Annotated in this window: 57 protein-coding genes (1 of these 57 running past the window's edge); 26 read left to right on the top strand and 31 right to left on the bottom strand. The window is 41.7% G+C overall.

Translation table 11 applies throughout. The features are described from left to right. Both APA_RS07200 and APA_RS07195 read left to right on the top strand, forming a co-directional pair. Positions 1-476 carry the 3' portion of a M15 family metallopeptidase gene (locus APA_RS07200; protein ID WP_201321618.1) on the top strand. Its footprint begins 232 nt before the window's first position, so the window shows 476 of its 708 coding nt (coding positions 233-708); its start codon lies off the left edge, out of view; its stop codon occupies positions 474-476. 260 nt (positions 477-736) lie between these two features. Continuing rightward, entirely contained in the window at positions 737-1,117 is a 381-nt protein-coding gene (locus tag APA_RS07195) for an AbrB family transcriptional regulator (protein ID WP_201321617.1), read from the top strand. Positions 1,118-1,171: 54 nt separating this feature from the next. Here APA_RS07195 and recF read toward each other — a convergent pair whose 3' ends face one another. The 3 genes from recF to APA_RS07180 all read right to left on the bottom strand — a co-directional run bounded on the left by recF (position 1,172) and on the right by APA_RS07180 (position 3,261). Then, positions 1,172-2,302, bottom strand: coding sequence for a DNA replication/repair protein RecF (gene recF / locus APA_RS07190; protein WP_201321616.1), 1,131 nt, complete (start codon positions 2,300-2,302; stop codon positions 1,172-1,174). Continuing rightward, positions 2,302-2,622 carry a hypothetical protein gene (locus tag APA_RS07185; protein ID WP_201321615.1) on the bottom strand — a complete coding sequence of 107 codons (321 nt, stop codon included), beginning with the start codon at positions 2,620-2,622 and terminating at the stop codon, positions 2,302-2,304. The genes recF and APA_RS07185 overlap by 1 nt, the downstream gene beginning before the upstream one ends. Before the next feature lie 75 nt (positions 2,623-2,697). After that, positions 2,698-3,261, bottom strand: coding sequence for an EndoU domain-containing protein (locus APA_RS07180; protein ID WP_201321614.1), 564 nt, complete (start codon positions 3,259-3,261; stop codon positions 2,698-2,700). 136 nt (positions 3,262-3,397) lie between these two features. Between APA_RS07180 and APA_RS07175 the strand changes: the two genes are divergently transcribed. From APA_RS07175 to pdhA, 3 genes are all read left to right on the top strand, one after another. After that, complete coding sequence (locus tag APA_RS07175) at positions 3,398-5,794, top strand: GH36-type glycosyl hydrolase domain-containing protein (RefSeq protein WP_201321613.1); 2,397 nt, start codon at positions 3,398-3,400, stop codon at positions 5,792-5,794. Between the two features lie 334 nt (positions 5,795-6,128). Continuing rightward, a complete protein-coding gene (locus APA_RS07170; protein ID WP_201321612.1) occupies positions 6,129-6,746 on the top strand; it encodes a TIGR02281 family clan AA aspartic protease in 618 nt (205 codons plus the stop codon). A gap of 164 nt (positions 6,747-6,910) precedes the next feature. Continuing rightward, entirely contained in the window at positions 6,911-7,939 is a 1,029-nt protein-coding gene (gene pdhA, locus APA_RS07165) for a pyruvate dehydrogenase (acetyl-transferring) E1 component subunit alpha (RefSeq protein ID WP_201321611.1), read from the top strand. A gap of 29 nt (positions 7,940-7,968) precedes the next feature. Here the strand turns inward: pdhA and APA_RS07160 are convergent, their stop codons facing one another. From APA_RS07160 to APA_RS07145, 4 genes are all read right to left on the bottom strand, one after another. Then, positions 7,969-8,727 carry a pentapeptide repeat-containing protein gene (locus APA_RS07160; RefSeq protein WP_201321610.1) on the bottom strand — a complete coding sequence of 253 codons (759 nt, stop codon included), beginning with the start codon at positions 8,725-8,727 and terminating at the stop codon, positions 7,969-7,971. A 66-nt stretch (positions 8,728-8,793) separates the two neighbouring features. Further along, complete coding sequence (locus APA_RS07155) at positions 8,794-9,711, bottom strand: NAD(+) kinase (protein WP_201321621.1); 918 nt, start codon at positions 9,709-9,711, stop codon at positions 8,794-8,796. Between the two features lie 161 nt (positions 9,712-9,872). Next, positions 9,873-11,786 carry an SPFH domain-containing protein gene (locus APA_RS07150; protein ID WP_201321620.1) on the bottom strand — a complete coding sequence of 638 codons (1,914 nt, stop codon included), beginning with the start codon at positions 11,784-11,786 and terminating at the stop codon, positions 9,873-9,875. A gap of 210 nt (positions 11,787-11,996) precedes the next feature. Then, positions 11,997-13,280 carry an ABC transporter substrate-binding protein gene (locus APA_RS07145; protein ID WP_201321609.1) on the bottom strand — a complete coding sequence of 428 codons (1,284 nt, stop codon included), beginning with the start codon at positions 13,278-13,280 and terminating at the stop codon, positions 11,997-11,999. 121 nt (positions 13,281-13,401) lie between these two features. On the opposite strand from APA_RS07145, the gene APA_RS07140 reads away from it, so the two are divergent. After that, entirely contained in the window at positions 13,402-13,542 is a 141-nt protein-coding gene (locus APA_RS07140; RefSeq protein WP_201321608.1) for a hypothetical protein, read from the top strand. Between the two features lie 154 nt (positions 13,543-13,696). On the opposite strand, the gene APA_RS07135 is transcribed toward APA_RS07140, so the two are convergent. The 7 genes from APA_RS07135 to APA_RS07105 all read right to left on the bottom strand — a co-directional run bounded on the left by APA_RS07135 (position 13,697) and on the right by APA_RS07105 (position 18,875). Then, the gene (locus APA_RS07135) at positions 13,697-14,821 is read right to left on the bottom strand and encodes a class I SAM-dependent RNA methyltransferase (protein ID WP_201321607.1); all 1,125 of its coding nucleotides are present in this window, start codon (positions 14,819-14,821) and stop codon (positions 13,697-13,699) included. An 855-nt stretch (positions 14,822-15,676) separates the two neighbouring features. Then, positions 15,677-16,111, bottom strand: a complete 435-nt coding sequence (locus APA_RS07130) for a DUF29 domain-containing protein (protein WP_201321606.1) — start codon at positions 16,109-16,111, stop codon at positions 15,677-15,679. Next, the gene (locus tag APA_RS07125; RefSeq protein WP_201321605.1) at positions 16,108-16,494 is read right to left on the bottom strand and encodes a type II toxin-antitoxin system VapC family toxin; all 387 of its coding nucleotides are present in this window, start codon (positions 16,492-16,494) and stop codon (positions 16,108-16,110) included. Before APA_RS07125 ends, APA_RS07130 begins: the two co-directional genes overlap by 4 nt. 2 nt (positions 16,495-16,496) lie before the next feature. Further along, a complete protein-coding gene (locus APA_RS07120; protein ID WP_201321604.1) occupies positions 16,497-16,769 on the bottom strand; it encodes a DUF2281 domain-containing protein in 273 nt (90 codons plus the stop codon). Between the two features lie 119 nt (positions 16,770-16,888). Then, entirely contained in the window at positions 16,889-17,383 is a 495-nt protein-coding gene (locus APA_RS25120; RefSeq protein WP_236579435.1) for a GNAT family N-acetyltransferase, read from the bottom strand. Then, the gene (locus APA_RS07110) at positions 17,380-18,102 is read right to left on the bottom strand and encodes a hypothetical protein (RefSeq protein WP_201321603.1); all 723 of its coding nucleotides are present in this window, start codon (positions 18,100-18,102) and stop codon (positions 17,380-17,382) included. Before APA_RS07110 ends, APA_RS25120 begins: the two co-directional genes overlap by 4 nt. Before the next feature lie 149 nt (positions 18,103-18,251). After that, on the bottom strand, positions 18,252-18,875 hold the full coding sequence (locus APA_RS07105) for a Uma2 family endonuclease (RefSeq protein WP_201321602.1): 624 nt from the start codon (positions 18,873-18,875) through the stop codon (positions 18,252-18,254). Between the two features lie 164 nt (positions 18,876-19,039). Between APA_RS07105 and lpdA the strand changes: the two genes are divergently transcribed. Together lpdA and APA_RS07095 are read left to right on the top strand one after the other, a co-directional pair. Further along, positions 19,040-20,443, top strand: coding sequence for a dihydrolipoyl dehydrogenase (gene lpdA / locus APA_RS07100; RefSeq protein WP_201321601.1), 1,404 nt, complete (start codon positions 19,040-19,042; stop codon positions 20,441-20,443). 167 nt (positions 20,444-20,610) lie between these two features. Beyond that, the gene (locus tag APA_RS07095) at positions 20,611-21,066 is read left to right on the top strand and encodes a DUF29 domain-containing protein (RefSeq protein ID WP_201321600.1); all 456 of its coding nucleotides are present in this window, start codon (positions 20,611-20,613) and stop codon (positions 21,064-21,066) included. Between the two features lie 56 nt (positions 21,067-21,122). Here the strand turns inward: APA_RS07095 and accC are convergent, their stop codons facing one another. From accC to APA_RS07065, 6 genes are all read right to left on the bottom strand, one after another. Beyond that, positions 21,123-22,487: an acetyl-CoA carboxylase biotin carboxylase subunit gene (gene accC, locus APA_RS07090; protein ID WP_201321599.1), complete on the bottom strand. Its 1,365-nt coding sequence runs from the start codon at positions 22,485-22,487 to the stop codon at positions 21,123-21,125. A 428-nt stretch (positions 22,488-22,915) separates the two neighbouring features. Further along, positions 22,916-23,179, bottom strand: a complete 264-nt coding sequence (locus APA_RS25115; RefSeq protein ID WP_236579434.1) for a hypothetical protein — start codon at positions 23,177-23,179, stop codon at positions 22,916-22,918. Positions 23,180-23,659: 480 nt separating this feature from the next. Then, positions 23,660-25,018 carry a glutathione-disulfide reductase gene (gene gorA / locus APA_RS07080; RefSeq protein WP_201321598.1) on the bottom strand — a complete coding sequence of 453 codons (1,359 nt, stop codon included), beginning with the start codon at positions 25,016-25,018 and terminating at the stop codon, positions 23,660-23,662. Positions 25,019-25,171: 153 nt separating this feature from the next. After that, a complete protein-coding gene (gene ligA / locus APA_RS07075) occupies positions 25,172-27,262 on the bottom strand; it encodes an NAD-dependent DNA ligase LigA (RefSeq protein WP_201321597.1) in 2,091 nt (696 codons plus the stop codon). Positions 27,263-27,375: 113 nt separating this feature from the next. Continuing rightward, positions 27,376-28,527, bottom strand: coding sequence for a serpin family protein (locus tag APA_RS07070; protein WP_201321596.1), 1,152 nt, complete (start codon positions 28,525-28,527; stop codon positions 27,376-27,378). Between the two features lie 232 nt (positions 28,528-28,759). After that, entirely contained in the window at positions 28,760-30,067 is a 1,308-nt protein-coding gene (locus tag APA_RS07065) for a serpin family protein (RefSeq protein ID WP_201321595.1), read from the bottom strand. 350 nt (positions 30,068-30,417) lie between these two features. Between APA_RS07065 and APA_RS07060 the strand changes: the two genes are divergently transcribed. The 4 genes from APA_RS07060 (at position 30,418) to APA_RS07045 (ending at position 34,106) form a co-directional block, all read left to right on the top strand. After that, on the top strand, positions 30,418-30,828 hold the full coding sequence (locus tag APA_RS07060; protein WP_201321594.1) for a DUF4259 domain-containing protein: 411 nt from the start codon (positions 30,418-30,420) through the stop codon (positions 30,826-30,828). A gap of 190 nt (positions 30,829-31,018) precedes the next feature. After that, entirely contained in the window at positions 31,019-31,222 is a 204-nt protein-coding gene (locus APA_RS07055; RefSeq protein ID WP_201321593.1) for a hypothetical protein, read from the top strand. A gap of 180 nt (positions 31,223-31,402) precedes the next feature. Continuing rightward, a complete protein-coding gene (locus tag APA_RS07050; RefSeq protein WP_201321592.1) occupies positions 31,403-32,665 on the top strand; it encodes an ABC exporter membrane fusion protein in 1,263 nt (420 codons plus the stop codon). Between the two features lie 55 nt (positions 32,666-32,720). Further along, positions 32,721-34,106 (top strand): FtsX-like permease family protein, encoded by a 1,386-nt coding sequence (locus tag APA_RS07045; protein ID WP_201321591.1) that lies wholly within the window; start codon positions 32,721-32,723, stop codon positions 34,104-34,106. Positions 34,107-34,319: 213 nt separating this feature from the next. Here the strand turns inward: APA_RS07045 and APA_RS25445 are convergent, their stop codons facing one another. Continuing rightward, positions 34,320-34,454: a hypothetical protein gene (locus APA_RS25445; protein WP_268961896.1), complete on the bottom strand. Its 135-nt coding sequence runs from the start codon at positions 34,452-34,454 to the stop codon at positions 34,320-34,322. Positions 34,455-34,663: 209 nt separating this feature from the next. On the opposite strand from APA_RS25445, the gene APA_RS07040 reads away from it, so the two are divergent. The 7 genes from APA_RS07040 to APA_RS07010 all read left to right on the top strand — a co-directional run bounded on the left by APA_RS07040 (position 34,664) and on the right by APA_RS07010 (position 40,848). Next, positions 34,664-35,734, top strand: a complete 1,071-nt coding sequence (locus APA_RS07040) for a hypothetical protein (protein WP_201321590.1) — start codon at positions 34,664-34,666, stop codon at positions 35,732-35,734. A 49-nt stretch (positions 35,735-35,783) separates the two neighbouring features. Then, positions 35,784-36,188 (top strand): hypothetical protein, encoded by a 405-nt coding sequence (locus APA_RS07035; RefSeq protein ID WP_201321589.1) that lies wholly within the window; start codon positions 35,784-35,786, stop codon positions 36,186-36,188. Then, positions 36,188-36,421 (top strand): hypothetical protein, encoded by a 234-nt coding sequence (locus APA_RS07030; RefSeq protein ID WP_201321588.1) that lies wholly within the window; start codon positions 36,188-36,190, stop codon positions 36,419-36,421. Before APA_RS07035 ends, APA_RS07030 begins: the two co-directional genes overlap by 1 nt. 225 nt (positions 36,422-36,646) lie before the next feature. Continuing rightward, a complete protein-coding gene (locus APA_RS07025; RefSeq protein ID WP_201321587.1) occupies positions 36,647-37,195 on the top strand; it encodes a DUF6036 family nucleotidyltransferase in 549 nt (182 codons plus the stop codon). Next, positions 37,195-37,479, top strand: a complete 285-nt coding sequence (locus APA_RS07020) for a hypothetical protein (protein ID WP_201321586.1) — start codon at positions 37,195-37,197, stop codon at positions 37,477-37,479. The genes APA_RS07025 and APA_RS07020 overlap by 1 nt, the downstream gene beginning before the upstream one ends. Positions 37,480-37,714: 235 nt before the next feature. Beyond that, positions 37,715-39,367 (top strand): FAD-dependent oxidoreductase, encoded by a 1,653-nt coding sequence (locus APA_RS07015; protein WP_201321585.1) that lies wholly within the window; start codon positions 37,715-37,717, stop codon positions 39,365-39,367. A 62-nt stretch (positions 39,368-39,429) separates the two neighbouring features. After that, positions 39,430-40,848: a sensor histidine kinase gene (locus APA_RS07010; RefSeq protein ID WP_201321584.1), complete on the top strand. Its 1,419-nt coding sequence runs from the start codon at positions 39,430-39,432 to the stop codon at positions 40,846-40,848. A 223-nt stretch (positions 40,849-41,071) separates the two neighbouring features. On the opposite strand, the gene APA_RS07005 is transcribed toward APA_RS07010, so the two are convergent. The 3 genes from APA_RS07005 to APA_RS06995 all read right to left on the bottom strand — a co-directional run bounded on the left by APA_RS07005 (position 41,072) and on the right by APA_RS06995 (position 44,371). Next, positions 41,072-41,305, bottom strand: coding sequence for a hypothetical protein (locus APA_RS07005; protein WP_201321583.1), 234 nt, complete (start codon positions 41,303-41,305; stop codon positions 41,072-41,074). Positions 41,306-41,385: 80 nt separating this feature from the next. After that, complete coding sequence (locus APA_RS07000; protein ID WP_201321582.1) at positions 41,386-42,012, bottom strand: response regulator transcription factor; 627 nt, start codon at positions 42,010-42,012, stop codon at positions 41,386-41,388. Further along, positions 42,002-44,371 carry a histidine kinase gene (locus APA_RS06995; protein ID WP_201321581.1) on the bottom strand — a complete coding sequence of 790 codons (2,370 nt, stop codon included), beginning with the start codon at positions 44,369-44,371 and terminating at the stop codon, positions 42,002-42,004. Before APA_RS06995 ends, APA_RS07000 begins: the two co-directional genes overlap by 11 nt. A gap of 222 nt (positions 44,372-44,593) precedes the next feature. Here APA_RS06995 and APA_RS06990 point away from each other — a divergent pair, with 222 nt between their 5' ends. From APA_RS06990 to APA_RS06975, 4 genes are all read left to right on the top strand, one after another. Continuing rightward, entirely contained in the window at positions 44,594-44,863 is a 270-nt protein-coding gene (locus tag APA_RS06990; protein WP_201321580.1) for a CDGSH iron-sulfur domain-containing protein, read from the top strand. 15 nt (positions 44,864-44,878) lie between these two features. After that, a complete protein-coding gene (locus APA_RS06985; protein WP_201321579.1) occupies positions 44,879-46,063 on the top strand; it encodes an MFS transporter in 1,185 nt (394 codons plus the stop codon). A 39-nt stretch (positions 46,064-46,102) separates the two neighbouring features. Beyond that, positions 46,103-46,288, top strand: a complete 186-nt coding sequence (locus APA_RS25440; protein WP_201321578.1) for an SDR family NAD(P)-dependent oxidoreductase — start codon at positions 46,103-46,105, stop codon at positions 46,286-46,288. Positions 46,289-46,374: 86 nt separating this feature from the next. Beyond that, the gene (locus APA_RS06975) at positions 46,375-47,118 is read left to right on the top strand and encodes an SDR family oxidoreductase (protein ID WP_201321577.1); all 744 of its coding nucleotides are present in this window, start codon (positions 46,375-46,377) and stop codon (positions 47,116-47,118) included. A gap of 184 nt (positions 47,119-47,302) precedes the next feature. On the opposite strand, the gene APA_RS06970 is transcribed toward APA_RS06975, so the two are convergent. Then, complete coding sequence (locus APA_RS06970; RefSeq protein WP_236579433.1) at positions 47,303-48,118, bottom strand: transposase; 816 nt, start codon at positions 48,116-48,118, stop codon at positions 47,303-47,305. Next, complete coding sequence (locus APA_RS25105) at positions 48,111-48,446, bottom strand: hypothetical protein (protein ID WP_236579432.1); 336 nt, start codon at positions 48,444-48,446, stop codon at positions 48,111-48,113. The genes APA_RS06970 and APA_RS25105 overlap by 8 nt, the downstream gene beginning before the upstream one ends. 137 nt (positions 48,447-48,583) lie before the next feature. Here APA_RS25105 and APA_RS06965 point away from each other — a divergent pair, with 137 nt between their 5' ends. From APA_RS06965 to APA_RS25725, 3 genes are read left to right on the top strand one after another with little or no spacing between them, the layout of a single operon-like run. Then, positions 48,584-49,177, top strand: coding sequence for a flavodoxin family protein (locus APA_RS06965; RefSeq protein ID WP_201321576.1), 594 nt, complete (start codon positions 48,584-48,586; stop codon positions 49,175-49,177). Between the two features lie 12 nt (positions 49,178-49,189). Continuing rightward, the gene (locus tag APA_RS06960; protein WP_201321575.1) at positions 49,190-50,479 is read left to right on the top strand and encodes an iron uptake porin; all 1,290 of its coding nucleotides are present in this window, start codon (positions 49,190-49,192) and stop codon (positions 50,477-50,479) included. A 15-nt stretch (positions 50,480-50,494) separates the two neighbouring features. Next, positions 50,495-50,710 (top strand): carbohydrate porin, encoded by a 216-nt coding sequence (locus tag APA_RS25725; protein ID WP_201321574.1) that lies wholly within the window; start codon positions 50,495-50,497, stop codon positions 50,708-50,710. 278 nt (positions 50,711-50,988) lie between these two features. Here APA_RS25725 and APA_RS06950 read toward each other — a convergent pair whose 3' ends face one another. From APA_RS06950 to dnaB, 5 genes are all read right to left on the bottom strand, one after another. Beyond that, on the bottom strand, positions 50,989-52,119 hold the full coding sequence (locus APA_RS06950) for a CO2 hydration protein (protein WP_201321573.1): 1,131 nt from the start codon (positions 52,117-52,119) through the stop codon (positions 50,989-50,991). A 64-nt stretch (positions 52,120-52,183) separates the two neighbouring features. Continuing rightward, complete coding sequence (locus APA_RS06945; protein WP_201321572.1) at positions 52,184-54,193, bottom strand: hypothetical protein; 2,010 nt, start codon at positions 54,191-54,193, stop codon at positions 52,184-52,186. Positions 54,194-54,393: 200 nt separating this feature from the next. Continuing rightward, complete coding sequence (locus APA_RS06940; RefSeq protein WP_201321571.1) at positions 54,394-55,233, bottom strand: hypothetical protein; 840 nt, start codon at positions 55,231-55,233, stop codon at positions 54,394-54,396. Positions 55,234-55,425: 192 nt separating this feature from the next. Next, a complete protein-coding gene (locus APA_RS06935; protein ID WP_201321570.1) occupies positions 55,426-56,022 on the bottom strand; it encodes an antibiotic biosynthesis monooxygenase in 597 nt (198 codons plus the stop codon). A gap of 114 nt (positions 56,023-56,136) precedes the next feature. Continuing rightward, positions 56,137-57,519 carry a replicative DNA helicase gene (gene dnaB, locus APA_RS06930; protein WP_201321569.1) on the bottom strand — a complete coding sequence of 461 codons (1,383 nt, stop codon included), beginning with the start codon at positions 57,517-57,519 and terminating at the stop codon, positions 56,137-56,139. Positions 57,520-57,671: the final 152 nt, after the last annotated feature.

Genomic DNA, 57,671 nt, shown 5'->3' with positions numbered 1-57,671 from the left:
GCCCAATTCCTGTACAGCAATTTATGGTGGATTATAGTTTCGCGCAGTTAGCCGAAAGCAAGGATTTAGAAGTAAAAAATCTCACTGAGGAGCAAAAAAATTCACTTATGGCAGAAGTGATGAAATTTTGGGCAATTCCTAGCCCCGATCCGAAAACGCCACCACCGCATAGTACGGGTGCTGCGATCGATGTGACGTTCTATATTGTCCCCGCCTTCGGCGGGGACAATATTCAAGAAGTTAATATGGGTTCGCCAATTGATGAGATTAGCGATCGCTCTTTGCCCGATTATTTTGCAGGTTTTCGTAATTCTCAAGCTGTAGTGTTTAATCGCGATCGCGAATTATTAAACCAAGTAATGACCCATAGTGGTTTCCAGCGACATCCAAATGAATGGTGGCACTTTTCCTATGGCGATCAACTTTGGGCATGGATTAGTAATGAGGAATCTGCGATTTATGGAGGAGTTATATAACCTTTATTTTTTGAGGTTTCAGATTGATATAAATTGTCTTCATGATTTTCACGACATTCTATACTGTCAGAATCAATTTTATAGTTTCATCTTAACAGCTCACCACTAACTCATTATTTGTCAAGCTAGTTAATTAGATATAGATGATAGTTATAAGTAAAAATAAATAGGTTATATATCTTTATGAAAAAGTTTGACTAGTAGTACAATTATCTTAGATACTAATGTAAAGATATTAAATATTAAGCTGTTAAGTACAAATGGTAAAAGTTAAACAACCAGTTCAACTCTCTGGTGATGCATTGTTACAGAAAGTCAAAGAACTAGAGCATCTGTCGAAAGAAGAAAAAGCTAAGGCTTGTGGATATGCCACCGTTACTAAAAACAATCAAGCCCGTGTTAACTTGATGAAGTTTTATAATGCCTTGATGGAAGCTGATGGCGTAGAGCTTGAAGCGAAAGGTAGTGGCAAAGGTGGACGCAGTGCCAGTTATCGCGTTAGCGTACAAAAAAATGGCAACCTACTAATCGGCTCAGCATACACACAATTGATGGGTTTACAGGCTGGTGACGAGTTAGAAATTCGCCTCGGACGTAAACATATTCATCTGCGTCAAGTTGGTGTAGATGACGAAGAATAATATTTAAAACACAAAAAATACAAGCTTGCTTTGCAAGCTTGTATTTTTTGTGTTTTAAAATAAAATTTTGCCACTTTCTACTTGAAAAATTCGGGCGGAATTTAGCCACTGAGCATCAAACGAACCCAAATGAGTAGTAGTAATAATTGTCTGAACGCGATCGCCGATCGCATTCAGTAAATGATCTTGCCTTTGCAGATCAAGCTCAGCTAGTACATCATCTAACAGTAATAATGGTGGTTCTCCAACTACTGATTCTAGCAATTCTAACTCAGCAAGTTTTAGCGCCAGTACTAAAGTGCGTTGTTGCCCTTGAGAGCCATATTCACGCGCAGGCGTAGCATTAATTGTCAGCGAAACCTCGTCACGATGGGGTCCAACTAAGCTAGTGCCTTGATGTTGTTCAATTATCGCCTTCTGCAAAAGTGTCTCAAAAAAAGCTTGATGAATATGCTCAACTGTATCCGTTGGCGAGAATGCAAATTTAGGAACGTAAGTAATCTCTAAATGTTCACTACCGCCACTAATCGATTGATGCCAAGTATGGGCGATCGGCGTTAATCTTTCCAATAAACGCGATCGCCTTCTGATTAATCTTGTCCCCGCAGTCACTAGTTGAGCATCCCATAGTGCCATCTGTTGAGATTCATATTGGATTTGCCCTTGTTTGATGGACTTTAATAAAGCATTGCGCTGCCGCAAAACTTGGTTATATTGTTGTAAAAGATTGATATAAATCGGCTCTAGTTGAATCAATACCGTATCTAACCAGTTGCGCCGACTCTCTGGACTACCCCGCACCAAATCCAAATCTAAACTCGAAAACATGACTGCATTCAGGTTGCCCAAAAAATCCAAATGCCTTGCTTGATTCACCCCATTCACATTTAAAGTCCGCTTGCCACTAGCCCGCATTCGCATCAATAATTCTACGGGATAGCTCTCAGGCGATCGCGATCTCTGACAAGTTGCGATGATTTCACCGATCGCCTCACCATTCCTCACTAAGTCACGATCTTTACTCACTCGATGCGATCTCAGGGTCGCCAATAGCAAAATTGCTTCGAGCAAGTTAGATTTACCCTGAGCATTGTTGCCCACGATCACGGTCTTGGGGGCGGTGAAGTTAACTTCTTGATCGATGTAGTTACGAAACTGCTTGATATGGAGAGATTTAAGATACATTATCGCAAAAAGCTAAGGCAGTCTTCTAAAGCTTGTTTGAATTCTGCTAGAGAAAGTTCTAAAGTTAGCTCGGCTTCGCTAAACTCATTCCATAGCAATGCTCGATCTGCTGTAAGTTCCAATCCACAAGTATTACCAACGCCTTCTAGCTGAATGAGATCGCCTATTTCAATCTCTGCGATCGTGACTAAAAGATCTTCACATACAGCCGCTACACCTTGAACTTCTGATTGAAAGTATTGACTGAGTAGTTGATATTGAGGCTCGGTATCAGCTTTAAAATAGCCTTCCGTATCTCGGTAAAATTTGATATTGATCATTAGGGTTGTGCGATTTAATAAAGAACTAATTTTTTGTGGCGCGGCTTTGCAGAGCCACAAAAAATTACTACTGCTTTACCTACGATAAATGGGATAAGCGGTGGTAATTGTATTTGTGGCTTTATTGTAATAACCTTCAATTTTTAAACCGCTTGGTGAAGTGCCTTGCCAAGGTTCTTTAGATTTGTTAGCTGAGGCAAAAGCACTTTGGATTTCTGACAAGACTTGAACCTGAGACCACCGATCTGGGAAAAAAGTAGAACTGGACAACTTGCTAACCCATTGACCATTGGCAGGATTACGGATTTCGACGCGACCAATATAAACACCTTGCCTATTGGGCAACCCTGTAATTTTGACCATTCTGGCATTATTGCTATCTTTGCCGTTAAGTCGATGATGATAACCAACTGCCAAGCCTCGGCGATTAATTTCTCCCTGAAAGATATGAGCTTTGTTAATCGTAAGCAACTTAGCAACAGGAGCTTTAGCAATCGTTGTATAGCTGGAGTCTTGGACGATAGTCGCAGAAAGCTGAGTTTGAGGTGTGGTAGCTTGTGGACTTAGGAAAACAGTACTAAATATTGCCCCCAATGACGCAAACCCAACTACTAACTTAGAAATCATTGCATTTGTCATAGTTTTATTTGAAGCTATTCCAAAAATTGAGATAAAAAATTGAGATAATCTATGTCGCAATCTAGTTGTATTTTGCAGCGGCTTTATTGAGGCTAGCAAAATACGATCATTATACAAAGAGAGGATATTTTAAACTGTGGCGATCGCAAACCAATACGGCTATTACACCGAAGATTATCGGGAATTTGTGATTACAGATCCGCGCACCCCGCGCCCTTGGTTTAACTATATGTGGAATAGCCAATATGCAGGGCTAATTTCCCATACAGGCGGAGGCTTCAGCTTTTTGGAATCACCACGCGATAACCGCATTAGTCGGATGCGCTATAACTGCCTTCCTTGGGATCGTCCTGGGCGTTATGTGATGGTCAAAGATACTACTACAGGGAAATATTGGTCATTAAGTTGGTCGCCAACGATCAATCTTAACTATGACTTTTATGAATGTCGGCACGGGCAGGGATACACCAAAATCACAACTGAGATCAATGGAATTCGTGGGGAAATCACTTACTTCGTTCCTACAGATACCAATGCCGAAATTTGGCGAGTGAAATTAACGGAACTTTCGGGACAGTCGCGAGATTTAGAGATTTATTCTTTTTTAGAATTGTTGATGGGGAATGCCCTCAACGATCAGATCAATCAACCTAATGACAAGCATTTTACGGATATTCACTTCGACAAAGACTTGCAAGCATTGGTTGCCACACGCCGCTATTGGGTGCTGAATAAAGGGGTTTCGGTTAAGCAGCCAAATATCGATTGGAAATATCAGATTTATTTCTCGCAAAGTTTGCCGATCGCTGGTTTTGATAGCAGTCTCGATACTTTTATCGGTAGATGGAGATCGGAAGCGAATCCTGTGGCGATAGAAACTGGAGTGATGCAGAATACTGAAATTACGGCTGGCGATCCAGTAGTGGCTTTGCAGTCAAAGATTGCGTTGGCGGCAAATGGTTCTGTTGATTTTGCTGTGGTTTTGGAGATTGTTCCCAAAGAGATGCCTCCTACTCCTCTTGTAAAGAGGGGCGAGATTGTAAAGGTTGCTGACAGTAAATTCCTGCAACTTAAACAGAAATGGGATCAGCATTTATCCTGTGTACAAGTGCGAACACCCGATGCAGCCTTTAATGCGATGCTCAATGTGTGGAATCAGTATCAGGCGGCTGTCACCTTTGATATGGCAAGAAATTCTGGTTACTATCACGGGGGATTGTTGTTTGGGACGGGAATGCGCGATCGCTTCCAAGATATTCTCGGTGTGGTGATGGTCGATCCTGCGAGAGTACGCGAAAGATTAATTAAGGCTCTCAACTTCCAGTTTAAGGATGGTTCTACTTTACACAACTACTTTGTTCTCACAAATACTGGCGAACGCACTAACCATTCCGACACACCGCTTTGGATTCCCTTCGGTATTGTCGAATATCTCAAGGAAACAGGAGATTTCTCGATTCTCGATGAAGTTGTTCCCTATCATGACGATAGTTCAGGTACTGTCTATGAACATTTGGTCAGAGCGCTAGACTTTGCGATCGCAAATACAGGCGAGAAGGGAATGCCCCGTATTTTTACAGGTGATTGGAATGATACGCTCGATCATGTTGGCTCACAGGGTAAGGGCGAAACGACTTGGGGTGCTTTCTTCTTGGGCTATGTGTTGAATAAGTCTCTGCCAGTATGTGAACATCAAGGCGATCTCAAGTCTTTAGAGAAATTTCAAAACTTCTATGAGCATCTGCGCCAAGTTACTAATGACATCTGTTGGGATGGCGAATGGTATTTACGTGCGTTCCGTGATAATGGCGAACCGATTGGTGTATCGGCAGCAACTCAGGGCAAAATCTTTTTGAACGCGCAATCATGGGCAGTGATTTCGGAACTCGCGCCAAAGGATCGCGCTGACAGAGCAATGGCAAGCAGTCGCGAACATCTAGCTACTCCTTTTGGAATGCAGATTGTTGCGCCATCTTTTACGGAAATCGATGATACCGTTGGCTTAATCAGTCGTTGTGTCCCAGGCAAGAAGGAGAATGGCGCAGTATTTAACCATGCTTCGGCTTGGTTTGTGCTGGCTTCTCTGCTCAATGGTGATACAGAATTTGGTTGGGAAATCTATCGTCGGATGATGCCGATTAATTCTTCACAAGCAACGGATGCAAAATGCGATCGCTTTGAAACGGAACCCTATATCTATCCTGAATATGTAACCAGCCCCGATCACGAGACTCAAGGACAGGCAAGTCATTCATGGCTGACTGGCACTGCGGTGTGGATGTTACGCATTGGACTTGATTATATTTTAGGATTCCAACCCACTTTCACAGGCATGATCATCGATCCGAAAATTCCTGCTGAATGGTCTGGGTTTACAGCTCAACGCAAGTTTCGCGGCAAGGTGCTCTCGCTAACCGTGGTTAATCATAGTGAGGCCAAACAGATGACAGTTAATGGTCAAGTTATGGAAGGAAACTTTATTGATCTTGCTCTTTATGCGAGTGATGAGATTTCGATCGCTGTTAACCTATAGCATTTGTTTTTTTTTGTTCCTCTAATGTAGGAGCAATTCATGAATTGCTCCTACATTTCGTTCTTTTGCATAAGTCCTAAACTTGTTTAGACTTCTATAGCAATGCAAGAGATAGATAGGACAAATCAAAACCCAAAAGATGAGTGGCGGTGCTTCGCACCGCCACTCATCTTTTGGGTTTTATATCCTAAGCAAAACTTACATTGCTATATAAATAGGCTGCGAAGAGATGAAGCTAGTTTTATCTGCATAGCTCAACAATGGCTAGCGCTATAATAAAATACAGCTAATCAAAAATCTCCATACAGCAATTTAGACCAACCAGATGACTTGTATGAAACTATCACAAATCGCTATCAATACCATATTGTTAAGTGCTGTCATTAGCTTTGGAGGGATATGCACGCTGAATTGGGCAAGTGATGGGGACAGTGCGATCGCGCAAGATTCATCAGACTGTTTTATGATTAACTCGCGAGGAAGGCGGATTGATTTAAGTAAGCTATGTGGTAGTAGCGATGCAATTCAACCAACTGCTCAGCCTTCTAGAGCATCTGAAGTTAGGTCTGATCCGAATGGAACGATTAAAATTCGGATCAAGAGATTCAGAAACAAAATACCAACTATTGATGTGGTTTTTAATGGAGATCGTACATATGAGATGATTTTTGACACTGGCGCAAGTCATACATTAATCACTTCTGAAATGGCGAGATCGCTGAGCGTTGTGCCATACAACTATGCTGATTTTAATATTGCAGATGGCAGTAATGTCAGATTTCCTGTTGGCGAAGTAAAGTCAATTGAGATAGGTTCATTCAAGATCCAAATAATGCCTGTTGTAATTGCTGAAAAGTCAGATATTGGTTTGCTCGGTAATGATTTCTTTGGACAGTTTGACATTAAGATTGGGCGATCAGAGATTGAATTATCTCCTCGCAAGTTTTTTTAGATAGTGTTGATGAAAGATCGCCAACGGCGATCTTTCATCAACACTAATTTTTAAAATGATAATTGCTGGAAGCACTGGCTTTGTTTTGTCTCTGTAACGCTATCGACATTCACTGCTAGACTAAGTAAAAGAAAAATTTAGCGATTAGCACACCTATTGAATCGATGCCTCAAGACACTGTTGCGACTGTTTCGACTTCTGCACCCAATATCACCACAGACGAAGCCCTAATTGTCTACGAAGACATGGTACTGGGGCGTACTTTTGAAGATAAGTGCGCTGAAATGTATTATCGCGGAAAAATGTTTGGGTTTGTGCATTTGTATAACGGTCAAGAAGCCGTTGCTAGCGGCGTAATTAAGGCAATGCGCTCCGATGACTATGTATGCAGCACCTACCGCGACCATGTTCATGCTTTGAGCGCAGGGGTCACCGCAAACGAAGTCATGGCAGAACTCTTTGGCAAAGAAACAGGATGTAGTAAGGGTCGTGGCGGCTCAATGCATATTTTCTCAGCCAAGAATAACTTTTTGGGTGGATATGCCTTTGTTGCTGAAGGAATTCCCGTCGCATCGGGTGCAGCATTTCAGTCAAAATATCGTCGTGAAGTGATGGGCGATCCCAACGCTGACCAAGTAACGGCTTGCTTCTTTGGTGATGGTGCAAGCAACAACGGTCAATTTTTTGAAACCTTGAATATGGCGGCTTTGTGGAAGTTGCCAATTATTTTTGTAATTGAAAATAATGACTGGGCAATCGGTATGAAACATCACCGCGCCACTTCCGATGTCAGGATTCATAAGAAAGCTGAAGCATTTGGAATACCTGGGTTTGAAGTGGATGGGATGGATGTCATGGCAGTCCGCGATCGCGCTCAAGAGGCAATCCGTCGTGGTCGTGCTGGGGAAGGTCCTACAGTTTTAGAATGTATGACCTATCGCTTTAGAGGTCACTCTCTGGCTGACCCCGATGAGCTGCGCAGCAAGGAAGACAAGGACAAATGGTTTGGACGCGATCCGATTAAAATCTTTGCTAGCCGCCTTCTGGAGCATGGCTTGGTGGAAGAGAGTCAATTAAAAGCGATCGACAAGAAAATCCGTGATGTGGTCGAGGAATGTGTCCGCTTTGCAGAGACTTCCCCTGAACCAGATCCTAAGGATCTGTTCCGCTATCAGTTTGCCGAAGACGAATAAAAAAAGGAGTCGCAAAGCGACTCCTTTTTTTATAGTTTGCAACGGGATATTTGAGCTTGTTCCCAATCCACATCATTGGTAATTGCATGGGAAAAATCGCAATTAACTAAGGTTGCCTTGTGAAAAGAGGCTTTAGTTAGGTTTGCATACTGAAATCTTGTACCGATCATTGTTCGCGATGTATTAATTGTGAGGCGAAATAAATAAAGACTGCCAAAAAATTGTAATGGCTCGATCGCTAAAAACATTAGTAGCGCGGTAAAGCTATTAAACCTTAATGAGCCAATAATCGCATTAAATGCGCCAGAAACTAATATTTTTGTGAATGTTGAACCAAAGAACCCAAATCCAAAGGCAATGATCAAGGAGATGGTAGTCGCTATGAAAGTTCCTTTTCTGCCAGTGAAGGTAAAGCTAGCTGTGAAAGCGATCGCAAAACTAACGGAAAACACAATGATCGCGGCGATCGCTACCCAATAGACTGTTTCGCGATCAATTTTTGCTGCGCCAAAAATGAAAGTAATTACAAAGGTAATCAGTAAGATTGTGGCAATCATAGCCGTACCAGCAAACATTAGCGCCATTACAAACGCTGCCATACTGGCGATTAGGTTTTGACGTTGGCTTGCACCCGCCCGTACATTAGAAAAATTAGCAGCTTTAAGTTGAGAGCGACAAAAGTTGCATCCGCGAATATCTGCGCCGCTAAAGTCAGCACCGACCAAATTTTTACCTTTAAAGGAGCGATCGCGCAAATCTTGATTTACAAAGTTGAGGCTTTGACTCATAGCGCCATTGATAAGCTTATAAAGATTTAGATGGATGCTTTGCATCTATCTAAACCTTTATGAATTTTAAGTCAATTCGCCCAAGGATGGCTTAGAAATATGTGGCAGTCCCCAGCCTAATTTTTCGCGCAAAACTTTAAAGAACTCGCCGTTCTGTAATCGGATAAACCTCGCGGGATATTGCGATCGCTCCACCTCAACGCGATAGTCGGGATAGACATAACATCCAGCATTGCCATCGACAACTAACACCAAACGATGACTATTAGCGGGAGTGACAACCGTTTTCTCGGTATTGGCAAATACTAAAGCTCGTGATGCCATTGAGTGAGCGCAAATAGGAATAAGCTGAAATACAGGAATCCCTGGCTCGATCACTGGGCCACCTGCGGAGAGCGCATAGGCAGTCGAACCTGTAGGCGTGGAAATAATCACGCCATCCGCTGCAATATCTACGGGCATATGACGACCAATCTGTACTTCAAAGTGACACATACTGGTCAATGGCTCCCGATGTAGTACCATTTCGTTCAACGATAGGGCTTCCCAGAGTAAGCCTTGGCTATCGTAGACGCGCACCGTCATCATCGATCGCTGCTCAACCACGTAGTTACCTTCGACGACTTGGGCGATCGCTTCTTCCCAATCAGTCAGGTAAGTTTCAGTTAAAAAGCCCATATGCCCTGTATTCACATTTAGGACTGGTAAACTGAGGGGAGCAATTTGACGACAAGCGGATAGTACAGTGCCATCGCCTCCCAAAGCCACTGCAAACATGACATCGCTATCAAATCCTAAGGGCACTAAGCTTTCGATCAAGGTGTGACATACAGGTGCGTCTGGCTTGCCGTAGCCCAAAATACCGCCAGTTCCCGTCGCTATAACAGTCTGGATGCCACGCTTTTCTAGCCATAACTTCATATCCAACGCTACGCGCTCAGCGACAGGTTTTGCGTCGTTATATATAATCCCGACTTTTGGCACGCTCAATGACTACCTAGACTATTCAAAAAATTTTGTCAGTTTTGTAATTATATAGCAACCGCCAAGGCGGTCGAGATATAAAATCCAGAAACAAGCAATTCTCATTATGAAACCGATTTTTAGTACCAATTCTCAAAAGTGTGACGGTAATGCTAGAGAGTTTATGGAAGTCTAGTTAGATGATCGTTTTTTGCTTCTTTAGCTTCTTTATTTTGATTCCAAAGCAACATTCCTAATACGCCATCAAGCAAACCGCCGCCGCGATCGCCACCATTGACTGCCACATCTGGTACAACCCGCACATTGCGATCGCCGATGGTTTGCATCAGTTGCAGAGCCACATAGGAGTTGCCACCAAGGGCATCGACCCCAGCCCGATAGGCATCAGCCTTGGCTTCACCAGTAACTCTGATCGCTTCAGCTTCACCACTTGCTTCTTTAACTTTGGCATTAGCTTGCAGCTCGGCAATGCGGACACCTTGCTCAGCTGTGACCACTTCTCTCTGAATATCCGCAAGGGAAGTTTCGCGGACGAGTTCTTGACGTTGAGTTTGGGAGATCCGCTGCACTTCGTAAGTTTTGCGCTGTTCCTCAGCAATCTTGCGATCGGTGAGAGTCTGCATCAGGGTTTCAGGTGGCTCGATTTGACCTAATAATGTATCGACTGCTTGCACGTCATAAGCGTGCATCGCCGTACGAATGAAATCGGCAGCTTCAGCTTGGCGATCGCTACGGGCAATCAAGAAATCTAAAACAGTATAAGCCTGTGCTGAATTACGGAAGTAATTACCGACGGTAGGGCGCAACACATGATCGACCAGATTTTGCATCGAGCCGACTCGCGAAATCACCCTTGGGGCATCCAAAGAGCCGACATGAATAATTTGGGCTACTTCTAAATTAAAGGCAAATCCATCGATAGAGCGTACATTTAAAGCTCTGAGTTTAGAATCATAGCCATGTTCTTCAGTGCGATCGCTAAAGTTCAACACAATATTGGTTGTAGGAACTAGTTCCACTTTCATAATATGTGTATTCAATGGATGCTTTCCGGGATAAAGCGGCTCGATCCAGACACCTTTATCGCCGACGTTTACCAAGTGTCCATGAGTAAACAAAGCTCCACTGACATCATCTTGAGCACCACCCACAAAGGAGATGACCACACCGACATAGCCGATGGGAATCTCAGTCATTTTTACCTGTTCAATTTGGGCAAACCAAGGATTGATATTCCATGAGCCTGATAGAATTACCTGCTCTTGCAAACCACGACGACCGCCGCCATTGATAAATAGCTGTGCATTCTGAAAATTATCATGCTCAGGAATAATCGCCCCTGCGATCGCCCCCGCTTCAATGGGAATTCCATCCAGTGCCGTAACGATACCGACCTTTTCGGTTGCTACTGAATAGAGCCTCAATTCCGCAGGAGACATTCCATGTGAGGCGGCAGTTGCAGAAGTAATAATCGTAAATAAAGCTGTATTAATTCGATAGGTTCCTGCGGTCAGGATACCAAGCTGCCTTCCTTTTTCCCCGCCAGCTAAAAGGAACTCTCTAGAGTTCTGGAAGTTATCACAGGGTACAGTTTTACCCAGAATGCGATCTGGTGGAATTGACTTACCATCGTTAGCAATAATCAGCCCGATTTCACCTTGAGGAACCACAATGACCGATTCCTTACGAATCCCATATTGCCAAGGATAAAATCCAAAATGCCACCCTGGAGCGAGGGTATCCGCTTGATAGCCTGCTTCCCCATTGAGTGCAACTAGTTGCCCAGGTGGTAAGTCTCCCTTCAGCGAGAATTTCTTGACGACAATGCCAACTTCCCGCTCGCCCACTACGATTAATCCTAAGATCCAACCCATCTGTGGCAAAAAGATAAATACGACTACTACGCCGCCAATTACCCATACCCACAATGGAAAGTTAAGATCGCCAGCTTGCATCATTTGTACAGGTTGCGATCGGGTTTGAGTTTGATCTTGCTGAGTTACTTTCTGCGAAATTTGCTGAGCGATCGCTGATCCACTCCCCGTGACAACAGGCAATGTAACAGCACTAAGCATCGCGATCGCTGCACCTGAGACAAGCGATCGCCGCCAAAATTTCTTGCTAAAGTTTTGACCAATATCCTGAATATTAATTAATTTCTTCACAGGTAAAACCCCTCTTTCAGAACTGCTGCTAATCTAGCGCAGTTCTCAGGAAATCCTCTAAATCCACTAAGAAAATTAACAAGCACAACTATTTGCCGTAGGCAAATAGTTGTGCTTCCTCTAAAGTGAGTTCCATCTTTCGGCAGCCGAGGCGATCGCTTTGTCGCTAGGTTTCTCTTTGAGCATAGCAAGTTGTAATTCTTCGTAAATAATCTTGCGCAGCTTCTCGATATCTTTAGCAGGAGGAATTAAAACTTCAGATTGAGGGAGTTGTGACGCGCTGACTAATCTAGCACGATCAAGGATTGAGGCATCCTTGGCGGCTTCCGTGAAATAGCGATCGCTAGAACTCTTGACTGTGGAAGGCAAAAGATTCTCTACTTTTGTAAAGGCTAACTGATTCTCAGCATTGGTTAAATACAATGCGAATTTTACGGCTAGAGCTTGATTTGTGGATGTAGTCGGTACGGCGACATTCATCACGGCGGCGCTCTTTTTACCCGTTGAGCCAGTAATTTGTGAGCCGATATCGGTTACTTTGGCGGTCTCAGGTGCGTTTTGAGCCACCGTTTGTAAAAACTGGGGGCCAGTCAATAAAATCGCCAATTCACCAGCCTGATAGAGTTCTACCGCCTTGCGATGTCCTTCTGTCAGGATTTCGCGAGGGATCAATTGCTTCTCAAATAGATTTACCCAGTAGTCAAAGGCGGCTTTGCCAGCAACATCATTAAAAGCAGCTTTGCCATTAGCATCCAGCAGCTTCATGCCCATCTGTACCATCGCTTCTAGAACTTGCCCACCATCCATCGTCAGCATAAAAGCATATTTACCAGTTTTTGCTTTAATCTGTTCGGAAACCTTGGTGAGTTCCTCAAAGGTTTTTGGTGGTTTCGCGGGATCTAAGCCAGCTTTTTCAAATAGTGATCGGTTGTAAATTGTGATGTCAGTTGCCACATACCAAGGCAGCCCAAATGTCACATCATCAAGTTGATTGGCTTTCCAAATATTCGGGAAATAACTAGCTTTTTCAGCATCAGATATGGCTTTGCCCATATCCACTAATGCTTTTTTCTCGGCTAGTTTCGATGCAAATTGAGGATTTAGATTTACGACATCAGGAGCAGTTTTTGCCGCTACTGAACTCAAAATCTTGGTTTCCATCTCTCCCCAAGGAATATCCACCCATTCCACTTCTGCTGTCGGATTTTCCTTCACAAATCCCGCAATTAAATCCGTCATGTATTTGTCAAACTGAGGTTTTAATTGCATTGTCCAGAAGACAATTTTGCTTTTGCCTGAAGCTGTGGTTTGAGTGGTTTGCGCTCCACAGGCTCCGAGTAGAAACAGGGTGGAGATTCCGATAAATTTGCGGCGGTTGAGGCTTGAAAACAGATTAGGTGTCATATCAAAGGTACTAACTTGAGCTTGATTATATATCAAAGTAGAGTGGCTGTCAGATTTGCGATCTACTGTCAGCAATTCTCATTATAAAAATCGGTTTCATAATGAGAATTGCTGATCTAGTATGATTGATATTCCCCAAAAAGGCGATCGCATGGCGAGTTGTTACTTTGGCTTTATAGGTGTTTCGGGGAGGGCAAACATGATAAATGGCTCAAAGCTTTTAAGGACAAATATTTCAGGAATTGCAGACCTCCGACGCTAAAAACATTACCTATCAAGCACTTAGGGCTTTCGAGATACATTGACTCCCCGAAACACCTATTGAGCCTCGAAATTTTGGGGTATGGACAATCCCCCCGTGGTTACCCTACTTCGCGATTCAGCAAGAGATTCGTCATCAAAGTTCCACGTATGAGCTAATAGAGTTCATACTTCATTAACTGACAGGGCAATGCGCCATTTAATATGGCTGTTCGTTCAGCACACTTCAATCCAATCGTTTGCGATAGTTGCTTATTGCCGCTCAAGACAAAAGCTGTCCATCCTTTAAAGCGTTGTTTGAGAATGTTGCCTAATTCTTTGTAAAAAGCTCCCAAATCGCTATCTCTTCCTAATCTTTCACCATAGGGAGGATTGCAGAATAGAACGCCACTATTAGCAGGAGCAACTACTTCTGCAAGATCTAGAGCCGAGAAATAGACATGATTGGATAAGCCACAATTTTTAGCATTGACGATCGCTTGATCCACCACTTCAGGATTGCGATCGCTACCCCAGATTGGTGCAGGTAAAGCATCTAAGCGATTATCATCGGCTTCTTGGATTAGTCGAGCTAAAAGCTCTTGATCAAAATCTAGCCAAGTCTCAAAGCCAAAACTATCACGAAACATGCCTGGAGCAATATTCAGCGCTTTTAAACTTGCTTCTAGGGGCAAAGTTCCAGAACCGCAAAGGGGATCGTAAAACATTTGGTCTGGTTGCCAACCTGACATCTGAATTAGGGCCGCAGCAAGAGATTCTTTTAGCGGGGCGGCTCCTACGGCGGGGCGATAGCCGCGCCGATGCAAACTATTGCCAGAGCTATCGAGACTGACGGTACAGCCATTGTCATCAATATGAACTCCGATCCGCACATCTGCTTCCTGTACATCGACATCAGATCGCTCACCAAATTTCTCTTTCTGCTGATCGACGATCGCATTTTTGACTTGCAAGGCGGTGAAATGCGTATGATTGAGGTGATCGTTTTTGCCAGTGGCATTAACTGCCAAGGTCATTTCAGGTGTGAGAAATTCTGACCAGTCGATCTCTTTGATCCCTTTATAAAGATCATCAGCATCGAGGCAATCAAACTGATCGAGGTGCATCAAGATCCGAAACGGTAGCCGTGCCCAGAGATTGACCCGATAAAGCAAAGTGCGATCGCCTTCAAAGCTAACACCACAAAATCCTGATTCAACGGAATGTGCGCCGAGTTGTTCTAATTCTTGTGCAGCCAGTGCTTCTAAGCCTCTCGCTACGGTTGCAAAATATTGATTCATCTTTAAAACCCAGAGTAGAGTTGCGGCGCAAAGCGCCGCAACTCTACTTCTTTAAAACAGGCTAGGATGGACTCTAACCATCGACTGATTGCTTAGAAGATAAGGCGAAGTTCTTCATATGTATGCGTTTCAGGGCTTAGCAGCTACTTTGTATCTGCATGGTACAGATTAACCCTAAAAAGTGGTTATTTGTTACGGATTCATGGTGAATCTAGAATTTTTGTTGTAGTGTGTGGCGATCGCTAGCGTAAAAATCAATCATTATGAACTTCATTATAAATCAAAAAAGTCTTGAGAATGCATCGTGACAAACGAAATTTAGCTAGGATGATAAGCAGTAATCACCATTTTCTTATTAGGTGAGTAAACAGCTTCAACCCTGTCGAAAGTTGGATTCTCAAAATATATAAACCATCTACTTCCACTGGCAGGAGCGCTGTTTGTTCTAGAATAACTAGCCCCTATCATGAGTTTTTCAAAGATAGAAGCTGGTAAAGGTTTTATTTGGTTTAGGGTAATACCGCTAATCTCATAATATTTGCACTGAATAATCATTAAAAGCGCGATCGCAACCGATAATCTGATAGTCCTAAAAAGGAAAGGATCTGCGTAAGGCTCTTAGGATAAATGTTTCACCGAATACAGGAAAAATTAAAGCCCCGAAGTATCTAGACTGCTTAGGCATTATTCTGGCTGAATAAACCAATCTTTGACGAATTCATGAGCTTTGCAGTATCTTCCTAGTGCTGAATCTTAAATATTTTTATACAATAGTAAATCCATGGATTCCATGCTAGTAGAGGCTTTTGGATATCCTTTCCTTTTTAGGACTACCGCTTTTTGAATACAAGACAGTTATTTCCAAAATCTTTTATGCAAAATTGCTTCAATATCTCGTTCAAATTCCCATGCTTCAGGAAAATTTGTATCTGGATAATCCGCACTCAGAGCATAGAGCGCAGATGAGTAGTTAAAATCAAACCTTTCATCCCAATCTTCCTTTAAGCTAGGGGCATCTCTAAAAATATGCTCAATACCGCATCGATAAAAGCTGATGTCGCTTAGCCACCTCTCAAATTGATTGGATAAGGGGACGTATAGTCGTTTGAGCATATTTACGAGCAAGTTTTTCAGAGCGTCATCTAAATCTCTTTTGAGGATATAGATCAAGCTTTCAAATTCTTCAATCAGGTTGTCTAAGTCCAGATTTTCAAAGTCTTTGGCTTTAAGCTTAGTGACATTTTCCTGAACCCAAAGTATATAATCTTGGTCAAATAAAGACTGATTCATTGCCACAACATTTCCACCGAATAATCATTAAAAGCGCGATCGCAACCGACTATCGTTAAATTGTTATTTATTGCTTGAGAAATAATCATGCGATCAAATGGATCGCCATGATGCAAAGGCAGATTTTTATAGATCTGGGTATCTGCAAAGGTGATTGGTAAAATCTCAATATTCAATGAATTTAGAACGTCTAACAAAACATCATATTCATTTTGCATAGCAAGCTTATTTTTGCCAGTTTTAATTGCAATTTCCCAAAGGCTAATGATGCTTAAATAGACATTATCCGCAGAAAATTCAATGGTCTCTCTAGCTTTTTCTGTCAGGCTTGGATTGCCTTCGATATACCAAATGAATGTATGTGTATCTAACAGTACATCCATGTTTACATATACTCCTCAAATTCTTCCATTGGCGCATCAAAATCTTCTGACATTATGATTTGACCTTGCCAAATACCAAAGCCATCACGCTTTTTGACTTTTTTATCTTCTAGAGTTTCTATGCTGGATTGATCAAGAGATTGAGTTTTACTATCAATTTGCTTTACATAGTTACTCTTGAGAAATTCAATATAATGTAGCACCTCAATTTGCAAAGAATCAGGCAGTTGCTTTAAGCTTTTTTCAATATTTTGAAAAGTTGTTGTTGGTAACATAGTTATTTTTTGCTTAACTTGATTAAAGTTATAGGGAAAGAGTTGAATTTGCAAAATCAACTCGATCTAACAAGAGGTTCTTTGGAATAGTAAAAGCGATGAGTAATTAAAAAAACATGCTAGCTTTTTTCTACCCTTTGGCGCACTAATAAAGATGTTTCAGGTTTAGCAAATCCAAATTTTTGATAAAAAGGAATCATCTCTGGCAAGCAAAATAATTGGATACACTCAAGTTGTGATATTTCGGGATGTGTCACAATTTGTTCAATAAGTAATGAACCTAACCCTTGATGACGATTATCTGCTGCCACAATGACATCATAGACGATCGCTCTATAGGTGCGATCGCTGACAACACGAGCAAATGCTACTAGTTCTTGAGAATGGGACTTACAAATTCCAAATATGTAATCGGAGTTAATTAACATCTTATGAACATCATCTAATATTCTTCCTTTTGTCCACCACTCATGCTGATAAAGCTCATAAAGTTGTGTTGCTTGTTCATCAGTGAGAGTATCAATTTTGATATACATAATATCGGTAATTATTATCGTAGACTTTTGAAGAATTTTCTCATATGAGCAGTAGTTGCTGTAGGTACTAGAAATCATGAGTAACAGACTGGATGAAAATATGGGAACTCTGAGAAGTTGTAAATACTCACAATAGCTCTGCTTACGAGCTGATTTGTAGAATTTTTTGAATAGTTCTCTCTACATAGATATAAACATTCTGATGCATTCCAGTTCTTCTGAAAACTTACTGGTAGATTTTTCTCTAAAAACTTAACACCAACTTTATCAATCAATCCTCCGTCCAACATCTCTTTGATGAAATATTCGCGATTCTGCTGAGGAAATGCTCGAAAACAAACATTCAATTTGTAATGTTCACCATCTTGAATAAAAAATTTATGTTGAATCATATTATCAATTTCATTTGAATGAATACAAAATGCGTATATGTTTTGCGCTGAAAAACCAAACGGTATGATAAACACAAAAGCATAAGCAGAATTTGGAAATTCCTTAAGAACTGTGATTTCATCATTTTTTATTAAGTAATAAAATTGATACTCATTCCTCCCATTTGGTCCTTGTAAGGTGTCTGATCCCCTTAAACGTCTAGACTTTACTTGAAAACCAAATGGAAATGACTCATCATCTATTCCTTTATTTCTTAGTTTTTTGAATTGATTTGTAACAACAAGATCAACTCCAAAATCAGCAGGCAATCGAAAAGCTTCAAAACCATACTCAAATAGTTGTCCAGTTATAAAGTTTTCTGCTGCATAACCTTTGTATAGCCTATCAAAAAATTTATTGTTCACAGTTTTTAGCTTGTAATTAAGTAGTTATAAAAGGTAGTTTTAATAGCAAAACAGACTGTCAAAATTATACATTTTATAATACAGTAGCTTTTTTAAAGCTACTGTATTATAAAATGTATAATTAGTGTCAAATTTATAAGTGATATCTGCTACTTACTAGCATTCAAAACTTGCTCAGCAGTTAAATTCAAATTTGGAAATGTGGGCGAAACGATCGCATCATTACCGCGAAACAAATTAATTTCATACTCTCCATCTACCAGCGTACAGATCGAAAGAGTAGGTTGCTGAGGCTTGCCAATATGTCGAATCCCACCCAAACCTAAATAATCAGCAATCCAATATTCAGAAATACCTAAAGCTGCATAATCCTCAACCTTACGCGCATAATCATTTTGCCAATTACCACTCACAACTTCTGCAACAAACTTGATTGAGCTACCCCTTGTAATGATCGATTGTTCTTGCCAGAGAGATTCTTTCGCAACTTCCGTCCGATCTACAACCATCACATCAGGACGAAAAGCCGTCATACTCGCACTAGAGGGACGAAACAAGCCTCTTTGCAACACAAACCAAGGCAATCCTAATCGATCAATCTGTACACAGATTTTTGCCGTGATGAAAGCCGCAACTTCCTCATGCTGCCCCGTTGGTTCCAAGTCGAATATCTCTCCATCAATCAATTCATAGCGATTATCACCACCATAAAGCGCAATAAACTCATCTAGGCTTACAGGTTGATGCTGTACTTGTGCTATCGCAAGGGTCATAGCTCATCTAGCCCCAATTAGTATTTTCAGCTTACCAAATTTTAGCTGTAACTGATACTTTATAGCAAAACTTGTATTGCTATGGTAGCTAATCAGCGTTAGCTAATATAGCGATACCCAAACGATGCAAAAATAGTAGATCGATTCTACTGGAGAAAGATTAGGTGTCGGACAAATTTGATTACGATTTGATCATTATTGGCGCTGGCGTTGGTGGACATGGCGCAGCCCTCCATGCTGTCGCCTGTGGCTTAAAAACAGCGATCGTTGAAGATGGCGTGATGGGTGGAACTTGTGTCAATCGCGGTTGTATTCCTTCAAAAGCCCTATTGGCAGCTTCGGGACGTGTGCGGGAAATGCGCGCAAAGTCTCACCTTAAGGCGTTAGGAATTGAGGTGGGCGAAGTGAATTTTGATCGCGGGGCGATCGCAAGTCATGCCGATAACTTAGTTTTAAAATTGCGTGGGGACTTAACCAATAGCCTCAAAAAATTAGGTGTAGATATTTTGCAAGGTCGCGGCAAAGTGGCGGGCACGCAGAAGGTTAGCGTCGGCGACAAAATTTACAGCACTAAAGACATTATTCTCGCCACAGGTTCCGAGCCATTTGTCCCACGGGGTATTCAAATCGATGGCAAAACTGTATTTACCAGCGATCAGGCGGTACGTCTAGAAACTTTGCCCCAATGGGTCGCGATTATTGGTAGTGGCTATATCGGTCTCGAATTTGCGGATGTCTATACGGCGCTTGGTTCTGAAGTAACGATGATCGAAGCTTTGGATGTATTGATGCCAGGATTCGATCCTGATATTGCCAAAATTGCCGAGCGCGTATTGCTGAAGCCTCGCGACATCGAAACCAGAACTGGCGTATTTGCCACCAAAATTTCCGCAGGTTCACCTGTCAAGATTGAACTTACTGACGCGAAGACAAAGAAAGTCATTGAGGTCTTAGAAGTAGATGCTTGTCTAGTCGCCACAGGTAGGATTCCGCTTACCAAGGATCTTGGTTTAGAAAGTGTAGGTATTGCGCCAAATCAACGCGGATTTATTGATGTTGATGACACGATGGCAACTTCAGTTCCACATCTATGGGCGATTGGCGATGCTACTGGCAAAATGATGCTGGCTCACGCAGCCTCAGCTCAGGGAATTGTAGCTGTTGAGAATATTTGCGATCGCACTACCACCATCGACTATCAAAGCATTCCTGCGGCAGCATTCACTCATCCTGAGGTCAGCTTTGTTGGCTTGACTGAACCACAGGCAAAAGAAAAAGGGACAGCAGAAGGCTTTAAGGTTGCTACGACGAAGTCTTACTTCAAGGGCAATTCCAAGGCGATCGCAGAAGGAGAAACCGATGGTTTGGCGAAGATTGTTTACCGTGAAGATACGGGTGAACTTTTGGGCGTTCATATCATTGGTATCCATGCTTCAGATTTAATTCATGAGGCTTCGGCAGCAATACGCGATCGCCAAACGGTGCAGAAGTTAGCGACGATTGTTCACGCGCACCCAACTCTCAGCGAAGTTTTGGATGAAGCGTATAAACGCGCAGCGCACGTTTAACTAAAAAAGCATCCCATCGGGATGCTTTTTTTATATCCATTTGCGATCGCCTAATTTTTTAGGGCATATCTATTTAAAGTCTATGTATGTAAAATCTGTATTGAGATGCAACGTAAAAAGAAGATAGAAAGTTAGGCGATCTCATCAATAACAAAGGAGCAAAACAAATGACACAAGCGATCGCTCGTAAAAGTTTATATGAGTCCGATTTCCTCCTTTGGACTCAAGAAACAGTAACCAAGCTCAAGGCTAGGGACTTTGACCATGTGGACATAGAAAACTTAATAGAGGAGATCGAATCGTTGGGAAGTTCTTGCCGTGATGAGTTAGAAAGTCGTCTAGAAACCTTGTTAGCTCATTGCCTCAAACGGCTTTATGTAAATATGCCTTATTGCTTCAATGGATGGCAGAATACAATTAAAGAGCAACGAAGACGGATCGCTCTAAGGCTAAGAAAAACCCCTAGCCTTAGAGCAGTTTGGGATGAAATTTTTGATGATGCTTGGGAACTTGCTTTAGGTTCAGTTCGCGACCATTATGAACCTAAAGGGCATCCAATCCCTGATACATGGCAATTTGGGCGTGATATTGACTCGATGTTAAATGTTGATTTCTGGGAATAGCGATCGCACCAACATCAGGACAAGAATAAAAGAAGCACCCCGTCGGGGTGCTTCTTTTATTCTTGTTCGGCTAGTCTGGCTTGCAGCAATGGCACATAGTTAGTGTACACATGCCCTAATCTAAATTCCTCATCATCTAATACCTTCTGATGAAAGGGAATCGTGGTTGGTACGCCTGTAATTGCACATTCGCGCAAAGCTCGCCTCATGCGTAAAATTGCAGCAGGGCGATCGCTACCCCAGACAATCAACTTCGCAATCAGCGAATCATAATATGGAGGAATCACATAATCCGTATACACATGGGAATCCATGCGAACACCAGGTCCACCAGGAGGTAAATAACCACTGATGCGACCTGGGTTAGGACGAAAATTGTGATCGGGATCTTCGGCATTGATCCGACATTCGATCGCATGACCACGGATCTCAATATTATTTTGTTGAAATTTTAGCTTCTCACCTTGAGCAACTCGTAACTGTTCAGCAATCAAATCAATACCTGTAATCATCTCGGTAACGGGATGCTCGACTTGGATACGAGTATTCATTTCCATGAAATAAAACTTGCCGTATTTGTCCAGAAGAAACTCGACCGTCCCCACTCCAACATAATTAATCGCCTTGGCAGCCTTTACCGCCGCGTCACCCATTTTTTCGCGCAATTTAGGATTTACCGCACTGCTAGGCGCTTCTTCTAATAACTTTTGGTGGCGGCGTTGGATCGAACAATCTCTTTCTCCCAAATGCACCACATGACCATGCATATCTGCCAAGATTTGCACTTCAATGTGGCGTGGCTCCTCAATGACTTTCTCAATATAGACACCACCATTCCCAAAAGCTGCTTCTGCCTCGCCTTGGGCAGCACGTAATAAACGTAATAAATCATCAGGATTAATGACCAGACGCATACCGCGACCGCCACCACCTGCTGTCGCCTTAATCATCACGGGATAGCCAATGTCATGGGCAATTTTAATCGCCTGCTCTTCTGAATCGATTAAGCCTTCACTTCCAGGAATAGTCGGTACGCCTGCTTTCTGCATCGTCTTTTTGGCAGTGGACTTATCGCCCATTGAGCGAATCGAGTGAGGACTTGGTCCAACAAACAGCAAGTTATGATCGGCGCAAATTTCGGCAAATCTGGCATTTTCTGATAAGAAACCATATCCTGGATGAATGGCAGTGGCATTGTGGGTCAGTGCCGCCGAAATAATATTGGGAATATTTAGATAGCTTTTGCTGCTGGGGGAATCGCCAATGCAGACAGCTTCATGGGCTAGTTGTACATGCAAAGAGTTGCGATCAACATCGGAATAAACCGCAACTGTGGGAATTCCGAGTTCTTCGCAAGTCCGAATAATTCGGAGGGCAATTTCACCTCGATTGGCAATCAGTAGTTTGGCGATAGGAGCCATGTTTCAGAACGGTAATTGGTGTTTAGTGTTGGGTAATCGGTGATTGGTTGCTCTGTTTTGATAGGTTGCAAATCCCGATTGAGCTTTCAGTCACTACTTACGATTTTGTTAGTAGTCGATGACTTGAGGCTTTTGAATTTTAACTTTTTTTGGGTAGCTATATTGATTAAGTTTATAGCTATTGCTACTGCCATCTCCAAAGACGAGAGGCGGCGCTTTGCGCCGCCTCTCGTCTTTAGAGAAAAAGATATGTTAGCTGAGCAAAATCTAAGCGATCGCATAGGGCAACCATAATAAATAAATTCATCCTGTAAAATTTTAAGCTCTCTCAGATTTGATTAACTCGTGAATCAGATCTAAGAGAGCTATTTTTCTATTGTTAGGTGTTTGCATCTCAATCCTAATTGCCTCGCTTTGTAAATATGAAGCTAAGCGCTCAGAGTAGCAACATCTCTACGAGAATTATTGCTTTGAGGTTGTTGAGCTAGAGGAGTGAAACGGATAGAAATTGGCTTGGGGCGTGGCTCTGATGGTAAGCCTGGAGCATAGGACTCTAGGACATGTCCACTACGAGTACACATTACTAATAGATAGTCACATGCTTCGCATTGGGTTTTGACTTGAGCGAGATATGAGAGGTGATGACGTTCAGCGATCGCACCACAATTAGGGCAGCGTATAGATTCAATCATTTTGGTTAAGTCCTTCAATATATAGGTGAATTTAAATTAAGTATTTAGAAGAATTTGAGGTAACTGATTTATTAAAAAATGTTTAATGAGCTTAGAACAGGTACATTATATTTCTTGATTATTAAGGATTTGTAATGGATTCATCACAAGAAAGAGCTAAATTTATTAGGATTTAAAAATTCAATGGGTCTTGCTAAAAGTATTTCTAAAGGAATAGTTAGAAATTTTAAATGAATTTTGAAACTTAGTTTCAGACAAGTATGTGCGAGATAAACTTCTAACATCAATTTCAAACATGCACCAATTATAAGCATTAAAAATGGGGATCATTGCCAGATAGGCGATCCCCGCCTTATAAATAGTGAGAACTAATTACTAGACCCTGCTCGGCTGTAGGGAATTGATTGATGATTAAAAAATAGTTAAAGAATAATATTCAATATAGAAAGTCATATAAATCTTTACAAGAATTGCATTAAATCAACGCATCGTCATGAATTCTTCGGCGGCAGTGGGATGCATTGCCATAGTGTTGTCAAGATCTTTTTTGCAACCGCCCATCGTTACGACTAACGACATGCCTTGAATAATTTCTGCTGCATCTTTGCCCACCATTTGTAGCCCCAAAACTCGTTCTTCTTCACCGACTACGATTAGTTTCATCATCGTTTTGGCTTCTCCACCCGCAAGGCTATAGAACATCGGGCGAAATTTGGTTTTATAAATTTTTATACGATCGCCATACAGATCTCGTGCTTTTTCTTCAGATAGACCAACGGTAGCGGCTTCGGGTTGGGAAAATACCGCTGAGGGAATATTGGTATGGCTGATGAATCTGGGCGTATGACCATAGACCGTATCAGCAAAGGCACGACCTTCTCCGATCGCAACAGGCGTTAGATTCACCCGATTAGTACAATCCCCGATCGCATAGATATGTGGTTGACTGGTGCAGCTATCTTCTTTGACCGCGATCGCGCCATTAACAACTTCGATTCCTGCTTGTTCCAAACATAGAGGCACGAGATTTGGTTTGCGGCCTGTTGCCGCTAAAACGGTATCAACGGTGATTTGCTGCGCGTTACCGTCGCCATCATTAAAGGAAATTGTGAGATCGCTCTCATTTTTAGAAATCGTTAGAGAATTGCTGTCAACGCAGGTATGAAAATTAATGCCATGGTTGACCATCCCTTCTTGGACATTGGTTCGTACATCGTTATCAAAGCCTTTTAAAATTGAATGATCGCGAATTATTTGCGTCACCTCAGCCCCTAGACCGCGCATAATTCCTGCAAACTCAGTACCAATATAACCTCCACCAATCACCGCAAAGCGCTGTGGAAATTGCGGCAATAAAAACATTTCTTTGGAAGTAATGGCAAACTCCATACCTGCTAAGTTTGGCTTGGCGGCTTCACCACCGACGGCGATGAGGATGCGTTCGGCTGTAAATTGGCGATCTCCAACTGCTACTGTATGCGCGTCTACAAATTTGGCAAATGCTGAAATAAGCTGCACATTACTTTTCTCTAAAAAACTAATGTGCAGCTTATTCAAGCGCAATACTTCGGTTTGAATAGCATCGCGGAGTTTACTCCAGTCAAGCTTACCTGCGGGAATATCCCAGCCATAGCCAGCAGCCTCTTGAGGAAAATGCGAAAAATGTGATGCATAGACCATTAGCTTTTTGGGTACGCAACCTCTAATCACGCAAGTACCACCTACGAGGTCACCTTCAGCGATCGCTACTTTTGCACCAAATGCGGCTGAGCGTTTAGAGGCAGCAAGTCCGCCACTACCTGCCCCAATCACAAATAAATCGTAATCAAAACTTGTCATATTTTTTTATAGGCTTTTTTGTAAGTATATAGCTGTCTTAAAACCCAAAAGAGAAAAGCGCCGCTTTTCTCTTTTGGATAATTCCAATTAACCCGTTGAAACGGGTTTGAGCTTTTAGCCCGCACTTGAGTGCAGGGCTAATGCACCGCCTTTCTAAGAGTCAATTAAATTTAATAGGTCTTCTTCTGAAAGACATTGCACACCCAAAGATTGAGCTTTTTCTAATTTAGATCCAGCGTCGGCTCCTACAACTAGATAATTTGTTTTTTTGCTCACAGAGTCAGTGACTTTTCCGCCTGCGGATTGAATGAGAGCTTTAGCTTCATCGCGCTTTAGGGTTGGCAATGTACCTGTTACAACAAAAGTTTTACCTGTAATATTTGGGTTTATCGCGATCGCCTGATTATCTTTTTTCTCGCTCACAAACTGTAGCCCTGACACTTGCAAACGCTGGATCAAGTTCTGATTAGCTTCCTTGCGAAACCATTCATAAATAGCTTGGGCAATTTCCTCACCTATACCAAAGATAGAAGCGATCGCTTCGGGCGTAGACCTTGCTAATAACTCCACATTCGGAAAATTATCCGCAATATTTTGAGCGTTTACGCTGCCCACATGCCTGATGCCCAAACCATAGAGGACTCGCGCCCAAGGCTTATTTTTGGATTGGGCGATCGCAGCAATAATTTTATCGGCAGATTTTTGTCCCATGCGATCTAGGGTTTGTAACTGGTCGCTAGTAAGATCGTAAACATCGGCAACGGAAGTTATATGATTTTCGGTAACTAATTGCCTGACTAATTTATCGCCAATTCCATTAATATCTAGCGCATCACGGCTGACCCAATGCTCGATCGCTCCCCGCACGATCGCAGGACATTCTAAATTAATGCAACGGGTAGCCGCTTCATCTTCTGGCTTAAAAACTGGTTGACTGCATTCAGGGCAATGGGTGGGCATTACAAAACGAATTGCCCCATTTGGACGCAATTCAGGAAGCACGCGCACTACTTCAGGAATAATCTCTCCCGCCTTTCGCACGATCGCCGTATCGCCAAGATGTAAATCTAGTTCGGCTAGGCGATCTCTATTGTGCAGAGTTGCTCTCGAAACGGTTGTACCAGCTAGTAGCACAGGACGTAATTCGGCGACTGGTGTAAGTGTGCCTGTTCGTCCCACTTGCACAGTAACAGCTTCGATAATTGTGGGCATTTCTTCAGCGGGATATTTCCATGCGATCGCCCAACGGGGTGTTTTTTGAGTGAAGCCGAGTTGTTCTTGTTGAGAGAGGTCGTTTAGCTTCATCACCATCCCATCAGTCATATAGGGAAGTTTGAGCCGTTCCGTTGACCAAAAATCATAGTAGTCTTGTAATTCCTGAAGGGATTTGCAAAGTCGCTTATTTGGATTTACACGAAACCCAATTGTTTGTAGGAATTCTAGAGCTTGCCATTGAGAAGAAATATCAGGCAGATTTTGCAAAACAAAATCTGCCTGATTAATATGGATGGTATAAGCAAAGAAATCAAGGCGGCGTTTGGCGACGATACGGGAATCGAGTTGACGGAGTGTTCCTGCGGCGGCATTGCGAGGATTAGCAAATAGGGCATCTCCTTGCTGCGATCGCTCTTGGTTAATCTCATCAAAAACGGCGATCGGTAAGAATGCTTCTCCGCGAATTTCGAGGTGATCGGGTGGATTCTCTAAATTTAATCTTAAGGGAATGGAACGAATGGTTTTAATGTTAGGGGTGATGTCTTCGCCTGATGTGCCATCGCCTCTAGTTGCACCACGCACTAAGACTCCATGCTCGTAGGTTAGTGCGATAGCAGATCCATCGATTTTCAATTCACAAACGTTATCTAAAAAACCTTTAGGTAAGCGGCTCGATACGCCGCTTACTTCTTCTGAATTACTAGTTAATCCTTTTTGGCAACGTTCTTGCCAAGCTTTCACATCACTAGAAACAAAGGCATTTTCTAAACTAAAAAGCGGAATATGGTGCTGAACTGATACAAACTGAGTGGTTGGCTTCTCGCCTACGCGCTGCGTGGGGCTATCAGGAGTAATAAGCTGTGGATATTGCGCTTCAAGTGCTTGCAATTCCCGATAGAGCGCATCATAAACTGAATCCTCCATTGTGGGAGCATCAAGGACATAGTATTCATAACTAGTGCGTTGCAGTACTTTGCGTAGTTCTAATAATCTTGCTTGAATTTCAAGATTGGGGAAGATTTCAGTCACAATATTGCTGTATTACAAAACTTGATGTGATTAATTATAGCTGTAAATAACTTGTGCAATTCAAAACCGAATATTTGTAAGGTGGGCAAAGCCCACCTTACAAATATTCGGTTTTATGTGGATGGATTTTTAATTGCGCCCATGAAGATGATTGTGCCAGTTTGCCGATCGCTAATTGCAAAGAAAAATGGGCGATCGACAATCATTCGGAATGGCATATCTTCAAAGGATTGTGTGAAGATTGTCTCAATATCGACAGAAGTAGCTGCTGCTGCTTCTGTTCCTTCTTCGTTAACTTCGACAAAAGTTTTATGCTTAATATCACCAATAAAAGCTTTAGCGGTTGAGAGATTACGAAAATCTGCCTTATCGCGATCGAAGGCGATCTCCATACCCATATTTTCCAAAGCTGGTTTGAGACTAGTCTCGTATTCCACTTTAAATCGCGGCAGTTGAATCAAGCCTTTTTTGCGCATGAATTTTGTTGACCATTCTTGCCAATTCTTTGTCATCAGATGCTTCTGAAATTCTAAAAGATTGGATTCTGGCTTTGGCAAGAAAATCTCCATGCTGAAGAGTCTAGAGCCGTAGGGAAGACTGATTGCTTGAAATGTCGGCGCATCGTAGTAACGGTATTTCCCCGATCGCGACATGGCAGGATGTTGGATTTTTGTACCATCAGCAAGGGTAAAGGGTTGTGGCTTAGTCAGAAAGTTCTCAAAGGGAACTTCCCATTTACCTTTAAAATAAACGGCATTAATTAAAAAGAGCATACTATCCGCATCAATGCGGTCAACGATTTTATCGATTTTGTCCTTAGTATTTTTTTTTACCCAAGCATTAATCATATTTGCTGCATTAGGATCTTTAAAGTCAAGGTTGCTAATTTCGGCTTGATAGAGCTCTTTGACTTCATTTAAAAAAGTCTGCTCTAAGGCAATATCCTTTCTAACCCACAAGGAGTTAGCAATGTTCAGTTCCACACTGGTATCACCAATAGCAAGTAATAGCTGAAGAGTCTCATTAAAGCTATTCACATCATCAATTTTGATGCCTTGCAGTTCCATAGTTCTGGCGATCACTTCTTGCGTTTCGCCACTCGCGCCGTTATAAGTCATCGACAAAGCGAACGCTACACTCAAAGGAGAGATAAATATATTCTTATTGGAATTTTGCTTAGCAAGGTGATCTAATAGATTAAATCCAAAACTAGTACTTGCATAAACTAGTCTTTTATCAAGCAATTCTGTTTGATTAATTGACATTTTTTTAGGAAGGCTTCTATGTTTTCAATAATAGCAGTCTATAAATCATAACGATGAGCAAATGAACAGACAATTTATCACTAATAATTAGGCGGCTTTATCCATATATAACGCTCTAAGAGAGCGTTTGAGAAGTTTTGTTTCTGCCCCACTAGCCCCCAATTTGACTTTTCAAACACTCTCTAATTGATATTCTAAAACAAATAAAATTGCTTTTCCAGTTTTACTTGTTTTACTTGGGATTTTTAATTGCACCCATAAAGATAATCGTGCCAGTTTGCCGATCGCTAATTGTAAAGAAAAATGGGCGATCGACAATCATCTGAAATGGAGGTTCTTCGGAAGGCATTGCCGAAGTTACTTTCATCTCGACAGAAGTAGCTGCTGCCGCTTCTGTTCCTTCTTCGTTGACTTCTACAAAGGCTTTATGCTTTACATCTCCAATAAAGGCTTTAACGTTTGAGAGATTACGAAAATCTGCCTTGTCTGACTCGAAAGCAATCGCCATACCCAGATTTTGCAAAGCTGATTTGAGACTAGTCTCGTATTCCACTTTAAAGCGCGGTAATTGAATCAATCCTTCTTTGCGAGTGAATTTCGTTGACCATTCTTGCCAGTTCGTTGCCGTTAGTTGTTTCTGAAATCCCAAAAGACTTGATTTAGACTTTGGTAAGAAAATCTCCATGCTGAAGCGTCCAGTGCCATAGGGAAGACTAATTACCTGAAATGTCGGTGCGTCGTAATAGCGATACTCACCCGATCGCGACATGGCAGGATGTTGGATTTTTGTACCATCGGCAAGGGTAAAGGGCTGTGGCTTGGTGAGAGATTTTTCAAAGGGAGCTTCCCATTTACCTTTAAAATAAACGGCATTAATTAAAAAGAGCATACTATCCGCATCAATGCGGTCAACGATTTTATCGATTTTGTCCTTAGTATTTTTTTTTACCCAAGCATTAATCATATTTGCTGCATTAGGATCTTTAAAGTCAAGGTTGCTAATTTCGGCTTGATAGAATTCCTTCACTTTATTTAGAAAAGCCTGCTCAAATACAATATCCTTTCGCGCCCAAAGGGAGTTAGCAATGTTCAATTCCACATTGGTATCGCCATTGGCTAGTAATTGTTGAATATTTCGATTGAAGTCATTTACCTCATCGATTTTGATGCCTTGCAATTCTAAAGTCTTGGCGATCGCCTCTTGGGTTTCGCCACTCGCGCCGTTATAGGTCATCGATAAGGCGATCGCGACACTCGAAGGAGAGATAAATATATTCTTATTAGGATCTTGTTTGGCAATGCGATCGAATAGATTAAATCCAAAACTGGTACTTGCTTCAACTAATCGATCATCAAGTTTTACTTTGCGATTATCTGGGCGATTATTGATAATTGGTTTTGGGGATACAGCGACATTAATTGGTGTTGGACTCACTGTGCTAATTAGCGAAGCTTGAGGATTGCGAGTGTCTGGGACTGCACATCCTATTAAGGCTAATGCTAGCAGACTTATGAGCGTGGCGCGACAATAAGTTTTCATGATACTGATTTTAAGATATCTATATTTATATATTTTTAGTTTAGGACATTATTTGCGATCACTTAGAGCTGTTACATTTTCTGTAACTCAATAGCTATCGCCAAAATAGAGTTGCGGCGCGAAGCGCCGCAACTCTATTGGGCTTATGTCCTGATAAACTTTGCGACAGCTATATGCGATCCCAATGCATTTGTGAGATTAAAAGATTTGAGAGAATGCCCCACAAGGTGGTGCACTCTCTCAAATCTTTTATGATAGCTATATTCGATCGCGATTGACTTAAGGTGGAAATCTACGGTAATTTGCTCTTGCTCAGAAAAATGCATAATTTACTTTAGTAAGAGAGATTTATGGGAACTTGGGCTGTTGATTCCTTTGGAAATGATGATGCTTGCGACTGGACGTATGAACTTGAAAAAGTTAATGACCTTTCCCCAGTTGAGGAAGCTCTAAACGCAGTACTTAATGCTGGGGAAGAAGGTGTTGAAGCCTCTGAAGCAACTGAAGCGATCGCCGCGATCGAAGTTATTGCTTGTTTGCAAGGCAACTGGGGTAAACGCAGTGCTTATTCCGAGAGGCTTGACAATTGGGTTGAAGCCAACAAAATTCAGCCCTCAACTGCTTTAATCCAGAAAGCTCATTTAGCGATCGATCTCATTCTTGCTGAAAATTCTGAATTGAAAGAATTATGGCAGGATAGCGAAGAATATACAGATTGGTTAGCAGCAGTTACTGAATTAAAGAATCGTGTCAATTTATAATCGAACCACAATAAATTTTTAAAGGTGTTGCAAAGCAACACCTTTAAAAATTTATTGATTCGGGAGTTAGAGCATTGAAAAGGAACATGGATGTGTTAGCGAAGTTCCTCAAGTTGCTGGTGTAGAGACTTGGTCTGAAGAGATTCTAGGGATCGTTTTTTTACTTCTTTTCTGGAGAACAATTCCAGTAATGGCGCAAGTTAGAAAGGAACTTCAAAAGAGTATTAATGAATTTTATATCTTCCTTGTTTTACTTTTATTTGCTCTAACTGGTTTGGGCTTAGGCTATTTTTGGAACTTAGGATATCAATATTTTTGTTGTGAGCGCGATCTGACGAGTCAGAGAATCGTTAAGGTAATACCTAGCGATCGCAAGTTGCTTTTTGAAAATTAAGATTTTTGAGATCGCGAACATAAAAACAAAGAAGTAAGCCTTATCATGAAAAATTGTTAGATTTACTTTACTAAGTTAGCGCTAATGTAGGATGTCTCAGACATAGACAAACTGTTATAGCTTGGTAAACTATTGGCTAGTTTTTAAATCTGGTTTGAATTACATTGAGGCAAAGAGCATATGCAGGTAGATAATCAGGCGGATAAACAGGTAGAAACGTCTACGGAGATCGGTAACATATCGGGAGATACACCAAGCACAGCGGCTAGAAGTAAAACTAGTACCATGAAAAATGCTCTAGAGCCAAAAAGCTCAAACAAATTTGTAATCCCTGCGATCGCACTTGCCCTAGCCGCACTGGGCGTGAGTATTTGGTTTGTCATCGGACGTTTTAGTAGTAACCCATCCGCGTCTACACCTGCAACTAATACCAGTGCCAAAGATCAGCAAAAAGCAATTAGTGCATTAGGGCGATTAGAACCACAAGGCGAAGTCATCAAGGTTGCCTCACCCTCCGCACTGGGGACATCGCGCATTGTGAAATTGATGGTCAAAGAAGGTGATACGGTCAAACAGGGACAAGTGATCGCCATTCTCGACAGTTACGATCGCTCTGTGGCTGCATTACTCCAAGCTCAAAGTCAGGCTCAAGAAAGCGATCGCAATCTTGCTAGAGTCCGCGCAGGTGCAAAAAGTGGTGATATTGTTGCCCAAGAAGGGAATGTCATGTCTGCCGCCGCCAATATCAAATCAGTAGAAGCCAATGCGACTAGAATTAAATCTGAATTAGAAATTGCTGTTCGAGATTACAATCGCTTTCTTGAAGTTTTCAAAGAAGGTGCAATTTCCCAGACAATTCTTGATACCTATCGCCTCAAGGTCGAGACTTTGCAAGGTCAGTTTATGCAATCTCAGCAGCAAATTCAGCAAGCACAATTCCAGTTGCGTCAGTCTCAAGGGTTGCTCAGTAGCGTTAGAGAAGTCCGTCCCACAGATATCCAGTTTGCTGAAGCCCAACTGCAAACTGCGATCGTCAATGTCAAAAAAGCAGAAGTTGATCTTGATCTAGCGCAAGTTCGCGCCCCGATTGATGGACAAGTTCTCAAAATCAATTCTAAAACTGGCGAAGTTGTCAGTCAGACAAATGGAGTCATGGATCTTGGCAATACTAGCCAGATGTATGTAGTTGCGGAAATCTATGAGACTGATATCGGCAAAATCAAGGTTGGACAGACTGCCACGATTGAGAGTGAAGCCTTTGAAGGTCTGATTACTGGCAAAGTCGATCGCATTGGTTTGCGGATTGCCAAAAATGATGTCCTCGGTACTGACCCAGCCGCCAAGACTGATGTGCGGATTATCGAAGTCAAGATCAAGTTAGATGACAGTACCAAGGTCTCAGGGCTTACCAATTTACAAGTCAGAGTCAAGATTGACAATTAAGTAAGAGCGCGAAGCGCTCTTACTTAATTGTCAACTATTTATTAAAGATGAATTTATGATTTTTGCCGTACCTCTTGCTTGGCTACAACTTACTTACGAAAAAAGCCGACTGCTAGTTGCGATCGCTGGGATTACTTTTGCGGTGGTCTTAATGTTTTTGCAATTAGGATTCCGAGATGCTCTATTTAACAGCGCGATTCGACTACAAAGTAATTTGGTGGGCGACTTAGTGATTATTAGCCCTCAATCTACTAACCTAGTGGGAATGCGGAACTTCTCTCAGCGTCGCTTATATCAAGCCCTAGGGATGAAAGAAGTCGCTTCCGTAAATCCGCTTTACATTGGTATTGGGGCTTGGAAGATCAAAGAAGACCCAGCAGGACAAACTCGCAACATTCTAGTTCTAGGCGCAAATCCTGATGCTAAGGTCTTTAAGATGCCTGGTTCTATATCAAACATCGATCGCGTTAAAACTCAAGATGTAGTTTTATTCGATCGAGCCTCGCGCGCGGAGTTTGGCCCAATTGTTGGCGAGTGCGGCACATTAGCCCTAAAAGCACAATTTAATGATGAAGCTTTTGTCTGCAATAAATTGGTCAGTCGTGAAGTTGCCAATCGCAAACTTACTGTAGGTGGATTATTTGAGCTAGGAGCCTCTTTTGCCGCAGATGGAGCGATGATTACTAGTGATACTAATTTCCTCAGGATTTTTGATAATCGACGTGCGGGATTAATTAGTGTGGGATTGGTTAATTTAAAACCTGACACATCTCCTTATGAAGCGATGCGAAACTTTATTCTGAGTCAGCCAACTGATAATGTGATTTTGCCGCGAGAGAAATTACAACCTGATGGGAAAAGAATTCGGAGTTTATATCAAGAGAAGATTGGTGCAGATGGAAAAATTACCAGCGAAGAAGATAAGAATAAGGTCGTGATCTCTAAAGCTGATTTGACGGTGGAAGATCTCAAAAAGACCGAGGATGCAGCGATCGATGATACAAGAATCATGACGATCCAAGGCTATATTGACTTTGAGAAAGGCTATTGGCAAAAAAGCACTGCGATCGGCTTTATCTTCAGTCTTGGAACCGTGATGGGTTTCATTGTTGGAATTGTGATTGTCTATCAGATTCTTTATACTGATGTCTCCGATCACCTTGCAGAATATGCAACTCTCAAAGCGATGGGCTATGGGAATTTATACTTGGCTCAAGTTGTAATTCAAGAAGCTTTTGTACTATCGATTTTAGGCTTTATCCCAGGATTAGGAATTTCTTTCTTTCTGTATAACCTCACCAAAAATGCGACTCTGTTACCGTTGTACATTTGGGACAAAGCAATCCCAGTCATGATCTTAACGATAGTGATGTGTGTTATTTCTGGGGCAATATCACTTCGCAAAGTCCAATCTGCTGATCCTGCGGAAATTTTTGGATAGAGCGATCGCATTTCTAATTCCAATTCTCGAAAGTATAGGCACACTTTCGAGAATTGGAAAATAATCCCAGTAAGGCTTTTGAATCCTCAAAATAGCAACGCCACATTGAGGATTGGTATAATTCCAATACCCTAATGATGTCTATAGAAACCATGTAATCGATTTCGATGAAGAAATATCACTGTTCAAAATGTAAAAGCGATCGCCTAGAAATCATGACTTATAGTAATAGCGATCGCCTACAGCAAACCCTTTAACAGATAGATAATTGAGCTGATCGCACAGCTTTCTGGGCGGTGGCTCAACTTGATCGGTTGTGGATGGGAAATGTGGATTATTTCCAAGCACAGGTTTAGGAATGTTATGCTGAATTTTGATAAATAAAGCTCTATTCAGGTATATTAGCCTGCAAAAATTTTGTTATTACACTCATCGGTTTCTTTAGCTGACAAGCTTGTAATATTTATAATATGTAGATATTTATCACTTAATCTACAAGATAATATTAGCTATACGGTACAATTGAAGATAGAAGTCGATCAAAAAGTTCTTGCCAAATGACTCTTGAAGATAAGCCAGCTATTTTTCGTGTTCAATTTAATAGATTCGGGCCCAGTTTCTCGAAGATGCTTGGGTATATAGAAGCTTGGCATGAATTAGTTGAAGCTGCTACTGAATTCAGATTTAAATATTCTAATGGGGATGTTGTTGTTTCTATTGATTGGATGGGTACTAAGGATTTTATAGTTCAACAAGAGAGCAATATGATTGACTTAGACAGAATAAAAACGAAGGAAGATTTAGATGCAATGATTACAGAGTTTGAGGAGTATAGACGGCTAAAATCTGTTGGAGCTTTCAAATATAATCCTGAAATCGAATTTTGTATATATAACTCCTCCGACGAGTTTCGCAACTTTGAATATGTGACTAATGTGCTATATCAGCTTTTCCTAGTAATGAATCTTTCAGTTCCAGGTAGTTGTGATTTTGATTCAGCAATTATTCGCCGATTTGAAGCAGATCATGATACTTCTAGCAGAGAGGTAAGGCTTGGACTTAGTGGATTTACTATTGAATGTTCGATCCAACTAATTGATAAAATGAATTGGCCAGAAATTCATGCAATCCCTGTTAGAACCGTAATGCAGTGGCTTGAAAAAATCGGTTTTTCAAGGTCAAGCTTTGCTAATTCAAATACTGAACGCGCTATTTTTGGATTATTGTACTCGTGTATGCATAAAGAGCCTGATCCGACCACTTTAATTTGGTTATCCCAAGCAATGGAAGCTTTGTTCAATACGCCCCAAGTAGGTATCGCCAATACGTTAAAAGAACGAGCTTTTTTAGTATTGGGAGAGCCACATGAAAATCTCAACAAGGTTAAAAAAGATATTAATGCATTCTATAATTACAGATCGAGATATGTTCATGGCGAGATTTTATTACCTAATCCAATAGCAATAAGCCTTGTAGAGGATGAGGCATTAAATAAGTATCATAATGAATTATATCAACACTTGGAACTTGCAATGATTTTGATAGTAGCCTCTCTCCAAAAACTCATAATGGAGGATAGTAGTGGTTTTGATTTTTCAGAAACGATGTCGATGCAAGAATTCGTATAATTAAACAGCAATTGCGTTAGAAATTTAAGTTAGGTTTCAAGGAGTTGACATGGCTGAGTTCAAGATTCTCGCTTATATCATAGACTCTATGGAGGCGAATGGTGTAACTTCACAGGTTGTTAAGTTTGAAGTAGACCAAAAATTTGCGAATGAAATTAGCTCAAAATACGGCATCAGATATACAGTTTCTGACTTGAAGAAGGCAGTAGATAAATGCCTCGCAAATGAATGGCTAGCACAGCGTTCCTTTGAAAAATACAAAGATATTGGCATTACTCCAAAAGGCGTAGGGGCTGCACGGTCAAAGATAAAGTCAGAAGAAAATAAAAGTTCGCAAACGATCATTAAAAAAGCTTCAGATTACATAGAGGAGCATAAAGGATTGTTTGTTTTTTTTGGGTTTCTTATTGCGCTTGCCACATTTGCATCAAAATTTTTCGGAGTAACAAAGTAATGGAAAATAAAGAATTTCATATTTCGTTAAAGTGCTTTTTCTGTGGCTCAGACTTAAACATAGTCTCGAAAAAAGAATGTAAATCAGGAGACGTACTAAAGTGTCAAGAGTGTGGAGAGTTAAATGACTATGATTCATTGAAAGATATGGCAATTGAGGAAGGAAAGGCAGCTTTTGCAAGTTATGCTAAAGGTGAAATATCAAATATGCTGAAAGATATTTTTAAGAAATAAACAAAAAACTACAAAGTTAAGAAATTGATAGGCGATCGGGACATGACAAATCTACTTGGCTATTGAGTTTGGAGAAGTTATTGGCGATCGCAAAGTTAAGAAATTGATAGGCGATTCGGCTTAGATACATTAGGGCGATCGCATTAGATTTTCAAAAGTGCGATTGCCACTGAGCCAAGTGCGATCTGCTAAATTAGAGAAGCTCACCTGAACTGATGTCAAATTATGCGCTCAAATGTCGATCCTCAGAAAATCGAACAACTCATGAAAGCCTTAGGTAGAGAAGCCCGTGGTTCTGGCTGTATCTACTTTACAGGTGGCGCTAGTGCTTTACTCATTGGTTGGCGTAGTTCCACAGTGGATATCGATATTCGTCTAGATCCTGAACCACTAGGGATTTTTCAAGCGATCGCCAAACTCAAACAAGAACTGGACATCAATATTGAGCTAGCTTCTCCGCAGGATTTCTTACCACCACTTCCAGAATGGCGTGACAGAAGCATCTTTATTGCAAGATACGGTGAAATCTCGTTTTATCATTATGACTTCACAGCCCAAGCCCTTGCTAAAATATCTAGAGGATATAACCGCGACATTGACGATGTTCAAGCCATGTACGAACAGAAGTTATTTTCTTTAGAAAAATTACGAGATTGCTTTGAAGCGATCGCACCTGAATTGATCCGATTTCCTTCTCTTAATCCTGACATCCTGAGAAATAGGATTGAAAAATTCATTGAGCATTGTGAAAGTACATCAGAGAGAGAGAAATAATGGAGCTAAATGAATTACCAGGATCGGATTTAATCTTACTTGGGCTGGAAGATCTTTACCAAGGCAAAAATAATACTATCGGGTCACTATTAATCGCGATCGCATCCATACGCTTAACCGCAGCAGGCTTAGACATCCCAAAAGCTCCTCTACTATCAGAGCCAGAACTAGCATTGTATGCCCACCTTCAGAACGAACGTGATGATGCTTATGCTTACTACAATGCCTTGTTAAATAGCCTCAACAGCTTTTGTGCAGCACTTGAACTAAAATCCAAATATTAATGAACTGGAGTTTGAACAACAAAGAAAAATATTAGTTGAGCGATCGCCTAGAAATCATGACTCACGATAATAGCGATTGCCACCTTCCCTAACTCACAACTACAAACCCAAACTTAAGTACAGGATTTTATTAAACTTAGGGATAATTCAAGAAATAGCGATCGCTTCACAACAGATAACCTAGCTATTTTGTAATATAAATATAGTTGAGACCCGTTATTTCCCTAAGTACACCATGCTCAAGCCTGTAATACTTACCGTTGATGATGACCCCGCAGTATTGCAAGTGGTGGCTAGAGACTTACGACAGCAATATGGCGATCGCTTTCGGATTGTACGGGCGGACTCTGGAGCATCGGCGCTTGATACTACACAGCAACTCAAACTTCGCAACGAAGCGATCGCCTTGTTCTTAGTGGATCAGCGAATGCCGCAAATGAGTGGTGTGGAATTTTTAGAACGTGCCAGCGAGATCTTTCCAGAAGCAAAACGGGTGCTGCTGACAGCCTATGCCGATACGAATGCTGCGATCGCTGCGATTAACACCGCTAGATTGGACTACTACCTATTAAAGCCTTGGGACCCTCCACAGGAAAAGCTTTACCCTGCCCTTGATGACTTGCTCAATGACTGGCAAGCCAACTTTAAACCAGAATTTCAAGGCGTAAAAGTCATTAGCGATCGCTGGTCTCCACAATCTCACAATATTCGCGATTTCCTTGCCCGCAACCAAATTCCATATCGCTGGCTCGATATTGAAACCAATCCTGAAGCTCAGAATTTTTTAAAATATGCAGGCGACAAAGATAACCCCTGCTTGCCTTTAGTGATTTTGCCCGATGGAACAAAATTAGTTAAACCTAGTAATACTGCGATCGCCGAGAAAGTAGGACTCCAAACTCAAGCCGAAAAGCCATTCTACGATCTAGCGATCGTCGGAGGTGGTCCCGCAGGACTAGCCGCCGCAGTTTATGGTGCTTCTGAAGGCTTACGGACAGTAATGATCGAGAAGGAAGCTCCTGGTGGACAAGCGGGAACGAGTTCGCGCATCGAAAATTATCTAGGCTTTCCTGTGGGATTGAGCGGTAGTGACCTTGCTCGGCGGGGTGTTACACAAGCCAAGCGTTTTGGAGTGGAAATCCTCACTCCCTCCGAAGCAAAAAGTATCCGATTAGAAAATAACTACCGCATCATTACACTCGCTAATGGTTCGGAAATTAGCTGTCATGCCCTGATTTTGGCGATGGGGGTGGCTTGGCGCAGACTGAATGTGAAGGGCATCGATCAATTTACGGGTGCTGGTGTCTACTATGGCGCAGCTCAGACAGAAGCCTTGGCTTGTCAGAATGAGGAAGTTTATATTGTTGGCGGTGCAAACTCAGCAGGTCAAGCGGCGATGTATTTCTCTAAGTATGCGAGCAAAGTGCGAATGTTAGTACGTGGTGAATCGCTGACCAAGAGTATGTCTCAGTATTTAATCGACCAAATCGCGGGAACTCACAACATCGAAGTTTTGCCTTTTCACAGCGTTGTAGAAGTAAAAGGAAGTGACAAGCTAGAAGAGCTTGTCGTAAAGGATTTTCAAACAGATCAGTTGAAAACCTTGGCGGCGAGTTCTCTTTTTATTTTCATTGGTGCAACTCCCAGTACAGAATGGCTAGGTGATTTGATCGAACAAGACGATCGCGGATTTGTGAAGACTGGGTTAGATATTAACAAAACTACGCCTTGGCAATTAGAGCGCGATCGCTTTTTATTAGAGACAAATATTTCTGGGATTTTTGCTGTAGGAGATGTGCGCCACGGCTCAGTCAAGCGCGTGGCTTCTGGTGTCGGTGAAGGCTCAATTTGCGTGCAATTTGTCCATCAACATCTTGCAAATGTTTAATCCCAATGCAAAAGCATTGCTTCGCAATGCTTTTGCATTGTTAATAGTTTAGGAGATTTCTCATGCTCTGTGCTGATACTCTGTTACAACTTGAACTGTTCCAAACTTTGCCAATTGGAAAGCTTGAGTGGATCTGCGATCGCGTCCAGTCTATTCAACTCAAAGCAGGTGATATTCTCAGTCGAGAGGGCGATCGCCCTAATGGATTTTATATACAAGTAAGTGGGACTATTAATCTAAGTCGCAAGAGCCAAGGTGTCGATATGCCGATTGGTCGCCATGAGGGATTATCCTTTTTTGGCGAGATTCAAGTACTCTCTGACGACGATGTGCCTGTTACTTTAGAGGCTGTTTGCGAAGTGCAACTCTATCGTCTCTCCGCCGAAGATTTTCTCGAAGTACTACATTCCTGTCGCGAATTTGAGAAATTGATGTTTCGCACAGTACAGAAACGTTTGCGCGGTCTGGAATCCTTTATTCAAACCCGTGAAAAAATGGCAGCCCTAGGTACGCTCTCGGCAGGGCTTGCCCATGAACTCAATAATCCTGCGGCAGCGCTAGTTCGGGCTTTAAAGGATTTACAACCAACTATGCTTGAGCTGCAACGCATGAATCTGATATATGGTCAGCGCCAAGTCGATGAAGCGCATACTGCACAATGGGTAGAAATCCGCGATCGCGGATTTGCAGCGATCGCCAATCCATTACCTAATTCTCTAGAATTAAGCGATCGCGAAGATCGACTACTTGACTGGTTAGAAGACTATGGCGTACAGGAGGCTTGGAAACTGGTAGAACCTTTGGCTCTAGGTGGTGTTGAGCCTGAAATGTTATCGCCAATGATGGAGCCTTGGCGAGATGACTCTACAGAACTGAGAGATCTGGGATTGCGTTGGCTAGCTCTATCCTTTGATGTGATGGCAATGATTGACAATGGGCTTAATGGTGCAGAAAGAATCTCGACATTAGTACATTCCATGAAGTCATATTCCTATATGGATCGAGGCGCTCAGCAAAAAATTGATATTCACGATGGGATAGAAGATACGCTGCGGCTATTTTCCTTTAAACTCAAACAAGGGATTACAGTTAAACGTGAATATGCTGAGAATCTACCGCAGATTTTAGCTTTTGGGAGCGAGCTAAATCAGGTGTGGACAAATTTAATTGATAACGCAATTTATGAGTTGGAGAACAAAGGTACATTTGACGGATCGCCTTCAACGATTACGATTCGCACTTGCCGCAAGGACAAATGTGTAATCGTAGAAATTATTGATAATGGACATGGCATCGCTCCAGAGGTGAAAAACCGTATTCTTGAGCCATTCTTTACGACTAAACCAATGGGGAAAGGTTCGGGATTGGGACTAGATGTAGTCAGACGCATCATCGAAAATCGTCATCAGGGAAGTCTTGCGATCGAGTCAGGCTCTGGTAAAACCTGCTTTATAGTGTTTTTGCCCATACAAGAAGCTTAATCAAAGGATATAGCGCTTCAGAATCGCTATATCCTTTGATTAGCGTAATATAAGCAATGTAAGTTTTGCTTACAGCGCTTTCAAAAAATTTCTTGTGGTTCGTTTGATTGGTAATTGCTGTAGGACATAAAACCCAAAAGATGAGTGGCGGTGCGAAGCGCCGCCACTCATCTTTTGGGTTTTGATTTGTCCTATCTATCTCTTGCATTGCTATAGGACTAATTTACTTTGAGGGTGATTTAGTTGTAAGAATAAATTTAAGGAATGAATAGGTCTCAGATTTAGAAAGTCTAAACTTTTCTCCTGAATGGTCAATAATATACTCACCTAATACCTCTCCACAGGCTGTACAGGTATAAGTGCCGATCTCAAGCAAATCGATACTCAACTGCCGAATTTGTTCTTCTAACCATTGATTGCGATTGTCCATAATATCTTTAAAATAACCTGAATCCATTGCTATCTCCGTATTATTGACTGATAGAGTTTTTTGTTGTGACTAAGTTGGGAAAGCGCTGTAAGAAATTGCGATCTGCTTCAAGAACTAACGATTCCGCGCTTGATCGCAACTAATGTTGCTTGAGTGCGATCGCTTACGCTCAGTTTACTTAAAACACTGTTGATATGATACTTGACCGTACTTTCGGAAATATATAACTCACTGGCTATTTGTTGGTTATTCAGCCCTTTCGCCACAAGTTTTAATACATCTAGTTCTCGGTTGGATAATTGGGGGCGGTTGAGCCTTTCAGAGAGCTTTTCACCAACTTCAGGGGGAATATATTTTTTGCCTTCATAAACTGTTTTGATAGCTTTAATAATCTCATCCACAGGTGCATTCTTAAAAATATATCCCTTGGCTCCTGCCTTTAAGCCTTTATAAATATCTTCGTCGCCATCGTAAGTCGTGAGAACAATAATTTTTGCCTCCGTAAATTCTTGATGAATGGCGGCGATCGCATCTGCTCCACTCATCTCTGGCATTCGTAAATCCATTAAAGTGACATCTGGTCGCTGCTGACGGAACAACTCAATGGCTTCCAGTCCATTATTTGCCTCAGCTACAATTTCCATATTGGGAGTGTACTTGATCATTAATACCAATCCACTTCTTACAATCGGATGATCATCCACCACCATAATTCGGATTGATTTATCGATCATGATTTTGGGTCTCCAATGGAATCTCTACTAAAACTTCTGTGCCTTGTCCTAAAATGCTGTTAATTGATAGTTGTCCACCAAGGCGATCGCTACGCTCTGACATACTCAAAATACCAAAACCGCCGTTATCCAGACTAGGTTGAAACCCACAACCATTGTCTGTAATTGCAAGAGAGATAAGAGAGCTTTTGTAGGTAAGAACAATTGAGAGATTCTTCGGCTTAGCGTGCTTTAAAGCATTGATAATCGCTTCTTGGGCAATCTTAAGTAAGTTGTATCCAATTATCGCAGCCACCTGATAAGCTGTTCCGAAGATCTGAAAGTCAACTAGTAGAGAATTATCGAGAGCTGTTTGTTTAAGATTTTCAATATATTGAGATAGTTTGTTCGCTAAGTCAGCATATTCTTGGGCGGTTGGATAAATTTCCCAAACAGATCTGCGGGCTTCGGCTAGTCCAGATTGAGCGATTTCGTTGATGCGATCGAGGATTGGTTCTATAGTTTTAGGATCTTCATTAAATAACCACTTTGCTACACCCAACTGGAGCGATATCCCTGTAAAAGCTTGGGCGAGGGTGTCGTGAATTTCACCCGCTAAACGGTTGCGTTCTTCATACAAAGCTGCTTGTTTGGATTGTTCAGCTAATTGAATTAACAGAATTGCCAGTGCTGCTTGATTTGCCAAAGCAATTACTAGTTGGCGTTTTTCTTCTACTAGCTCAAGCTTTTCGTTAAAAGATAGACCGAGAAAACCCACGCTGCGATCGCCAGTTTTTAGCACCAGAATTCCGCAGGCTTTATATCCTCCTCGAATATGAGACTCGATACTATCTGGCCAAGCAACTGCTTTAAGTTCTGGTGGTAGTTTCGCCACATCTTCGATTAGGACAAGGTTCTGCTCCTCCATCATCGAAAATAAAGGGGTAATATCTGCTGAAAAGGGAGTAGAAAAAATGGCAGGTTCAGATGGGGAAGGTTTTTGGATGAGTTCACCATTAATTACCCTTGCTACCACCTCTAGTATTCTGTCTGGTTGATGTAATACCAATAAATGCGCCAGATCGGCTTGCACAGTAGCACTAATTTCTAGCAAGATCTGTTCTAAAAAATTATTGAGATTTTCTTCTCTTGCTAGCCAAGTGAGACTGCGACGTAGGGTCTCATTGATCTTTTCTAGTTCGGTGGCTCTTTCTTTTGCGGCTTTTTCTTGCTCACGGGCGATCGCAGTCTGCTTCGCTTCATTAGATAAGCGCAACATTTCTACTACCATCGTCATCTGTTCAGCGAGAACTTTTAGCAATCCAAAGCTTTTACCCATAGGTGGGTCTTCTTCGGCAAAGCCAAGCCCTAGCCAACCGATTAAGCGATCGCTAATCTGCATTGGTATATGCCTAATAGAACGATTATTGTGTTCTTGGTGAAATGCTACAAATTCTGGAGGCATTCTCGGATCGTTAGGGTTTACGACCCAAGTGTTTGGCGATTTAAGAATACTTAGAGCTAGATCCATTAATTCTGGTGAAAGTGCTGAAACATTTAATCCTCGCGATCTTTGGATTTGTGGATCTACCAATCCTTTGTTGTCAAATAGCACTGGATAACAAAGAAAATCCTCTTCTATTAAGACTACTGCACCCGAATGTGCTCCCGATATTTCCATACTCACTTTTAACATCTCTGCTAAAACATGCTCTAGATTTTCGAGCCTTGCCATACCTGCGATCCCACCGCGTAAGGCTTTATTTACTTTTTCTAATTCGGTTGCACGTTCTTGTTCAGATCGAAGCAGAGCTTTCTGAGTGCGATCGCGCTGAATTGCACTACCAATAGAATTCGCCGCAATTTTTAGTACTGATAATTCAGATTGACCTCGATGTTTTACTTCACGACAGTCATCAATACCAACTACTCCCCAACATTTATTTTCCACAAAAATCGGAACAACATGTAGTGCTTTCACTCCAAGTTTCTCTTGACCACTCCGAAATGGTTCGGGCATGTCCTTAGTCAAATAAATTAAGCTTCGATCTTGGTTAATGCTTTCATACCATGATTCAATACCTTCATATGTTCCTTGAGAAATTTCTGGATGGGTAATTTGTGAGACGGTGTCTGGAGAATCCCACTCATATAACATTTTCCAACAAGGTAGCTGTTGTTCTGGACAATCAAAATTCTCAATTACGGTAACGCGATCAGTATCCAATGCCTCACCAATAATCTTAAGGGCTGTATTAACTGCATCATCAACGGATGGAATTGTGAGTAAGGCATTGGTAGCATTCGCAGAGGCTCGTAACAGGCGATCGCCTAATGTCTCCTTATTATCTTCATTTAGAGCTAAGAAGTCCTGCGGCATCTGTTTCGGTTTGCTAATATCGGCTTAATTCTATAACGATTTCTACATTTTCTTGATCCAGACACAAATCCTGTACTTAAGTACGGGTATAAACCAGTCAATTGTTTAACGAATTTAAGCCGTGACGCTAGGGACTGATAATGCATCTTCCTGATAACATGCGAATGCAATTAAAAATAGATTCTATTGCAGTTAATACCTACTAACTTATTCACTGAAATTATGTCAGAAACCAACCTACCTGAACCAAAAATTGTTGATAAAAAACCAGTAGTAATGACTCTAGAAGCAGGAAAGTATTTCTGGTGTAGTTGTGGGCTGTCAGTAAATCAACCTTTCTGTAATGGCGCACACAAGGGAACTGATTTCCGTCCCGTAGTATTTGAGCTATCTGAACCAAAGAAAATGGCTTTATGTCTTTGTAAATATACTGCTGGAGCACCAAGCTGTGATGGTTCTCATTTGAAATTGACCGATTCAGTCTCAGCCTAAAAATAAACTCGGATCATGAAAATTGCGATCGCCCAAAAATACAACTCTTTGCCTACTCGCGTGACCTTGCTGGTTGCTAGTATGCTGACAATCATGGCAAGTGCGACGATCGCACCTTCTTTGCCTGCGATGTTAAAGCATTTTGAATCAGTACCAAACTCTGCTTATTGGGTAAGGTTAGTACTGACTCTACCCGCGCTATTTATAGCGATCAGCGCTCCATTACTAGGGGTTTTAGTAGATCGGATAGGACGAAAACCCTTATTATTTCTATCCCTAATTATCTATGGCTTATCGGGTAGTTCAGGCTTATGGCTAAATTCTTTAGATACGATTATTATTAGTCGAGCGTTACTAGGAGTTAGCGTTGCAGGGATTTCCATTTCTACCACTGCTTTAATTGCTGACTACTACAGTGGGGCACCTAGAGGAAAGTTTCTGGGCTTACAGGCTGCCTTTAGTTCTTTAGGCGGTGTGGTATTTGTCTCTTTGGGCGGATGGTTGACCGATATCGGGTGGCGTAATCCTTTTCTGATCTACTTCGCGGCATTGTTGGTATTGCCTGCGGTCTTGTATTTTCTGTCAGAGCCACCGCGCCAAGATTCAACTCAATCTTCTAATCATTCTGAAAAGTCTAGTCGCTTGCCATATCTAATTGTTGGTCTGACATTTGCAGCCGCATTGCTAGGTCAGATGGCTTTTTATACGATTCCAGTGCAGATCCCCTTTTATCTTAAGAATTTATTCCAATCCTCTGCTTCTCAAAGTGGGATCGCGATCGCAATTTGCACTCTTGGTTCTGCTATCTCTGCTTTTCAATATCAACGGATCAAAGCCAAGCTGACATTTTTTAGCATCTATGGAATCGCTTTTAGTACTATGGCTTTAGGGTTTGGTTTGATTAGCCTTGGCAGTAGTTTTGCAATTGTTGTTGTAGGTTTAGGAACTGTAGGAATTGGACTGGGTTTGGTTATGCCAAATATGACCTTTTGTCTGACTTCCGCTACTCCTGCGAATATGCGCGGCAAGATTTTAGGTGGTTTAACAAATTCTATGTTTTTAGGTCAGTTCGTATCACCCCTCGTGAGCCAACCTTTGAGCCTCGCGATCGGATTGAATATGACCTACGGCGTAGCAGGGATTGCGATGGTGATATTAGCTTTTGCCTTCGTGATTTTGCTTTGGAATTGGCACGATTAAAAATTGTTTTTACTGCAAATTTATCGAGGAGGTAAATTTATGTCACTCAAAGGGAAAGTTGCTCTGGTTACAGGGGCTTCCAGAGGTATTGGTAAGGCGATCTCTGAACGATTCAGCATAGATGGAGCTAAAGTAGCAATCACCTATGTCGGGAATAAAGAGAAAGCTGAAACTCTTATCGCAGATTTTCAAAGTCGCGGAGTAAAGGAACTTTCTTTATACTAAAGCAAGCGGCTAAGCGCATTAGCGATGGTGGATTCATCAAGTGCTTCACAAAAAAAAAATTAGAGTTTAATTTAGTGAGGGAAACAATGGAAATTGCGAATAGTATTGCTCTAGTAACTGGAGCGAATGGCGGTTTAGGTCAGTACTATGTTGAGGCGTTGCGATCTCAGGGGGCTGCCAAAATCTACGCAGGTGCGCGTAACATAGAGAAACTAGCGTCACTGGTGGCTAGCGATCCCGAAAGAATTGTTCCAATTGCTCTAGAAATTACTGACGAAGATTCCGTTAACCAAGCAGCTTCCCTATGTCAAGATGTGACATTACTGATCAATAACGCTGGGGTTGGTTTCAATCAGGGACTAATTGCTGCTAAGGATTTATCCCAAGCTCGGATGGAAATTGAAGTCAACTATTTTGGAACCTTAATGATGTGTCGTGCTTTTGCCCCTGTGCTTAGTCACAATCAAGGTGGTGCGATCGTCAATATGATATCGATGGTAGCGAAAGTCAACCTTCCTTTTAATGGTAGTTATAGTGCATCTAAGGCGGCTACTCTATCCCTTACACAGGGAGTCCGTGCAGAGCTAGCGGCTCAAGGAACTCTAGTGGTAGCAGTGTTACCTGCGACCATTGACATTGGCATGGGGAAATCCTATCCCGATCCCAAGGTGTCTCCCGAAGACGTTGTCAGAGATGCCTTACAAGCGGTAATCGATCAGGTTGAAGATGTTTATCCTGGGGAACAAGCCAAAGCAATGGCTGCCCAGTTGCTTCAAGATCCTAAATCTCTTGAAAAAGCAATGGCAATGATGTTGCCAACTTCCATTTAAGTAGCTAAGCACAATTAAATATAAACCCCCAAAAATTGTACCGCCTGCTGCGCGGTCAGTACAGTTTTTGGCTCTGGTTTTTTGATTATGCCAAGGTACTTAATTAATCAGTTTGTTACGTTGGAAGGTTTAATTACTTGTTTCTTAAAACAGTATCTCAGATCTTGCACCATTCCTGAAAGAGTTAAGTGGGAATGGGTTTGAGAACAATTTCAAAGCCATGACGAGCAGCAATATCGGCACTAATTTGAAGATACCTGAGAAGTTTCAACCAAAGGACAGAAGGGAATAAAATAGAAAGAGTTAAATCACAGGTAGCTTTCCAGTCCAAGACAGGAGGAAGAAACCATTGATCGATCCAATGAGCCAAAAGATAAGAAAGTAGAGAGAGGATAAGCCAACGATAAACGCCAGGTTTTGTAGATTGCCCAAAACAATGCAAACCAAAGCGATGTTTGATAGTTTTAAAGAAGCCTTCAATTGCCCAACGCTTACGTCCCAACATCACCAGATAAGCACCAGAATAAGGATGCGAAGAGACAACAAAGCGTAACTCCCGTTTACTATCAGCTCTTTTGAGCCAAAACCAAGAAATCGTCAAAGGCTTAGTTAGCCCTTCTAGCAAAACTTGTTGTCCGCGTTTGCCATGGCGATAAAGCTGTTTGACTGTACGTCCATCTTGAAGTTTACGATTGTTGCGTACGCCGACAACAATGCGCCAAGACTTTGCGCGGACAGCATTGAAAAACTTCACGGTACTAAACTCAGTATCGGCAAGCACAATCACAGTCGTGCCTTGGGTTAGTTGCTTGGGTACTGTCCCCAATAACTTACAAGCTAAGTCAGAGGGACTGGGGTATCCTTTGCCGCGCCATACTCTAAAACTCCATGGTACGCGCCACTCACCATAGACCAAATACAGTACAACCAGATGTAGTCCTCGCTTGCCGTTTAGTATTCTCACCCATGGGTCAGGCTCGTTTTGCGTGGGATTACTCAAATGTAAAAACTTGCCGCATTTTTCTAAGGTGGTCAAGTCTATCAATATCTTTGAATGGCACTTGTTTCGCTGGGCGATGCTTGCCGATTTGTCCCAAAATAGCCTGCCTTGTTGCTCGAATCAGCCCTCTTGTTGACCAGTTATAGTGATTGAGAAATCGACTCAACGCACTCGCTGATTTTACCTCTGTATGTTCTGGATAGGGATGACCTTGTGCTTCCAGAAATAGTCCTAGTATTGCATTGAGACTTGCTTTTTGATACACACTTGGCATCAAACACAGTAGGCTATACACTAGTCCTTGGGCGTACTTAACGATGCTTTCCATAATCGTTATTTGAATTTATTACCACCCCTTTTTTTCACACTTTTGCTCTCTTTGCAACCCCTTTCTAGAATGGTGCAAGATCTGAGGTATCTTAAATTTCTATCTATCTATCTATTCAAACATACGAAATGAATACTATGACTTCTATATCCATTGTCTATTTTTCTGGTTCTGGACATACTCATCTGATGGCTGAAGCCTTTGCTGAAGGTGCAAGTAAGATTGCTGATACTAAAGTTCAGCTTTTCAGAATTACTGGCGAACAAATCCATAATGGACGTTGGGGCAATGCCGAGATTTTAGGAGCCCTCAATCAATCTGATGCAATTATTTTCGGTTCACCCACTTCTATGGGAGGCGTAGCTGCCCAGTTCAAAGCCTTTTTCAAAGCCTTTATTGATGGCGCTAGTAGTATTTGGGCAAGACAACTATGGAAAGATAAATTAGCAGGTGGTTTCACTCATTCTGGTTCTCCTAGTGGAGACAAGCAAGGCACGCTGCTTTATCTCGCGATTAATGCGGCGCAACATTCGATGATTTGGGTCGGCGCGGGAGAGATGAATCAAAATGGTGTGAACCGTCTAGGATCTTATATGGGAGTGATGGGACAGTCTGTTCCAGACTTTTCAGGCACTAAAGCCGCAGAGCTTGAATCTGGCGATCGCTTGTCATCATTGCTATATGGTGAGCGCGTTGCTAATGCTACAAAAAAATGGAAAAATGCCAATTAAATTAGGAGAGATATGCAAAGAAAGTTATATCTAGCAATAGTTTTACTGTTTTTAGCAAGTCATTCTATTTCGGAGGCTGAAGAGTTAACGATAAACCAACTCTCTGATGTAAGAACTACAGATTGGGCATTTATAACTTTGCAATCCCTACGCGAACGCTATGGCTGTCTCAAGAGCTATCCCGATCGCATCTATCGCGGCAACTCAGCACTGACTCGCTATGAGCTTGCCGCAGGACTGCGATCCTGCATCAATAAGTTAGATGAGATGCTTGACAATGGACTGAGCGACAAGATTCGTCAAGAGGATCTGAGCGCATTACAGCGTTTACAAAGCGAATTTACATCAGAATTAGCAATAATTTCTCAAAAAGTTGATACTCTAGAACAACGTAGAGATCTGCTAGAAACTCAAAAATTTTCTCCGACAACCAAACTTTCAGGACAGGCAATTTTTGCAGTCTCGGCAGGAGGCTTTAATGGCGATCGCATAATTTCCCCAACTCGTGCGATCGTTACCCGTACCCAACCCACTGCTACTTTTCTCTATCGACTCTCCCTCGATCTGAATACTAGCTTTGTCGGTAACGATCTACTCAAAATCCGCTTGGTGACAGGTAGTGCTGGCGCAAATGATAGTACTTCAGGATTTTTAGAACCAAACTTTGCTAGCGCCCTCGACTATTCCATCCAAGGCCGAGACAATCAGATTAGCCTAGCGCGACTTTACTATTCGTTTAATGTTGTGGATGAAGTTCGTTTAACGATCGCCCCCTTCATGGTGGCTGGTGATTTCATCGATAAAAACCGCTACGCCAATGTTAGTTTTAATGACTTCTCAACCCAATCCTTGGTCAATAATTTCATTCTTTTATCTCGTCCTGGTGGTGCTGGTGTCGTAGCCGAATGGTCGCCTAAGCAAATTCCTATTCAATTACGCGCTTTATATGTAGCCGCCAATGCTAATAGACCGACTGGTTCAGTGATCGTTAATTCGTTGCGATCGAGTGAGTCCGCAGAGTTACCAGTTTTAATCTTTCCTAATCGTGGTGGTGAACAAGGGCTATTTGGCGATCCCTATCAAGGTATTGTGGAATTGGAATACTCAGCAGACAAAAACTTTGCTTTACGCTTGCAATATGCAGGGGGCAAGGTTGTTGGCAGTGCCTTTCATGCTTTTGGTGTTAATTTTGATTGGGGAATTAGCGGTCGCATCGGCGTTTTTGGTCGCTATGGCTTAAGTAGTTACAAAGATACCGAATTTGGAAATATCAATCCAAATTACTGGATGGCAGGTTTCTAGTTTAAGGATCTGTTTATGCAAGGTTCTACCACAGGAATTGCGGTTGGACAGCCGCTAATTGTTAGAGAGATTGGCAATGCTATGCAAACAGATTTTGAGGCTTTTTACAACATTCCTATCAATAAGTTTATTCGGATTACGCCACTGATTCAAGTTATTACCAATGCTGACAACCGTAATGAAAATGGCACTATTTTCGTCGGCACTTTACGCACAGTTTTCTCGTTTTGAGAAGGAATCAATACCAAAGCACAAAATGGCAACTCCATTTTGTGCTTTGGGTAATGTCCCACATTTGTTGGAAGGTTCAACAGATTAGAGCGCGATCGCTTTTTAGTAGAGACAAATATTTCTGGAATCTTTGTAATTAGTAATATGTTTCATAGCTCCGTCAATCGTTTTGCTTCAGGTGAAGGTTCAATTTGATTGCAATTTGTCCACCAGCATTTTGCTAATGTCTAACCCCAGCAGTAAATAGCGCCGCTATTTACTGCTGGGGTAAAAATAATTTATTGCATTGTATATAAACGCGATCGCGATAGACGCGCCAAGAAAGGAGCAAGAAATTTGTCATTGGCCTGCTTTTCCTGAGGATCTTCAGTTTCCAAAGGATGGGGTGCTAAACCACGCAAGGCGGCTGTGGTTACGCAAAACATCGACTTTTGGAAAGATAGACAAATCTTGACTAGCAAATCCTCTTCACCGCGATCGCCCTTTTTGTAAACCTCATGCAAATAGTCGGGCAAAAAATGTCGCATATCCTGCATTAGCAATGTGGGTGGAATCCCTGCACCGCCTACGGGTAAATGATCGGCGTATAGTACACCATAATTGAATTGCGAAATTTCCGTAGAAATTTGATGCGCTTGGGCATTGTAAGAAATAGTGCCACGAAATGGGAAGGAGCGGAAAAACACTGCTTCTACATATGGCACTGCTGTATCCATTAAGAATGTTAAATTTGCCGATACAGGTACGATTTCGTAATCTTTCCCATTGATCGATACTTTATAGATATAAGGCACACTGGCCGCAGCAACTAAACCATCTTGAACATGCTGAACGACATCGGGAATGCTTTTAATCTCACCGCGATCATATCGATCGCTTAATTCCAAAAACATTGGCGACATAAACGACCAAAAATATCCCAGAGCGCTGTAGTAGGTCATTAGACGTACCTGCTCAATCAAGAAATCTGGAAATAATTGATTTGCTGCCGCCATCAAAGGATTACGACCAACTTTGGCAGCGATCGCTAATTTAGCAAGTTTTTTAAATTCTTCGGAGTCTAAATAAGCATCTAACCCGCCACCGCCATGCCAAAACATTGCTTTCATGCAATATTCGGCAAATTCAAAATTGATGCGATCGTGCCACAAATGGCGACCGAGTTTACTTAAGGAGAAATCACCATTAAAGAACTTAAAGAATGGGAAAAACACAAGAAACTGATGCTCAGAAATATAGGTAAGATTCCTATAATATTCACCCAGCACTACACCATAGCTTTTGAGGATGCCAACAACCTCTAGCAAGTTTTCAGGAGAATCTGGAAGCAATGCACCACCTGATTCTAGGCGTTGCTTCACCGCAGCAAGGGCTGGTTCAATAGTTTTATTTTGACTCGATACACTCATAATCAAATTTTACAATGCTTCTGGATAAAACCAAACATTAGTGAGGTGGGCGCAACCCACCTCACTAATGTTTGGGGCGAACCAATTTTTTTAATCGCTTCAGCGCCTTGCGTTGGATGATCGCTAAAGGGACTAATGCTTTGATCAGTGGAGAGCTAACTTGCAGACTTGCCTCACTCCATGCATTGCGATGCACATTAAAGCCATCACGTTTTGCGATCGCATATTTAACAACATCATCTATGCGTAAAGGCATCGCCCAATAAAAATGATAAAGCTCATTAGGATCATCAAAAAATGGACAATCCATGAAGGCTGCTGCCTCCTGTTGCGTTGGTGAGTTATTAAAAGTAAGAAACATTTCATCTAAGGCTTCACGCAATAATTTTGGAGAAGTATCAAAAGAGAAATCAGTAGGCGATCGCTCCACAAGATGACGCACAAAAGCAACCACAGATTGCTGAAAAGATTTTAGCCCCCAGCCCAGAGCAGGTTCATTACTTTTATGCTTGAGCAATGGAACTACAGAACCATCGGCTTGCAAAGTATACTCAAGGGTTGTACCTTCACAGCCTGCACAAAAAACTTCCATCGCCGACACATAGCGATAGTCGATATCATTGCGAAGTCCCACAGAATTATTTAAATTAAAGAAAAAGGCAAGTGCTTCTCCTTTATGTTTGAGTCCGCCAGTTGGTTTGTCCAAGGCAAAATAGAAACCGACAGGATTTCTAGTCCCAAATATCTCAAAAGCATTTTCCAGAGAGATTTGCAAGCTGCCACGCCAGCCTACATCAACCAAGCCAAATGCTTGTCCATCAAGCATTTTTTCCTGATGCAAATAAGCTTTTAAAACTTCACGTTTCTGCTCAGCCACTTGGAGAACTAATGATTGTAAAGGTTGATGCTGTTCTAACTTAGATCGTAGCGAAATTCTTTCTTTTGCCGTTAAATCCTTTTGCCAAAGATCTTCGGGATAGCCCAACGGCTCAAAAATTGGCTTAGCGGCTTGGCGTTCGAGACACATTCTGGCAAGCAGACTATCAATTGTAAAAAAAGTCGTATCATCAAACATCCATTCCCAAAAAGCTTTGTTAATCTTGGTTAGCCCAGGCATTCTCAACGCTTGACGACTGACATAAAGATAACGCAGCTCCACTTCTGGATAAATCTTGGGAGCAAGTTCCTTGGCAATTTGCAGCAACATTTCCCCATCCCTTGCTAAGAAGTAGATGCGGGCGAGTTGTTTGGATTTAGCCTGTTGCAAAATCCAAATCGTATAGGCTGTTAAGATAGGTGCAGCAACGGAAGCGGCAATATCTTGAATGATTGATTCTTTTGGTGTTTTTGTCTCTCTAGTTAGGCGCGTATAGCGAGATATACCTGCCCAAAGAGAAGTAATACCATTTGTAGTATCAGCATATTTTTGAAGTATTAATTCATAGCGATTAGGATTTGCATCATTAAAATAAACAGAATTAACACCTAATGAACTAGGCATAGCAACATCAGGCTGCCAACTATTGCCAATGTGAGTAAGAGCTTGGGGCTGTAAGCTTAAATCTTCCAGTACTTTTAAAAATAGATCGCCTTTACCCTTAGATTTCCTAAACTGTGAAGATACATATAAGCGATCGCCTTCTTGCCAAAAGCCATGCTGCTTGAGGCGTTCCTCCAGAAAGGCTTCGGGCAAGTACATATCTGATAGGAACAAAACATTCGGATGCGATCGCCTTGTCTGCTCAATCAGTTGATAAGCTCTAGGAACAGCCACCAGATATTCCGCTTCAACTTCCAATTCTAGATTTTTGAGTTTATCAATGGTTCCCGTGTCAATTTCTAAAGTATTCGCAATTTCACGATAGATTTCATCGAGACTGACTTCCCCACCTTCATAAAACAAACGCGATCTCCACTCAGCATTAACCCTAACTGCGCAAAAAGTCTCAGCCGAGAAATCGATCCAGCCAAAACGCAAAGCGCGATCGCCACAGATTTTAAAAATTTCTGTGGGTTCGCTTACTAATCTTGTGAACAGAGTATCAAAGATATCAAAGCTAGATATTTGTGACATATAGAAAAGATATTTAGATTTGTTGAGGAGATAGATAGAGTCATTACATTAATATGGCTTAGGCTTTAGTCCTTTGCAATAACTTGCGATACCCAAAGCTCAAAAATATTTCAACGGAGTGATTAGAAATATTCTTTAGTAAGCTTCAGCAGACTTTAGCATTTAGCTAAGAACTTGAGCTTTTGGTTTAACAGTATCTATTAAACAAATACCGATTGCCAAAATTTATGCCTAATATCGCTGACGTAATGTCGCATGGCAATTTGCTTAGTTGCGAATTTGTCTGAATAGATAAACTGATCGTCAACATTCATAATATATTTCTCGCGAGCAAGAGCATTTCCGTGATTACGTTTAATCGTTAGATTGACAATTGTTTGTTCAGAAAAATAATTTGGAGGCTCTTTCAGGCTAGCCAATCTTTGTACGGATTCATCCCAATCTAAGGCTTTTTTGAATAGAATAAATCCAGCATTAATTGGATTTTGCTGTTCGATATCCTCATATATGAGCCGCTTGTCTAGAGAGTTTTTGCAGTCAGGTAAATAATAAGTATCTAGATCTGCTGAAGCAGCCAATTCAGCTAAATCTGAGGCTCCTTGAAAGAACAAAATATCTGAATCCGTGTAAAGTGTTGCTTCATCAATGGGAATGGACATCAGCGCCGCTAATTTTTTGCCCATGGCTTGCTGAGATGCATATTCATAGACTGATTGAGGCAAATCGTCTCGTTGAAATTTGGTGAGAAGCTGAACATCTACACAAGGATGAACACGACGAAGTAACTTCATACTCTTTTCTGTATAACTTCCATCAGACATGATCGTAAATGCTTTAGGAATTCCTACATGGCGAAGGAAAGAGCGTAGACTTGCTACTTGTTCGGGTAAGTCTCGTTCACAGGATAGGGCATAAACTTTAATAGGGACTTGGCGCTTTTGGGCGATCGGGAAACTCACTAAACTTGAAAGACTCGATTTATAGACAGATCGGAGAAATTTACCTTGGATCTTTGCCGCGTGATAACCAATGTTTACCATTCATTCCTCATCAAAGCTGATTAATTTACAGCGCTTTGCGCTCAAACTTGAATCAATAAACTTTTTTAAAATTTACTGTGGTTTTTTTGATCGTAAATTGCTGTAATGATTATTACAAAGCAATTATAAAGCCGCAATATCGCGATCGCAAATAAAATAGAAAGAAAGTAAATGAAGCACTTTATGATTTATTTACTTTCTTTTTTTTCTAGCTCGTTTTTGGGATGAGGGATAGAGCCAAAAAGCTAGTATTTTAGTTAAAAATGGCATGACTGGATAGGACAGTAGCGCAGATATAAAAGTGACCGAAATTAGTAAGCTTAATAGTGGAGGCAGTCCTTGCAAAAATGGAGCTAAAAGTAAGTTGGAGAGCAAAATCAGAGGATAAACTGTAATTACACCAATAATTACTTGTTTGTAATAAGCTGGCTCTGTTGGATTGCCTGATTTACTTTTAGGTAGAGTAAACCATAGTTCTAATCCATTTTGCTGATGTTGTTGCGATCGCTTGGAGATAAACTCTTCAGATCTCTGCATCCATTGCTGATAAACAGGTGAAGCAAGCCAATTTTTACAATGAGCATAGTTATCAAATTTAACGATAACTACATATTCAGGATATTGATGATCGCGAGGACGAATTACTTCAACCCCCATAAATCCCTCAAACTGCTGAGCTGATTGATTAATTCCTTTTGTCCAAGTTTCATATTCTTCTATGAGGTGTGGCTCAACAACTTCTGAGATAACTAAGGTGATCGGATCCGAATGCTGTCCAAGTTTCTGCATAGAGTCACTAGATAGTCTGGCTATAGTTGAGCTTATCTAAATTATATCTCTAAATAAAACCCAATATTTAGTGGGGCGGGCGAAGCCCGCCTCACTAATATTGGGTTTGCGATCTTAACTGCGACTAGAAGCCATATTCTCAAACTTAGTTAAGCGTGGTTCAAATAGTAATTTAACAGTACCAACTGGTCCATTACGGTGTTTGGCAATAATAATCTCGGCAACTCCGCGATCGGGTGTCTCTGGATTGTAATATTCATCACGATACAAATTAATTACTAAATCTGCGTCTTGCTCAATGCTTCCAGATTCTCTCAAGTCTGATAACATTGGGCGTTTATTAGTTCTCGCTTCTACGCCTCGACTCAATTGCGATAGAGCAATTACAGGTACATTCAATTCACGGGCTAAAGCTTTTAGCGATCGAGTAATTCTCGAAATTTCCTGTACCCGATTATCAGAGCCAGAACCTTCCATTAATTGCAAATAATCAATCAAAATCAGACCCAGCACGCCTCCCTTTTCTGACTGCAATCGACGAGCTTTGGAGCGTAATTCCGTAATTGGCGGATTGGGTGTGTCATCAATAAATAGTGGCAACTCCGATAGTCCACTGATTGCCATCGCAACCGTTCCCCATTCATTTTCACTTATTTGTCCAGTGCGGAGGCGGTTACTATCGATCCCCATATCACTGGAACGAACTTTAGATTGACTAGCAAGCAAACGGTAAACTAACTGCTCCTTCGACATTTCTAAACTAAATATCGCCACAGGCAGACGATGGATTTCGGCCATCTTTCTCGCTATTTCTAAACCGAAAGCAGTTTTACCCATTGACGGACGACCCGCAAGAACAATCAGATCCGATCGCTGCAAGCCGTTAGTCATTGCATCGAAATCGTAGAACCCCGTAATTAAACCTGTGGCAGTGGAATTACCAGTACCAAGAGAATTAAAGCGATTTTCTAATTCATAAAAGGTTTTTGTGAGAATATCGGCGGCAGGAGTAAGCCCTTGTTGGGCGCGGGATTGAGTAACCGCAAAAATCTTTTGTTCCGATTGGTCAAGTAGTTGTGGCAATTCGATTTCATTGCTGTAACTAATCTCGACTACACCTCTGGCAGCTTCGGCAAGTTTGCGTCTTGCATATTTGTCAGCAACTAATTGAGCATAAAAATCGATATTGACCGCGCTGACGGTACGATCGCAAAGTTGGGCAATTTTAGTTTGACCGCCAATTTTTTCGAGCATATCGCGATCGCTTAGCCATGTGGTCAAGCTCATCATGTCTGTCGGATTGGACTGATTATGTAACATCAGGCAAGCCCGAAAAATCTCTTGATGCGCCGCCACATAGAACATTTCAGGACGCAAGGTATCTAGCACTCGCGAAACTGCTTCTGGATCGATCAAGATACCACCTAAGACAGCCTCCTCTGCCTCAATGTTCTGTGGTGGTAGGCGATCGCTGATAGATTCAAAATCTTTGCTCATATAACTTACTGACTAGTTTGTTGTCTGGGAAAAAGACCTAGAAAGTTGGAGGCTAGGTTTGAGTGCATTCATAATTCTAGGTTTTAATTGCAAAATTAAAACCTAAGTAGCTAGGCTCAATTAAATATAAAACCCAAAATAAAGAGAGGCGG

The organism is Pseudanabaena sp. lw0831 (assembly GCF_016584665.1).
Lineage (GTDB): Bacteria > Cyanobacteriota > Cyanobacteriia > Pseudanabaenales > Pseudanabaenaceae > Pseudanabaena.
This window is presented reverse-complemented; position numbering and strand designations above follow the sequence as displayed.

Coding starts and splice junctions, on each gene's coding strand:
- gorA (WP_201321598.1), bottom strand. CDS start 25,018: ATGACAAGTTTTGATTACGATTTATTTGTGATTGGGGCAGGTAGTGGC.
- APA_RS07040 (WP_201321590.1), top strand. CDS start 34,664: ATGACTCTTGAAGATAAGCCAGCTATTTTTCGTGTTCAATTTAATAGA.
- APA_RS07095 (WP_201321600.1), top strand. CDS start 20,611: ATGACACAAGCGATCGCTCGTAAAAGTTTATATGAGTCCGATTTCCTC.
- APA_RS06965 (WP_201321576.1), top strand. CDS start 48,584: ATGACTTCTATATCCATTGTCTATTTTTCTGGTTCTGGACATACTCAT.
- APA_RS25440 (WP_201321578.1), top strand. CDS start 46,103: ATGTCACTCAAAGGGAAAGTTGCTCTGGTTACAGGGGCTTCCAGAGGT.
- APA_RS07145 (WP_201321609.1), bottom strand. CDS start 13,280: ATGACACCTAATCTGTTTTCAAGCCTCAACCGCCGCAAATTTATCGGA.
- APA_RS07000 (WP_201321582.1), bottom strand. CDS start 42,012: ATGATCGATAAATCAATCCGAATTATGGTGGTGGATGATCATCCGATT.
- APA_RS07160 (WP_201321610.1), bottom strand. CDS start 8,727: ATGAGTCAAAGCCTCAACTTTGTAAATCAAGATTTGCGCGATCGCTCC.
- APA_RS06985 (WP_201321579.1), top strand. CDS start 44,879: ATGAAAATTGCGATCGCCCAAAAATACAACTCTTTGCCTACTCGCGTG.
- APA_RS06945 (WP_201321572.1), bottom strand. CDS start 54,193: ATGTCACAAATATCTAGCTTTGATATCTTTGATACTCTGTTCACAAGA.
- APA_RS25120 (WP_236579435.1), bottom strand. CDS start 17,383: ATGATTTCTAGTACCTACAGCAACTACTGCTCATATGAGAAAATTCTT.
- APA_RS07195 (WP_201321617.1), top strand. CDS start 737: ATGGTAAAAGTTAAACAACCAGTTCAACTCTCTGGTGATGCATTGTTA.
- APA_RS06990 (WP_201321580.1), top strand. CDS start 44,594: ATGTCAGAAACCAACCTACCTGAACCAAAAATTGTTGATAAAAAACCA.
- APA_RS06940 (WP_201321571.1), bottom strand. CDS start 55,233: ATGGTAAACATTGGTTATCACGCGGCAAAGATCCAAGGTAAATTTCTC.
- APA_RS25105 (WP_236579432.1), bottom strand. CDS start 48,446: ATGGAAAGCATCGTTAAGTACGCCCAAGGACTAGTGTATAGCCTACTG.
- pdhA (WP_201321611.1), top strand. CDS start 6,911: ATGCCTCAAGACACTGTTGCGACTGTTTCGACTTCTGCACCCAATATC.
- APA_RS06975 (WP_201321577.1), top strand. CDS start 46,375: ATGGAAATTGCGAATAGTATTGCTCTAGTAACTGGAGCGAATGGCGGT.
- APA_RS07005 (WP_201321583.1), bottom strand. CDS start 41,305: ATGGATTCAGGTTATTTTAAAGATATTATGGACAATCGCAATCAATGG.
- APA_RS07035 (WP_201321589.1), top strand. CDS start 35,784: ATGGCTGAGTTCAAGATTCTCGCTTATATCATAGACTCTATGGAGGCG.
- APA_RS06950 (WP_201321573.1), bottom strand. CDS start 52,119: ATGAGTGTATCGAGTCAAAATAAAACTATTGAACCAGCCCTTGCTGCG.
- APA_RS07045 (WP_201321591.1), top strand. CDS start 32,721: ATGATTTTTGCCGTACCTCTTGCTTGGCTACAACTTACTTACGAAAAA.
- APA_RS07015 (WP_201321585.1), top strand. CDS start 37,715: ATGCTCAAGCCTGTAATACTTACCGTTGATGATGACCCCGCAGTATTG.
- APA_RS25725 (WP_201321574.1), top strand. CDS start 50,495: ATGCAAGGTTCTACCACAGGAATTGCGGTTGGACAGCCGCTAATTGTT.
- APA_RS06960 (WP_201321575.1), top strand. CDS start 49,190: ATGCAAAGAAAGTTATATCTAGCAATAGTTTTACTGTTTTTAGCAAGT.
- APA_RS07065 (WP_201321595.1), bottom strand. CDS start 30,067: ATGAAAACTTATTGTCGCGCCACGCTCATAAGTCTGCTAGCATTAGCC.
- APA_RS07025 (WP_201321587.1), top strand. CDS start 36,647: ATGCGCTCAAATGTCGATCCTCAGAAAATCGAACAACTCATGAAAGCC.
- APA_RS06935 (WP_201321570.1), bottom strand. CDS start 56,022: ATGCAGAAACTTGGACAGCATTCGGATCCGATCACCTTAGTTATCTCA.
- APA_RS07170 (WP_201321612.1), top strand. CDS start 6,129: ATGAAACTATCACAAATCGCTATCAATACCATATTGTTAAGTGCTGTC.
- APA_RS07030 (WP_201321588.1), top strand. CDS start 36,188: ATGGAAAATAAAGAATTTCATATTTCGTTAAAGTGCTTTTTCTGTGGC.
- APA_RS07020 (WP_201321586.1), top strand. CDS start 37,195: ATGGAGCTAAATGAATTACCAGGATCGGATTTAATCTTACTTGGGCTG.
- dnaB (WP_201321569.1), bottom strand. CDS start 57,519: ATGAGCAAAGATTTTGAATCTATCAGCGATCGCCTACCACCACAGAAC.
- APA_RS07120 (WP_201321604.1), bottom strand. CDS start 16,769: ATGTTACCAACAACAACTTTTCAAAATATTGAAAAAAGCTTAAAGCAA.
- APA_RS07070 (WP_201321596.1), bottom strand. CDS start 28,527: ATGTCAATTAATCAAACAGAATTGCTTGATAAAAGACTAGTTTATGCA.
- APA_RS07180 (WP_201321614.1), bottom strand. CDS start 3,261: ATGACAAATGCAATGATTTCTAAGTTAGTAGTTGGGTTTGCGTCATTG.
- accC (WP_201321599.1), bottom strand. CDS start 22,487: ATGGCTCCTATCGCCAAACTACTGATTGCCAATCGAGGTGAAATTGCC.
- APA_RS07125 (WP_201321605.1), bottom strand. CDS start 16,494: ATGGATGTACTGTTAGATACACATACATTCATTTGGTATATCGAAGGC.
- APA_RS07140 (WP_201321608.1), top strand. CDS start 13,402: ATGATTGATATTCCCCAAAAAGGCGATCGCATGGCGAGTTGTTACTTT.
- APA_RS07150 (WP_201321620.1), bottom strand. CDS start 11,786: ATGCTTAGTGCTGTTACATTGCCTGTTGTCACGGGGAGTGGATCAGCG.
- APA_RS25115 (WP_236579434.1), bottom strand. CDS start 23,179: ATGATTGAATCTATACGCTGCCCTAATTGTGGTGCGATCGCTGAACGT.
- recF (WP_201321616.1), bottom strand. CDS start 2,302: ATGTATCTTAAATCTCTCCATATCAAGCAGTTTCGTAACTACATCGAT.
- APA_RS07105 (WP_201321602.1), bottom strand. CDS start 18,875: ATGACCCTTGCGATAGCACAAGTACAGCATCAACCTGTAAGCCTAGAT.
- APA_RS06995 (WP_201321581.1), bottom strand. CDS start 44,371: ATGCCGCAGGACTTCTTAGCTCTAAATGAAGATAATAAGGAGACATTA.
- APA_RS07185 (WP_201321615.1), bottom strand. CDS start 2,622: ATGATCAATATCAAATTTTACCGAGATACGGAAGGCTATTTTAAAGCT.
- APA_RS07060 (WP_201321594.1), top strand. CDS start 30,418: ATGGGAACTTGGGCTGTTGATTCCTTTGGAAATGATGATGCTTGCGAC.
- APA_RS07010 (WP_201321584.1), top strand. CDS start 39,430: ATGCTCTGTGCTGATACTCTGTTACAACTTGAACTGTTCCAAACTTTG.
- APA_RS07130 (WP_201321606.1), bottom strand. CDS start 16,111: ATGAATCAGTCTTTATTTGACCAAGATTATATACTTTGGGTTCAGGAA.
- APA_RS07055 (WP_201321593.1), top strand. CDS start 31,019: ATGGCGCAAGTTAGAAAGGAACTTCAAAAGAGTATTAATGAATTTTAT.
- APA_RS07135 (WP_201321607.1), bottom strand. CDS start 14,821: ATGAATCAATATTTTGCAACCGTAGCGAGAGGCTTAGAAGCACTGGCT.
- APA_RS07050 (WP_201321592.1), top strand. CDS start 31,403: ATGCAGGTAGATAATCAGGCGGATAAACAGGTAGAAACGTCTACGGAG.